General features: G+C 45.7%; 51 protein-coding genes (1 of these 51 running past the window's edge). 31 read left to right on the top strand and 20 right to left on the bottom strand.

What is annotated here, in order from left to right:
- The 6 genes from L5M40_RS18365 to L5M40_RS18390 form a co-directional block, all read left to right on the top strand.
- Positions 1 to 244, top strand: a 244-nt coding sequence (locus L5M40_RS18365) for an integrase core domain-containing protein (protein ID WP_263257035.1), incomplete at its 5' end; no start/stop codon positions are given.
- A gap of 371 nt (positions 245 to 615) precedes the next feature.
- Positions 616 to 1,083, top strand: a complete 468-nt coding sequence (locus L5M40_RS18370; RefSeq protein WP_028760209.1) for a GNAT family N-acetyltransferase — start codon at positions 616 to 618, stop codon at positions 1,081 to 1,083.
- A 997-nt stretch (positions 1,084 to 2,080) separates the two neighbouring features.
- Positions 2,081 to 3,397, top strand: coding sequence for a hypothetical protein (locus L5M40_RS18375; protein WP_263176331.1), 1,317 nt, complete (start codon positions 2,081 to 2,083; stop codon positions 3,395 to 3,397).
- Between the two features lie 19 nt (positions 3,398 to 3,416).
- The gene (locus tag L5M40_RS18380) at positions 3,417 to 3,947 is read left to right on the top strand and encodes a hypothetical protein (RefSeq protein WP_263176332.1); all 531 of its coding nucleotides are present in this window, start codon (positions 3,417 to 3,419) and stop codon (positions 3,945 to 3,947) included.
- Entirely contained in the window at positions 3,944 to 5,932 is a 1,989-nt protein-coding gene (locus tag L5M40_RS18385; RefSeq protein ID WP_263176333.1) for a GMC family oxidoreductase, read from the top strand. Before L5M40_RS18380 ends, L5M40_RS18385 begins: the two co-directional genes overlap by 4 nt.
- Positions 5,933 to 6,266: 334 nt before the next feature.
- Positions 6,267 to 6,644 (top strand): SH3 domain-containing protein, encoded by a 378-nt coding sequence (locus L5M40_RS18390; RefSeq protein WP_219250512.1) that lies wholly within the window; start codon positions 6,267 to 6,269, stop codon positions 6,642 to 6,644.
- A 301-nt stretch (positions 6,645 to 6,945) separates the two neighbouring features.
- Here the strand turns inward: L5M40_RS18390 and ylqF are convergent, their stop codons facing one another.
- Positions 6,946 to 7,887, bottom strand: a complete 942-nt coding sequence (gene ylqF / locus L5M40_RS18395; RefSeq protein ID WP_011919190.1) for a ribosome biogenesis GTPase YlqF — start codon at positions 7,885 to 7,887, stop codon at positions 6,946 to 6,948.
- 150 nt (positions 7,888 to 8,037) lie between these two features.
- Entirely contained in the window at positions 8,038 to 8,877 is an 840-nt protein-coding gene (locus L5M40_RS18400; protein WP_263176335.1) for an isopenicillin N synthase family dioxygenase, read from the bottom strand.
- Positions 8,878 to 9,249: 372 nt separating this feature from the next.
- Here L5M40_RS18400 and L5M40_RS18405 point away from each other — a divergent pair, with 372 nt between their 5' ends.
- Positions 9,250 to 10,155, top strand: a complete 906-nt coding sequence (locus tag L5M40_RS18405; protein ID WP_263176336.1) for a bifunctional methionine sulfoxide reductase B/A protein — start codon at positions 9,250 to 9,252, stop codon at positions 10,153 to 10,155.
- A 155-nt stretch (positions 10,156 to 10,310) separates the two neighbouring features.
- On the opposite strand, the gene hemB is transcribed toward L5M40_RS18405, so the two are convergent.
- The gene (gene hemB / locus L5M40_RS18410) at positions 10,311 to 11,294 is read right to left on the bottom strand and encodes a porphobilinogen synthase (RefSeq protein ID WP_028760201.1); all 984 of its coding nucleotides are present in this window, start codon (positions 11,292 to 11,294) and stop codon (positions 10,311 to 10,313) included.
- 351 nt (positions 11,295 to 11,645) lie between these two features.
- Here hemB and tsaB point away from each other — a divergent pair, with 351 nt between their 5' ends.
- The 7 genes from tsaB to rnd all read left to right on the top strand — a co-directional run bounded on the left by tsaB (position 11,646) and on the right by rnd (position 18,467).
- A complete protein-coding gene (gene tsaB / locus L5M40_RS18415) occupies positions 11,646 to 12,359 on the top strand; it encodes a tRNA (adenosine(37)-N6)-threonylcarbamoyltransferase complex dimerization subunit type 1 TsaB (RefSeq protein WP_131525918.1) in 714 nt (237 codons plus the stop codon).
- A 106-nt stretch (positions 12,360 to 12,465) separates the two neighbouring features.
- A complete protein-coding gene (locus L5M40_RS18420) occupies positions 12,466 to 12,780 on the top strand; it encodes a hypothetical protein (RefSeq protein ID WP_006081355.1) in 315 nt (104 codons plus the stop codon).
- The gene (locus tag L5M40_RS18425; RefSeq protein WP_263176337.1) at positions 12,773 to 13,501 is read left to right on the top strand and encodes a M50 family metallopeptidase; all 729 of its coding nucleotides are present in this window, start codon (positions 12,773 to 12,775) and stop codon (positions 13,499 to 13,501) included. Before L5M40_RS18420 ends, L5M40_RS18425 begins: the two co-directional genes overlap by 8 nt.
- 210 nt (positions 13,502 to 13,711) lie before the next feature.
- Entirely contained in the window at positions 13,712 to 14,524 is an 813-nt protein-coding gene (locus tag L5M40_RS18430) for a class I SAM-dependent methyltransferase (protein WP_263176338.1), read from the top strand.
- A gap of 21 nt (positions 14,525 to 14,545) precedes the next feature.
- Positions 14,546 to 15,409 carry an alpha/beta fold hydrolase gene (locus L5M40_RS18435; RefSeq protein WP_263138284.1) on the top strand — a complete coding sequence of 288 codons (864 nt, stop codon included), beginning with the start codon at positions 14,546 to 14,548 and terminating at the stop codon, positions 15,407 to 15,409.
- A 204-nt stretch (positions 15,410 to 15,613) separates the two neighbouring features.
- A complete protein-coding gene (fadD, locus tag L5M40_RS18440) occupies positions 15,614 to 17,287 on the top strand; it encodes a long-chain-fatty-acid--CoA ligase FadD (protein WP_105252274.1) in 1,674 nt (557 codons plus the stop codon).
- Positions 17,288 to 17,357: 70 nt separating this feature from the next.
- Positions 17,358 to 18,467: a ribonuclease D gene (rnd, locus tag L5M40_RS18445; RefSeq protein WP_028760194.1), complete on the top strand. Its 1,110-nt coding sequence runs from the start codon at positions 17,358 to 17,360 to the stop codon at positions 18,465 to 18,467.
- 92 nt (positions 18,468 to 18,559) lie between these two features.
- On the opposite strand, the gene minE is transcribed toward rnd, so the two are convergent.
- The 3 genes from minE to minC are packed head-to-tail and all read right to left on the bottom strand — an operon-like array spanning position 18,560 to position 20,322.
- Positions 18,560 to 18,817, bottom strand: coding sequence for a cell division topological specificity factor MinE (minE, locus tag L5M40_RS18450; protein WP_028760193.1), 258 nt, complete (start codon positions 18,815 to 18,817; stop codon positions 18,560 to 18,562).
- Positions 18,818 to 18,819: 2 nt separating this feature from the next.
- On the bottom strand, positions 18,820 to 19,629 hold the full coding sequence (gene minD, locus L5M40_RS18455) for a septum site-determining protein MinD (protein ID WP_006086391.1): 810 nt from the start codon (positions 19,627 to 19,629) through the stop codon (positions 18,820 to 18,822).
- Positions 19,630 to 19,656: 27 nt separating this feature from the next.
- Positions 19,657 to 20,322: a septum site-determining protein MinC gene (gene minC, locus L5M40_RS18460; protein ID WP_263176340.1), complete on the bottom strand. Its 666-nt coding sequence runs from the start codon at positions 20,320 to 20,322 to the stop codon at positions 19,657 to 19,659.
- Between the two features lie 122 nt (positions 20,323 to 20,444).
- Between minC and L5M40_RS18465 the strand changes: the two genes are divergently transcribed.
- Both L5M40_RS18465 and L5M40_RS18470 read left to right on the top strand, forming a co-directional pair.
- Entirely contained in the window at positions 20,445 to 20,723 is a 279-nt protein-coding gene (locus tag L5M40_RS18465) for a YcgL domain-containing protein (protein WP_028760191.1), read from the top strand.
- A gap of 143 nt (positions 20,724 to 20,866) precedes the next feature.
- Positions 20,867 to 21,307, top strand: coding sequence for a YcgN family cysteine cluster protein (locus tag L5M40_RS18470; protein WP_263176341.1), 441 nt, complete (start codon positions 20,867 to 20,869; stop codon positions 21,305 to 21,307).
- A 174-nt stretch (positions 21,308 to 21,481) separates the two neighbouring features.
- On the opposite strand, the gene L5M40_RS18475 is transcribed toward L5M40_RS18470, so the two are convergent.
- A complete protein-coding gene (locus tag L5M40_RS18475) occupies positions 21,482 to 23,002 on the bottom strand; it encodes a methyl-accepting chemotaxis protein (RefSeq protein WP_263197042.1) in 1,521 nt (506 codons plus the stop codon).
- Between the two features lie 469 nt (positions 23,003 to 23,471).
- Between L5M40_RS18475 and pheS the strand changes: the two genes are divergently transcribed.
- From pheS to lpxM, 4 genes are all read left to right on the top strand, one after another.
- Complete coding sequence (gene pheS, locus L5M40_RS18480; RefSeq protein WP_006081368.1) at positions 23,472 to 24,455, top strand: phenylalanine--tRNA ligase subunit alpha; 984 nt, start codon at positions 23,472 to 23,474, stop codon at positions 24,453 to 24,455.
- Between the two features lie 15 nt (positions 24,456 to 24,470).
- A complete protein-coding gene (gene pheT / locus L5M40_RS18485; protein WP_263176343.1) occupies positions 24,471 to 26,858 on the top strand; it encodes a phenylalanine--tRNA ligase subunit beta in 2,388 nt (795 codons plus the stop codon).
- 3 nt (positions 26,859 to 26,861) lie between these two features.
- Positions 26,862 to 27,158, top strand: a complete 297-nt coding sequence (gene ihfA, locus L5M40_RS18490; RefSeq protein WP_006081370.1) for an integration host factor subunit alpha — start codon at positions 26,862 to 26,864, stop codon at positions 27,156 to 27,158.
- Between the two features lie 104 nt (positions 27,159 to 27,262).
- On the top strand, positions 27,263 to 28,201 hold the full coding sequence (lpxM, locus tag L5M40_RS18495) for a lauroyl-Kdo(2)-lipid IV(A) myristoyltransferase (RefSeq protein ID WP_028760187.1): 939 nt from the start codon (positions 27,263 to 27,265) through the stop codon (positions 28,199 to 28,201).
- Between the two features lie 156 nt (positions 28,202 to 28,357).
- Here lpxM and hypA read toward each other — a convergent pair whose 3' ends face one another.
- From hypA to hyaA, 11 genes are all read right to left on the bottom strand, one after another.
- The gene (gene hypA / locus L5M40_RS18500) at positions 28,358 to 28,711 is read right to left on the bottom strand and encodes a hydrogenase maturation nickel metallochaperone HypA (protein ID WP_263176344.1); all 354 of its coding nucleotides are present in this window, start codon (positions 28,709 to 28,711) and stop codon (positions 28,358 to 28,360) included.
- Positions 28,711 to 29,727, bottom strand: a complete 1,017-nt coding sequence (gene hypE, locus L5M40_RS18505) for a hydrogenase expression/formation protein HypE (protein WP_028760185.1) — start codon at positions 29,725 to 29,727, stop codon at positions 28,711 to 28,713. The genes hypA and hypE overlap by 1 nt, the downstream gene beginning before the upstream one ends.
- The gene (hypD, locus tag L5M40_RS18510; RefSeq protein WP_173496592.1) at positions 29,720 to 30,859 is read right to left on the bottom strand and encodes a hydrogenase formation protein HypD; all 1,140 of its coding nucleotides are present in this window, start codon (positions 30,857 to 30,859) and stop codon (positions 29,720 to 29,722) included. Before hypD ends, hypE begins: the two co-directional genes overlap by 8 nt.
- A gap of 62 nt (positions 30,860 to 30,921) precedes the next feature.
- Positions 30,922 to 31,167 carry a HypC/HybG/HupF family hydrogenase formation chaperone gene (locus L5M40_RS18515; RefSeq protein WP_113939526.1) on the bottom strand — a complete coding sequence of 82 codons (246 nt, stop codon included), beginning with the start codon at positions 31,165 to 31,167 and terminating at the stop codon, positions 30,922 to 30,924.
- A complete protein-coding gene (gene hypB, locus L5M40_RS18520; protein WP_173496593.1) occupies positions 31,167 to 31,964 on the bottom strand; it encodes a hydrogenase nickel incorporation protein HypB in 798 nt (265 codons plus the stop codon). Before hypB ends, L5M40_RS18515 begins: the two co-directional genes overlap by 1 nt.
- A 187-nt stretch (positions 31,965 to 32,151) precedes the next feature.
- Complete coding sequence (hypF, locus tag L5M40_RS18525) at positions 32,152 to 34,569, bottom strand: carbamoyltransferase HypF (protein WP_173496594.1); 2,418 nt, start codon at positions 34,567 to 34,569, stop codon at positions 32,152 to 32,154.
- A gap of 94 nt (positions 34,570 to 34,663) precedes the next feature.
- The gene (locus tag L5M40_RS18530; RefSeq protein ID WP_173496595.1) at positions 34,664 to 36,580 is read right to left on the bottom strand and encodes a NiFe hydrogenase; all 1,917 of its coding nucleotides are present in this window, start codon (positions 36,578 to 36,580) and stop codon (positions 34,664 to 34,666) included.
- A gap of 3 nt (positions 36,581 to 36,583) precedes the next feature.
- Complete coding sequence (locus L5M40_RS18535) at positions 36,584 to 37,141, bottom strand: HyaD/HybD family hydrogenase maturation endopeptidase (RefSeq protein ID WP_105252281.1); 558 nt, start codon at positions 37,139 to 37,141, stop codon at positions 36,584 to 36,586.
- A 7-nt stretch (positions 37,142 to 37,148) separates the two neighbouring features.
- A complete protein-coding gene (gene cybH / locus L5M40_RS18540; RefSeq protein ID WP_263176347.1) occupies positions 37,149 to 37,823 on the bottom strand; it encodes a Ni/Fe-hydrogenase, b-type cytochrome subunit in 675 nt (224 codons plus the stop codon).
- A 19-nt stretch (positions 37,824 to 37,842) separates the two neighbouring features.
- A complete protein-coding gene (gene hyaB, locus L5M40_RS18545) occupies positions 37,843 to 39,546 on the bottom strand; it encodes a nickel-dependent hydrogenase large subunit (protein WP_028760177.1) in 1,704 nt (567 codons plus the stop codon).
- Between the two features lie 3 nt (positions 39,547 to 39,549).
- On the bottom strand, positions 39,550 to 40,686 hold the full coding sequence (gene hyaA, locus L5M40_RS18550; RefSeq protein ID WP_028760176.1) for a nickel-dependent hydrogenase small subunit: 1,137 nt from the start codon (positions 40,684 to 40,686) through the stop codon (positions 39,550 to 39,552).
- Positions 40,687 to 41,070: 384 nt separating this feature from the next.
- Here hyaA and L5M40_RS18555 point away from each other — a divergent pair, with 384 nt between their 5' ends.
- From L5M40_RS18555 to L5M40_RS18600, 10 genes are all read left to right on the top strand, one after another.
- Positions 41,071 to 41,538 carry a TlpA disulfide reductase family protein gene (locus L5M40_RS18555; protein WP_028760175.1) on the top strand — a complete coding sequence of 156 codons (468 nt, stop codon included), beginning with the start codon at positions 41,071 to 41,073 and terminating at the stop codon, positions 41,536 to 41,538.
- A gap of 3 nt (positions 41,539 to 41,541) precedes the next feature.
- Positions 41,542 to 41,760, top strand: coding sequence for a DUF4266 domain-containing protein (locus L5M40_RS18560; protein WP_028760174.1), 219 nt, complete (start codon positions 41,542 to 41,544; stop codon positions 41,758 to 41,760).
- Positions 41,761 to 41,924: 164 nt separating this feature from the next.
- A complete protein-coding gene (locus tag L5M40_RS18565) occupies positions 41,925 to 43,244 on the top strand; it encodes a DUF3570 domain-containing protein (protein ID WP_131525479.1) in 1,320 nt (439 codons plus the stop codon).
- Positions 43,245 to 43,374: 130 nt separating this feature from the next.
- A complete protein-coding gene (locus L5M40_RS18570) occupies positions 43,375 to 44,283 on the top strand; it encodes an FAD:protein FMN transferase (RefSeq protein ID WP_263171244.1) in 909 nt (302 codons plus the stop codon).
- Between the two features lie 20 nt (positions 44,284 to 44,303).
- Positions 44,304 to 44,963, top strand: a complete 660-nt coding sequence (locus L5M40_RS18575; protein ID WP_028760171.1) for a response regulator transcription factor — start codon at positions 44,304 to 44,306, stop codon at positions 44,961 to 44,963.
- An 84-nt stretch (positions 44,964 to 45,047) separates the two neighbouring features.
- On the top strand, positions 45,048 to 46,445 hold the full coding sequence (locus L5M40_RS18580) for an ATP-binding protein (protein ID WP_219250499.1): 1,398 nt from the start codon (positions 45,048 to 45,050) through the stop codon (positions 46,443 to 46,445).
- A gap of 490 nt (positions 46,446 to 46,935) precedes the next feature.
- Positions 46,936 to 48,564, top strand: coding sequence for a glucan biosynthesis protein G (locus L5M40_RS18585; RefSeq protein ID WP_049821716.1), 1,629 nt, complete (start codon positions 46,936 to 46,938; stop codon positions 48,562 to 48,564).
- Between the two features lie 23 nt (positions 48,565 to 48,587).
- Positions 48,588 to 50,771: a glucans biosynthesis glucosyltransferase MdoH gene (gene mdoH, locus L5M40_RS18590; RefSeq protein ID WP_263257038.1), complete on the top strand. Its 2,184-nt coding sequence runs from the start codon at positions 48,588 to 48,590 to the stop codon at positions 50,769 to 50,771.
- Between the two features lie 324 nt (positions 50,772 to 51,095).
- Positions 51,096 to 52,574, top strand: coding sequence for a L,D-transpeptidase family protein (locus L5M40_RS18595; RefSeq protein WP_411569008.1), 1,479 nt, complete (start codon positions 51,096 to 51,098; stop codon positions 52,572 to 52,574).
- A 154-nt stretch (positions 52,575 to 52,728) separates the two neighbouring features.
- Positions 52,729 to 53,277 carry a DUF882 domain-containing protein gene (locus L5M40_RS18600; RefSeq protein ID WP_263176351.1) on the top strand — a complete coding sequence of 183 codons (549 nt, stop codon included), beginning with the start codon at positions 52,729 to 52,731 and terminating at the stop codon, positions 53,275 to 53,277.
- On the opposite strand, the gene L5M40_RS18605 is transcribed toward L5M40_RS18600, so the two are convergent.
- Positions 53,228 to 53,659: a hypothetical protein gene (locus L5M40_RS18605; RefSeq protein ID WP_106650352.1), complete on the bottom strand. Its 432-nt coding sequence runs from the start codon at positions 53,657 to 53,659 to the stop codon at positions 53,228 to 53,230. The genes L5M40_RS18600 and L5M40_RS18605 overlap by 50 nt on opposite strands.
- A 303-nt stretch (positions 53,660 to 53,962) precedes the next feature.
- On the opposite strand from L5M40_RS18605, the gene rplY reads away from it, so the two are divergent.
- Positions 53,963 to 54,250 (top strand): 50S ribosomal protein L25, encoded by a 288-nt coding sequence (gene rplY, locus L5M40_RS18610; RefSeq protein ID WP_028760163.1) that lies wholly within the window; start codon positions 53,963 to 53,965, stop codon positions 54,248 to 54,250.
- A 191-nt stretch (positions 54,251 to 54,441) separates the two neighbouring features.
- On the opposite strand, the gene L5M40_RS18615 is transcribed toward rplY, so the two are convergent.
- Positions 54,442 to 57,671 carry the 3' portion of a translocation/assembly module TamB domain-containing protein gene (locus L5M40_RS18615; RefSeq protein WP_263176352.1) on the bottom strand. The gene runs 760 nt beyond the window's last position, so the window shows 3,230 of its 3,990 coding nt (coding positions 761-3,990); the start codon falls outside the window, past its right edge; the stop codon is at positions 54,442 to 54,444.

Below are 57,671 nucleotides of genomic sequence, written 5' to 3' on the forward strand. Positions count from 1 at the left end.
TCGTCGTCGTCGCGGGAATTGTTGGGATAACGCACCAATGGAGCGTTTCTTTAGAAGTTTGAAATCTGAGTGGATACCCGCAAGTGGTTATGGGAATTTTACAGAAGCAGATAAAGAGATCACAAATTACATCACTGGATATTACAGCGAGACTAGGCCCCATCAATATAATGGTGGGTTAACGCCAAATGAGTCAGAACGTTTATATTGGAATGACTCTAAAACCGTGGCCAATTTTACTTGACCACTACAGTCGTGAAGTTTCAAAACAGCTAGCTGGTTTAGCAACAGAAGCGATTAAAGCGTGGCGTGCTTAAAATCGGTTAACTCTAAAATGCCCCAAAGCTTGTTTCAAAGTTTAAAATGCAAGTAGGGCGAATAAAGTTGTGGCTATAAAAAAGCTAATGTGATGAGGTTACTTTCAACCTAGAAGTCATGCCAGTCCGAACTTTCAATAAAGCCACAGCAAAGTAAACATCATCATAAAGTCATTAATAGATATCAGTATAGTTTGACTACAAACATCAATGGTTGTGGGCTGCTTGCCTTACAAGGTTAAGTTGGTAAGATGTTGTTCATAAAGAAAATCAAATCGTTGTACATCTAAGGACATATATGGAAATTTCATTACTTGCCGATAATCCCTCTGCGATAGACACGGTAGCTAGTTGGTATTTCAACGAATGGTGCCAAGACAATGGTAGCTATACCAAGGAGGAAGTCGTTGAAAAAGTCTCTGCATCAATAAATCGAGATACCGCGCCTATTCTGATCATTGGAAAAGTAAATGGTGTTCTTGCTGGTTCAGCAGAGCTAAAAATTCGAGAAATGGACATATACCCAGAATTTGAATTTTGGCTTGGTGGTGTTTACGTCACTCAGCAGGCTAGGGGACAGGGGGTCGCCTCAAAACTTGTGAAAGAGATAATATCGCTAGCACATAAAATAGGTGTGAAAAAATTATATCTTCAAACAGAAGATTTAACTGGAGGTTTGTACTTACATCATGGGTTTAAGCCTATAGAACAAGTGAATTATAAAGGTATAAATGTATTGGTTATGGGCACAAACATCGGTGAATAACAAGTTTGTGAAGGTACTCTGCGGCTCAATTGAGGGAAGCAAGTGGAACGACATGGTCATATTTCACAGGGCTACCTAAGTCGGTCAAAGCATCCCCAAATGGCATCATTTTTAATCTTAGAATTTTAGTCAGTACAAGAAAATAGATTTCCTGTTTCAACAGTAAGAACCAGTTGTGTTCTGTTTCAGTCAAAGTGTTTATAAAGTTATTAGCAGGGCCATATAATCAGATGCTGAGTGACTCTTTACAGAATCTAATGATGAAAATGAGTCGAAATCTTCCAAACTTTGACAGTTATTGTTGAATCAATGGCTACCAAATAAGAATAGGCCGTGCGTAGTTGCGACCGATTTTACGATCGCTTAGTCAGTGTTGGAGCACTGCCCACGCTTGGCCCTCGCAGACTTCAGATCAATGTTGAACTCTTGATATCACATTATGCTGTTATCGCTGTTATCGTCGTCTCGTGCGGCGGGCTTTTTTGCAAATAAAATAAACCTCCAGCCTCACGCTTGACAATAAGTGAAACGTAAACAATCTTTTAACATGGAACATTTTCAGAAGGTTACTTTTCTTTCTGCAGCATAGAATTGTTTTCACTACGGGAACACAGGAGTGTTTAACCCTTCCATTGAGATAATTAGGTTTCATTTGAGGTGATCCTCAATGGATTATCTAGACTCAAGGTATCGTGATAAAACGCAATCATGAAAAGGAATTTCAATGAAAGACGTTAATATTTATCTGTATCAATCAATCTGTTCAGACCGGCTCAGTAAGCCAGAGACTGCGATCAAAACAGCAAACTTCAATTTTAATATCGAAACCCATTTATTTGGATTTGGTTGAGGTCAAGTCTTGTACGCTATTTGTATTGTGACATCACGCCTGCAGTGGCGGGTGTTGTGAAAGCCCTGATTTTAAGTCGTTAAAGAAAGTGGAGTCGTAAACGTTTTAAGCATTGAATAAGTCCCAATAACAAGGAGAGTTAATTTCATGTCTATCAAAATTTTTAGCTATAGAGCGCTTTTTTTGTGTATGAGTGCTGCTGTATATGCAGAAGCACCAGTAGAGACAAAAGCAGCTATAACGCTACCCACATTAAGCCCTGTTATGCCGCTGGAAATTACAGCAAAACCCCCGTTCTCACTCGAAAGCCTGCAACATGATTTTGATGATTTTTCTTGGCAATCGTTTATTGCACTTAACTGGCCAGCAAATGCCGATGGCACACCCAATACTATGTCCACCATTGGGCAAAAAACTAACCAGCCAGTCGTGTGGCTGCATTGGAAGGAAAGCCGGGAGATTTTTTTACCCGATGGCGTAAAACCACCTGGGTGGGATCAGTCCAATAATGTGCCGGATGTTTGCAAAAGTATTGATCCAAAGTCCATTCCTGAAGGGACTATTTATTTAACGCAAGTAGGGAAGACCCCGAATGTGTTGGATGAAAGTGGTGAGCCTTTTACAACGGGTCCATTGATTGATCAAAACGGGCTTTATACCCGTTATGAAATATTAACCAATGAAACCATGTTCAATTTTATTTTGGACAATAACCTCTACAGTAAAAAAGGTCAGAAACAGTTTAATGCCGATGTCGACTTTACCGCGAGCGACAGTAAAACCGGGCAGGTAGGTTCTATCATGCTTAAAGCCTCATGGATAAAAATGGGCGGCAAGTTTGATTCGACGAATTACTATACAACTTACGCGCTTGTTTATAACAATCCCGAAGAGCAACACGGGGTCAAGCCCGCGTGTGCGCTTGAACAAGTCGGTCTAGTGGGGTTTCACATTGCTCACAAAACCACGGGTGAACCACAATGGATTTGGTCTACCTTTGAGCATGTCGCTAACGCGCCAACCCAAGGTGAGTCAGCATCATTATCGGCATATAATTTTTACGATGCTAAATGTACTGACTGCAAAGTGAATGAACCACCAGCACGCCCGTGGGATCCGGCAAACCCGCACACTAAACCAACTCAAGTGGAACGCGTCATTCCTATCACTGCCGACGCTAAAGCCTTAAATGCCAGTTATCACGCTGCACTCGACGCTGTCGTGCCGGGATCGGTATGGATGAATTACGAATTGGTCAGTACGCAATGGCCTACCGATGCTAAAAATCCCACCGATCCAACGGGCGTGCCTGCTCCCTCATTTTTAGCGAACACCACGCTCGAAACTTATATCCAAGGTTCGGTAAAGCAAACATCAAGTAGCTGTATGGCTTGTCACAATAATGCGGCAACCACTAACGGTAATTTTGCTGATTTCACATACTTGCTGCAACGCGCGCAATAATTTACGAAAGGAACTCATCATGACTGATATTACAGGCGCGACTGCCGATACTATGAATAATTTTATTGGTTTGAGCGCGGTATTAACCGGCTTTGCTACCAGTATTATTGCCCCGACATTGGATCCCGTGGATATTAAATCCGAATACTTAGCCGTGTTTACGCAAAAAATAACCGAAGAATCGAAGGACCTAACTTTAGTTACAACTATTCTGCAAAAATTTGCGGCGTTAAAAGCGCAGCAATTATCAGAACAACAAATTGGCACGCAAATGCTGGCGTCAGACAACGGGGCTAATTTTGTGTTGGCCTGTCGTAAATTGATTTTTATGTGGTACTCAGGTGCATGGCCAACCATTATTCCTGCGACGGATACAGAGCCGGAAACCACGGTTAGCGATATGATTTCGGCAAAAAGTTATACCACAGGTTTAGTTTGGCAAGTTATGCAGGCTCATCCGATGGGGGATTCAAATTATCGCTATGGCTATTGGGCGAAACAGCCCACTGCACTGTCGGCATATACGGGTCATCAAGGAGGTGCTGTATGAGCACTCAAACCAATTACGATGTCATTATTGTGGGATCAGGTATTGCCGGCTCTATCATGGCTTATCAACTGGGGATGGCGGGGAAAAAAGTATTAATCCTCGAAGCAGGGCAGGAAGTGCCGGTTGACCGCAGTGGTTACATGGAAACCTTTTTTAAAGCCAATGCTAAAACACCAGAGTCACCTTATCCTCCAACCACGCAAAATCCAGCGGCATCGACGGCGGATAATCCACTCGGGCTGCCTGATCCTGCGAAGGAAAATGTGCCACGTTATACCGTGTTGCAAATTGGCGCATGGCGTAATCCAAAGCAATGTTATTTCGACTACACGCCGCAGCCTGAACATTTGAAACCTGACAGCCCTGAAGCAAAGTTTGCTTTTGCTAGTTCCTATGAGCGTATTGGCGGCGGCACAACTTGGCACTGGCTAGGAACCAGTTTGCATTTATTGCCCAATGATTTTGAGTTGCAAACCCAGTATAAGCAGGGCGTGGATTGGCCCGGTGGAAAACAATTTTACCAAGCGTTGGTTCCTTATTATGAACAGGCGACCAATGAAATTGGCGTCGCCGGTGACAAAGAGGCGATGGATCAGCTCTATCGCGGATTTAATGTTTCACCGGATGGCGTTTATGGCGCGAATTACGATTATCCCATGCCTGGCATTGTTTCATCTTTAGTCGATCTACAATATGAACAAGCGGTGAGCGATATGGTGTACGACAATATTCAATTGTCAGTCACGCCAACCCCTCAGGGGCGCAATTCATTACCGGGTGAACGCCGTCAATGTGCGGGGAATACAAATTGTATTCCTATTTGCCCTATCCAAGCCAAATACGATGCCACTGTGACGCTCGGGCGAGCATTGCAAACCGGCAATGTAGATGTGTTTTATCATCACGTTGCGACAAATGTTCAAGTGGATGAAAATACAAAGGATGTTGTTGGTATTGATTATGTGACCTATCAAACTCACGGGGGGATAGCGACGGGCGGCGGTACCGTTACGGGTAAAAAATATGTGATTGCAGCTCACGCGATTGAGACGCCTAAATTATTGCTCATGTCTAAACGTAATAAAGCCTGTCCGAACGGCGTCGCCAACCATAGCGATCAAGTGGGGCGTAATTTGATGGATCACATTATGTATTTGGCCTGGGGTCTGGCGAAAGATCCTGTCTATGGTTTTCGGGGGCCTTTATCTACTGCGGGTATAGAAAGTTTACGTGATGGCGCCTTTCGTAAAGACCGTGCCGCCTATCGTATTGAAATCGGCAATGAAGGTTGGCAGTGGGCAGCAAATGATCCATTCACGACCTTAGCTGATTTTGTATTTGGGCAAAATAATTCGCAATTAAATGGGGATTCTGTCAATCAGCAGGGGATTCCATTACGGTTTGATCCCGCCATGTCTGCGAATAGCGCCTTATTTGGTGCCTCACTGGTGAATACCTTGAATGGTATTTACACACGGCAAATTCGTATGGGCTATTTAATTGAACAATTACCTGATCCGGAAAACCGTGTCGAGTTGTCGGAGACGCTGAAAGATAACTTAGGTTTGCCGCGCCCCAAATTAACCTATCGTGTACGCGAGGATTATGTGCGCAATGCGTTCGTGTCGGCTAAAGATATTTCGACCAAACTCTTTGACGCCCTTGATGCGCGGGAATATACCAAGGCTCCGCCTGCGCCGGTATTTTATGGTGATAAGAGTCAAGTAACGTCGAATAATTTTGAATATCAGGGCCATAATTTTACGTTTTACGGTGCTGGACACATTGTGGGGACGTATCGAATGGGGGACTGCAGAGATACGTCGGTGGTGAATCCTCGTCAGCAATCTTGGGACCATAGCAATCTGTTTTTAGTCGGTAGCGGAGTGTTTCCAACAGTTGCAACGGGTAATCCAACCCTCACTTTGGCAGCGTTGGCATTCCAGGCTGCAGATCATGTTTTGGAAGACCTTAAAATAAGTTAAAAAAGTTGTAATTATTCATTAGCTTGCTGTTAATTCCCATTGAAAACCGCGTGCAAATTGGCGCGGTTTTTGGCTAACTGAATATACCTTCATATTACGCTAACTGGTATTTTCCTACTCATAATGCAGTTTATTGTCATCGTATTTAAAATCAAAATATTACAGTTTTTTTATGCTGATAATTAGTTTGAAAACTGTGCATGCGTGTGTTGTCGGATAGTATGTCTGATAGAAAACTGATAAGTTTCACTCAAACCGAGCGTTAATTGGGCGTGCTTTAATAAGCGAACAAAGTTAATTTTTACGAATATTTATCAAAAGGTTAGCTGAATACATGACTACTAAGAAATATATCGTTGTCAATCCACATGAAAGTGAGTTTCCTAACCCCATTACGTTCAAAAAAGGTGATCCTCTTATCGTTGGAGAAAAATATGCAGGTCCTGAAGGCTGGGATCTCTGGTTCCTTTGCACTACGCCAGGGCAAGATGCTGGTTGGGTTCCTGGTCAAGTGATTCAGCGCCTAAAAAATGCCAACGGGCTGGCGCTTGAGGACTATACGGCAAGAGAACTTAATGTGCATGAAGGGGAACAACTCATTGGCACACGAATGTTGAATGGCTGGGTATGGTGTATAAAAGCTGTCAGTGAAGAATCAGGGTGGGTACCATTAGAAAACTTGAAAGAAGTGGTAGATCTATCCCGCGACTAAAGCACCTTTGCCGTGCAGTCAAACCCAAGATGGCTCCTTGGTGTATTGTGCCAAGAGGAGGATGACTGGCGGATATTGAGAGTTTATACCAGGCACGCAGAAGTCATTGGCGTAAAGTGTTTTTTAGCGCAAGCTTTCCGTTTCTGATAATAAAAAGCCAGTATATTCAATATACTGGCTTTAACTTTAAACTTGATGAATGAGCGCCATTAAGCTGGAATATAAAAGTCATCAGCGTCTTGTCTTTAACGTCTTTAACAAACTCTGCGCCTTATATTCCAAATGCAGAGTGGCGGGCTGACTAGTCGTTATGGCGTTTGCCTGAACGTTTAAGTCTCTCTGCTGCCAATTTGGCTTCTTTCTCGGCTTCTTTTTCGGCCATGATACGGGCGACTTCAATCTTTTCAAGCTCTGCCATCGCAGGCGTTTCTAGCGAGAGTAAGCCTATTTTCCCCGAGCGATATTCATGCAGTAATAACTCTGATGCCTTGTGCATATCGATGCGACCACCGGGACGCAGCGCACCACGTTTACGGCCGATTTCCTCGAGAAGTGCGACATCATCCTTGGGTAATTCACTTAAGTTATAGCGCTCACAAATCTCTTTTGGATAAGCGGTTAAGAAATACTTGGCGGCGAACAGGGCCACATCTTCATATTCCATCGCCGTATCTTTAATCGCTCCAGTGACGGCAAGGCGATAGCTGCTCGCTTCGTTATCCACTTTGGGCCATAAAATACCCGGAGTGTCCGACAGCACGATACCGTTACGTAAATTGATCCGTTGCTGGGTTTTGGTTACCGCAGGTTCGTTACCGGTTTTGGCAATAACACGGCCAGCTAAGGTATTGATGATGGTAGATTTCCCAACATTGGGTATCCCCATGATCATAGTGCGAATGTCTTTTTCGGTTTTATCGCGACTTGGCACTAGCTTACGGCAGAGATCAGGGATTTTTTTCACCATTGCCGCTTGCAGCGTTGTGATCGCCGTGGCTTTGACACCTTGCTCACGCTCTAAGTATTCAATCCATTGTGCGGTGATCTCTGGATCGGCCAGATCAGATTTATTGAGCAGTTTGATACAAGGTTTGTCGCCTCGAAGCTGAGCCACCATGGGGTTTTCGCTACTGTAGGGAATACGCGCGTCCAGCACTTCGATAACAAGATCGACTTGAGGCATTGCCTCTTCAATCTCCTTGCGTGCCTTGTGCATATGCCCCGGATACCACTGAATTGCCATGATAACGCCTTGTCCTAAATAACTTAAAGAACGGCTATTCTACCTTGAAGGTGGCGAATGTCATAAAAAAAGCGCCCTAAGGCGCTTTAATCGCTTAATCCTTGACTGTCTCTTGCGATTGTTGCTTGGATTAATAGGCTGAATTAAGGCTTAGATCACCCCGAGTTCGCGCAATCTTTCCATCAGATAGCTGTCAGCGGTATAGCGATCCGATAGCACGACTGCAGGGTTTGGATGTAAAAATAACGGCAAAGAGATCCGTGACTTGGTTTTATCCGTACCTTCAGGATTGATGACGCGGTGAGAGGTCGATGGGAAATAGCCGCCAGAGGCTTCCTGTAACATGTCACCGATATTGATAATAATGTTGCCAAAATCGCTGGGGACATCTAACCAAGTGCCATCTTTTGCTTTCACTTGTAATCCAGGCTCATTGGCCGCAGGTAACACTGTGATAAGGTTGATATCTTCGTGGGCGGCGGCACGAATGGCGCCCATTTCTTCACTGCCCGTCATCGGCGGGTAATGCAGAATACGCAGTAAGGTTTTTTGGCTATTGGCGATCATTTCTGGCAATGGCATCGAAAACTTGGCTTTTATGTCTTCTGGTGAGTAGGTTTCGATCCACTCTAATAGTTCTGCAGCCAGTGCGTTGGCTTTATCGTAATAGGCGAGAATATTGGCACGCAGTGAATCGGGGATACGGCCCCAAGGGTACACGTGGTAGTACTCTTTAATGTCTTTGACTGTGTTGCCTTTGGCGGTTTCAGAAATCGACGCAGGGAAGAAACCGTCGTGGGTTTCTTTTTTAAACATATAGTCGTTTTTGGCTTCTGAATTAAAAAAGGCTTGCCACTCGGTGTAGATGTCTTCAACTAAGCGCTTATCAATCGGATGATTAGATAAAACACCAAAGCCAGTTTCCCGAAGTGATTCAACGAATTGCTGGGCACTGTTTTCAGCGCGGTAATCAATGGTTTCTAATTTCATTTTGGTTTCTACTTGTTATATTTAGTTGTAATTTGACCCGCTGCAAGTGTAGCCGTGCGCTGATGTGGGTGCAAATACTCAGCGACTGTGATCTGGATCAACTGCCGTATTTTCCGTCATTTATGCAGTTGCTTATATGAGTACTTAATATGAGCACTTATATTAGTACTTACTTGAGTGGTAAGATTTTAGTCACTAAATCCGTTAGTATGGGCATTAGATTTGTTGTGATTGGATTGATGTCAGCCGCATTTTGAAGCCGAGTGCAAGAAATCTTGCTTGGAGTGGGTCTTATGTTGGCTTCCTTATAAATCAGCTTCTTAATCAAAGAATATCGAAATACACAACGACGTGAGTCGAAAGGGCATTAATATGAATAAACTGACCGATTTTGAACGCTATGTTATCGAAGAGAAAGGCACTGAACGCCCCTTTAGTGGTGAGTATTATGAACACGATGCTAAGGGTTTGTATTTATGCAAAAAATGCCATGCCCCCTTGTATCGCTCTGAGCATAAATTTAATGCCCATTGTGGCTGGCCTGCCTTCGATGATGAAATTGCTGGCGCTGTAACCCGCCATATAGACGCTGACGGCCGCAGAACTGAAATTGTTTGTAGCCAGTGCGGCGGTCACTTGGGGCATGTCTTTGAAGGTGAAATGTTAACACCTAACAATATCCGTCACTGTGTTAACTCAGTTTCTATGGTTTTCAAAGGGATGGATGATGCTGTTGAACAAGCACCGAATCACTTTGCGACTTTTGGTGGTGGGTGTTTTTGGTGCGTCGAAGCGATTTTTAAAAGCCTAAAGGGCGTGGTGAATGTCACTTCTGGCTATGCTGGCGGTGATGCCCATGATGCCGATTATAAATCTGTTTGCTCAGGCCAAACTAGCCACGCAGAGGTTGTGCATATCGAGTTCAACCCTGAGGAAATTGATTTTACGACGCTGTTGCAGGTCTTTTTTGAGAGTCATGATCCGACTACGCTTAATCGCCAAGGTAATGATAAGGGGCCACAATATCGTTCCGTGGTGTTTACCCATAATGCTGAGCAGATAGAGCAAACTACCGCTATGCTGACTCAGTTAGCAGCAGCCAAGGTTTTTGATGCGCCGATAGTGACCCAAGTTTCAGCGTTTGATACTTTTTATCCCGCTGAAAATTATCACAACGACTACTTCGCTTTACACGGTGAGCAGCCCTATTGTCAGATGGTCGTGCGTCCTAAAGTGGAAAAAGTGAAAGCCTTGTTTGCAAGATTGCAGAAGGCTTAAGCGATTTAGCACAGGGTGTTAAATACAAAAACGCCACCGATAAAGGTGGCGTTTTTTATGGGTTTTCTAAAGTGCAAAACCTAGTTGTTCTCTTAACAAGCTGCATAGCTATCGGTTTAACGATTAGCGTAACTTTTGATTAGCTACCGACGCAACTATCGGCTTTCAGTTAACCATTGGGCGTATTGTTTGGTGTAATAGCTGACAATCAAATCTGCACCCGCCCGCTTTAAGCCGATAAACGTTTCAGTCACCACAGCACGCTCATCCAACGCGCCCGCAAGGGCGGCAAATTTAATGCCCGCATATTCACCGCCGACTTGATAGGCGGCGAGTGGCAAGTGGGTTTCTTGTCTTAAACGGCTGAGCACATCTAAGTAGGGTGTGCCGGGTTTAACCATCAGGATATCGGCGCCTTCGGCTTCATCTAATGAGGCTTCTAACAGGGCTTGACGACCATTAGCATAATCCAGTTGATATCCCTTGCGATTTCCGCTGAGTTCACAATCTACCGCCGCTCTAAAAGGACCGTAGAAGGAAGAGGCGAATTTTGCCGAGTGGGCCAGAATCGCCACATGTTCAAAACCTGCGGCATCGAGCCCTTGGCGAATGGCTTTCACTTGACCGTCCATCATGGCCGATGGTGCTAACATATCAGCGCCCGCTTTGGCGGCTGTTATCGATTGCTTAACTAAATTTTCGACGGTGAGATCGTTGCAGACTTCATTATTGTGCACCACGCCGCAATGGCCGTGATCTGTGTATTCACAAAAACAAATGTCGGGGATCACCATCATCTCAGGCACGGTAGCTTTAATGGTGCGAACCATACGGGCGAGTAAACCATTGTCGTCCCATGTATCGCTGCCCTTATCATCCTTAGTGTGGGAAATCCCAAAGGGCATCACATAACGGATCCCAAGGGCGTAAAGCTCGCGAACTTCATCCGCCAGTGCGCTCTCAGGTAAACGGCTGATGCCAGGTAGCGTGGAGATGGGCACAGCATGGGTGATGTGCTCTTCAATGAACAGGGGATGGATAAGATCGCTCAGCGAAATATGGGTTTCGCGCAGCAGATCGCGCATTGCTTCTGAATTACGTAAGCGTCTTAAGCGACGCAATGGAGGCGTGTTTAACATGAAATGTCCTTATCGAAGGCGGGTTAAAGCAATCGTACAATACTAAGGGAATGGCAAGGGATAAATTCGCCCCTTGCTTTTTTGCTCTGACAATCAAAGTTGAAAAAGTTTCCCCAAGCGAGCTATATTCATTAATGAGTTTATTGATCATTGACTTAGATCACATAAATTCATCTCGTCCAGATTTGCGACTGAATATCATGCGAGCGCTATTTTAGCTGAGTTGCTTGCTTAGCCCTTTGTTTTCGGGCATTTGATGTTATTATTTGCGCCAGTTTTCTCATGGCATATTCGCGCAATACAGATTATGTAAATTTGATGCGAAATCTTGCCCGCTAATCCGGTTTTGAAATGACAATAACACATGAACACTCTGCTTGTATTCTTGCCTTAGACACTTGTACCGAATCCTGCTCAGCTGCGCTGCAATACCAAGGTCAGATTTATGCTGAACTTGCCGATGCGCCGCGTGAACACAGTCAACGTCTGCTGCCTATGGTCGATTCAGTGCTCAAGCAAGCGGGCATTCGCTTAGATAAAGTGACTGCGATTGCTTACGGACGAGGCCCTGGCAGTTTTACGGGGATCCGCATCTGCACTAGCATGACGCAAGGTCTGGCACTGGGGTTAGATTTGCCTGTGATTGGTATTTCAACCTTAGCGGCAATGGCACAAATGGCGATTAGTGAGCATCAAGCCGAGCAAGTTTTGTGCACCATTGATGCGCGCATGGGCGAAGTGTATTGGGGCCAGTTTGTGGCCGTTGACGGTATTGCAACGCTTGTCGGTAAAGAAGTGGTCAGTTCACCTGCGGACGTACAACTTCAGCTCGATACTCAAGCGCCAATTGTGGGCTGCGGCACAGGTTTTGATGCTTATCCCGATTTGCTGGCACTCGGCAAGGGGATTTTAGCTCTCGAGGCCGTGAAATATCCCGATGCAAAGGCTATGCTGATATTGGCTGAAGCAGGCATAAAAGCTGGACTGACAACCTCGGTCGATGAGCTTGAACCTGTGTACTTACGTGATACAGTCACATGGAAAAAGTTACCCGGTCGTGAATAAGCTGTTCTTTGCCTGAGTATCTGCGATAGAATCTCAGGCAATTAATGCTAAGCATTCTTTACGATGAATGGCTTAACGATGAATAGTGCAAACTTAAGGCTTCTTGATGCAAGTTAATGTGAATCAAATGAGTTTGACGAATGCTGTAGCGAGTAATAGACCCGCTATCGCTCAGGGGCTGACTGCGCCTGAATCGTCACGCCCAGTGATTGAGCAAGATGCCGTCGAAGCCCTTAGTTTAGAAACTCAGCCTAAAAGTAAAAGCGCAGCAGGAAATTTACAGTCAAGGCTTGGTGCGCACCTCGAGTATGAGCAAGATACTCGCGGCCATCAGGGAGCGATTGCCCAATATTTACAAACCCAACATGCCGCCAAACGCGATGAAATTCAGCAAATGGTGGGTGTGGACTTGTATGCTTGAGCATCAAAAAACGTCTTCCCGTTCAACCTCGCGATTTTCCTCTTCTAAATTAACAGGTTTAGCCGCCAGCGGTGTACCAAGCCGTGGCTTGTTTATCATCGAGCTGGTGGTGGCGTTACTCATCACTCGCATTCCCTATTTAAGCGTGCCGTTTAAATGGCTTGAAAGCTATTTTCATGAACTGTCCCATGCCATTGCAACGATTTTAAGCTCGGGCGTGGTCAGTCATATTCAGTTGTTTCCGAACGGCGCAGGATTTTGTTTTAGCCAAGGCGGCTCGCCGATGTTTATTGGCTTTGCTGGGTATTTTGGTGCAGCCTGTTGGGGATATTTAATCTATTTATTAGCGACTTGGCCAAATGGGATCCGCGTGAGTTTTGCCTTGCTAGGTGCCTTAGTCGTGCTAAGCGGCTTGCTTTGGGGCAGGGATATTCTCACGTTAGCGATTTTAGCTGTGCTGACTATTATTTTGTTGTTACCGCTTAAACTCAGTCAAAACAAAATGTTGACTCAGTTTTTGCGTATTATTGGCTTGATGATCATGCTTAATGCACTTGCGAGTCCGACTGTGTTGCTCGGGCTTGATGGTCAAGGTGATGCTGTGATGTTGGCCGAGCGTTCTTGGATCCCCGCGTGGATTTGGGTGGGATTATGGTTATTAACCAGTGCCTGCGCTTTGTATTTTGCGTGGCGCCGCGTAGATCATGCCGCAAGTCGTTAGTTCTCAAGCTTGTTTAATGCCTCAGTCGTCTAGTGTTTTCCCCATCGTTTTTCTGCTTTGAACTTTGTTGATTTAGGTAAAGGTGATTTTGCTCATCACTTTGAGCTATAACCACTTATGTCGCTTAAAGCTTAGTTTTCCGACTTCTATTCCTTGGATTTTTGGCCATTGGCTGCTAGGTTAAGCCTTCGGTATCCATGGAGAATTACAATGAAAAAAGTCACCTTAGTTGCCAGTCTGCTGCTTGCTGGTTTATGTTCGAGTGTTACCTATGCCGATGAAAGCTTAGATAAAGTCTTAAAAAGCGATTTTCGTCAGGCTAAAAATGCCAGTCGTGACGTTTATCGTCATCCCGCTGAAACCTTAACTTTTTTTGGCATTACCCCAAAACAGACTGTGATTGAACTCTGGCCGGGCAATGGCTGGTACAGTGAAATATTAGGGCCTTATCTTGCTAAAGAGGGCCAATATATCGCAGCCAGTTTCGAAACGGCTCCTGCGACAGATACTCCCGGAAATCGTTATCGCGCTAACGCGGGTACTAAGTATGCTGCGTGGATGACGGCCAATAAAGACGTCATGGGCAATGCTAAGATTGTTACCTTCGATCCTCCACATAAGATGGATTTAGGCGCTGATGGTAGTGCTGATCTGGTATTAACCTTCCGAAATCTACATAACTGGGCATCAACAGATCAGTTGGAAAACGTGTTTGCTGCGTCTTATAAAGTGTTGAAGGACGGCGGTATCTTTGGCGTGGTAGAGCATAGAGCTAACGAAGGAATGAACTTCAGCACTGGCTATATGGCTCAAGCAGCTATGGTTGCTTTAGCCAAAAAAGCAGGTTTTACCTTAGTTGAAAGTGCAGAAATCAATGCGAACCCCAAAGATACGAAAGATTACGCCAAAGGTGTTTGGACGCTACCGCCCTCTTTTGCCTTGGGTGATACCGATAAAGAAAAATACCAAGCGATCGGTGAAAGTGACCGTATGACACTTAAATTTGTCAAAAAATCATCTTAATTACCTGACATCAGAGGCATTATGTGGCAATCTTTCGCCCCCAAAAATCAAATCGAATTTGTATTACCTCATATTACGGTCGCGGGCCGATTATGGGGGGCGAAGGATAAACCTTTATTGCTTGCCTTACATGGTTGGTTAGATAACGCCAACAGTTTTGAACCCTTAGCAGCGCATTTACTCGATTATCAAGTGCTCGCCATTGATTGGCCAGGACACGGCTTTTCTGCACATAGGCCGGGACACTATCCGCTGCATTGGATTGATTATTTGTATGATTTAGACGCGTTGTTAACGGCATTACCGCAAAAGCCAGCGGCAATGATTGGGCATTCGCTCGGCGGTATTATTGCCTCAGCTTATACGGCGACGTTTCCCGAAAAGGTTAACAAGCTGGTATTGATTGAAGCGTTAAGCCCCTTGTCTGAGTTGCCAACGCAAGCTAAGGCGCGATTGAAAAAAAGCTTCTATCAGCATGAGAAGTATTTAACTCAGAAACATGGGCAGGCAAAGATTTACGACAGTATAGATACTGCGGTGCGGGCGAGGGCACATTTAACAGGACTTGCCGAACCTTGGTGTCGTTTGTTGCTCGATCGTAATATGCAGCCCGAAGGTGATGGCATAGGTTGGCGTAGTGATCCTCGATTAAGATTAGATTCACCCCAACGATTAACCTTCGCCCAAGTTGATGCCTTGATGCAGGACATCAATGTCGAAACCTTATTAATTTGTGGCAAACAGGGATTTAGTCAGTTGCAGAGCGCGATACCTAAGGCCAGAACGTGGTTTAAGCATTTGTCTGAGCACATAATTGAGGGCGATCATCATGTGCATATGGACAATGCCGAAGGCGTTGCACGTTTGATCCGCAAATTCGTTTAATAGGTTGCTTATATGGGTATAAAAAAGACGCTAGGTTTTTTGTTTTTTTTATGTGATGATGATCAAAATTAAAACGCTCGTATGATTTATGACGAGTAAATCAATAACTATAAAATGTAAGCCGGTATTTTAACTCGGTATTTATCGAGTCTTGACGCTTGTATGGATATTGTTTCCGCAGTTGTGGGGATTTAGGAGAGAGTAGTGGATCAGCCTTGGATTAATCATTTGCCAGAAGATGTGCCTGCTGAAATTAATGTGGAACAATACTCATCGCTTGTCGACATGTTCGAGACAGCGGTGGCTAAGTATGAAGATCAACCTGCATTTATCAACATGGGTGCCACGCTAACCTATCGTAAATTGGAAGAACGCAGCCGAGCATTCGCTGCGTATTTACAAAATGAATTAAAGCTTGAAAAGGGCGACCGTGTCGCCTTGATGATGCCAAACCTGTTGCAGTATCCCATTGCACTGTTTGGTGTTTTGCGTGCAGGTATGGTGGTTGTTAACGTTAACCCACTTTATACACCGCGCGAACTTAAACATCAGTTGATTGACTCTGGCGCCAAAGCCATTGTGGTGGTGTCAAACTTCGCCCGCACTTTAGAAGAAGTTGTCGAACAAACTCCCGTTGAAAGCGTGATTATCACCAGTTTAGGTGATCAATTAAGTGCACCAAAACGTACCTTAGTGAACTTTGTGGTGAAGTACATCAAGAAGTTAGTGCCAAAATACGATTTACCCCATGCCTTATCAATGCGCGATACCTTATCAACGGGTCGTCGCATGCAATACATCAAACCTGAAGTCACTAATGATGATTTAGCGTTTTTACAATACACAGGTGGCACCACTGGGGTCTCTAAAGGCGCTATGTTGACCCATGGCAATATTGTCGCAAACGTATTGCAGGCCGATGGTGCATACTCTCCCGCTTTAAACGATGGCAGTGAGTTTGTCGTAACGGCCTTGCCTCTGTATCACATCTTCGCCTTGACCGTGAATTGCCTGCTGTTTTTGCACAAAGGTAGTCAGAATTTACTCATCACCAATCCTCGCGATATCCCAGGATTTGTGGCTGAGTTGAAAAAGTATCCTTTCACCGCATTAACTGGGGTAAATACCTTATTTAACGCTTTAGTGAACAGTGATGATTTTTCCCAGTTGGATTTCTCACGCTTAAAACTCTCTATCGGTGGCGGCATGGCGGTACAAAAAGCCGTGGCGGATAAATGGCAAACCATTACTAAAACCCGTTTACTTGAAGGTTATGGTCTGACGGAAGCCTCACCCTTATTAACCTGTTGTCCATATAACTTAGACGGTTATAACGGTTCAATTGGTTTTCCTGCACCTTCGACACTGATCCAAATCCGTAATGATGACGGCAAGGTATTAGCTCAAGGCGAAACCGGCGAGCTGTTTGGTAAAGGTCCTCAGGTGATGAAAGGCTATTGGCAACGTCCTGAAGAAACCGCCAAAGTAATCGACACTGACGGCTGGTTAGCCACGGGTGATATTGGTTACATGGATGAGAAAGGTTTCTTCTATATTGTCGACCGTAAGAAAGACATGATCTTAGTCTCAGGATTTAATGTATTCCCTAACGAAGTCGAAGAAGTGGTCGCACTTCATCCCAAAGTGATTGAAGTGGCTGCCGTTGGTGTGCCAAACGACGCCAGTGGCGAGTTAGTGAAGGTATTTGTGGTGGCAAAAGATAAATCTTTAACCGCTGAAGACATCATTAAGCACTGCCGTATTCATTTAACGGGATATAAAGTGCCGAAGCTGGTAGAATTTAGGGACGAGTTACCTAAAACCAACGTGGGTAAAATCTTGCGACGAGAGCTTAGAGACGAAGCTAAGCGCGCGTAAGATTGAAGCCGGCATTTGCCGGCTTTTGTTTTTATGGACTGTGATTGACCCACAGGATCTGGAGAAGAATTTGTCAGCGTTTCAATATGTGAGTGATGAAGCAAGCCTTAATGCCCTCGTTGCCCAATATAAACAGAGTAAGATACTCGTGTTAGATACTGAGTTTGTTCGTACTCGTACTTATTATGCCAAGTTAGGTTTGATCCAAGCCTATGATGGTAAAACCTTAGCTTTGATTGATCCGGTCGCTTTACCTGATTTAGCCCAATTTTGGGCGCTGTTATCGGACCCGAATATCGTTAAGCTAGTGCATTCCTGCAGTGAAGACTTAGAAGTTTTTGCCCACTATGGCAAATGTCAGCCTACGCCTTTGTTTGATAGCCAAATTGCCGCCTCTTTGTGTGGTATGGGTCATGGGGTGGGTTATGCCAAGTTAGTTGAAACTTGCCTTGGTGAAGTGATCGATAAAGGTGAGTCGCGTACAGATTGGATCCGTCGTCCTTTAACGGAAGCCCAGTTAAGCTACGCCGCCAATGACGTCCTGTATTTGTATCAGCTCTATCCTCAACTGGAAGCGAAACTCAGCGCCCAAGGGCGTTTAGCTTGGTTATACGAGGAAGGGGAAAGGATGACTCAGGGCAGGCTTGCCGATCCTGATCTTGATACAGCCTATTTGAAAGTGAAAAATGCTTTTCAACTCACTGAAATTCAATTGGCTTACCTTAAAGTGCTCGCCAAATGGCGCCTTGAAAAAGCCTTAGTCCGTGATTTAGCCTTAGGTTTTGTGATCAAAGATCATGGTCTTATTGCATTAGCGAAGAAGCAACCTAAAACTTCGGCTGATTTGTTTAAGCTCAATGACTTGACCGAACAGGAAAAACGCATTCACGGCAAAGATTTATTACGTGTGCTACAAACTGCGGATTTGGTTAATTTACCCGAGTTAGTGGATGTATTGGCGTTAAAATCAGGCTACAAATCGGCCTTTAAAGCGATTAAAAGCTGTTTGGTCGAATTATGCGAAAAGCATGATGTGCCGCAGGAAATGCTCGGTTCTAAACGTCATATCCATGAGTTTTTGCAATGGCGTTGGGATAAGCAACAAGGGGATTTACCGGCAGTGTTATGCGGTTGGCGAGGGGAATTGGCAACTGAGGCTTTAGCAAAGCTTGAGGTCTAGTGCTTAATATTTCGTACTTGAAGCTATCGCTGAAAAACATCCACATCAAAATGTCATCTTCAATTGAAGATGACATTTTTTGTGTCATCGACTTATCTGTCAGGCAAAGTGACGTTAAGCTCGAGTACCGACAGGTTGGCGTCGTTTTGATCTAACTGCACAGAAACTTGATCATCAGAAATCGGCACATATTTGCGAATAACGGCAATGATCTCTTGTTTCATCTGTGGGAAATAATCGGGAGTGTCCCTTTGTCCACGTTGATGAGCCACGATGATCTGTAGGCGCTCTTTTGCCATTACCGCAGTGCTAGGCTTTTTCTTGCTTTTGAAATAGTCGAGTAAAGACATAATTAGCTACCAAATATCCGTTGTAAGAAACCTTTCTTTTCTTCCGTAATAAAGCGTACTGGTACATCTTCACCCAGTAAGCGTGCGACTGTATCACTGTAGGCTAAACCTGCATCACTTTCTTGGTCGATAATCACTGGTACGCCTGAGTTAGAGGCTTTCAGTACAGATTGTGACTCAGGAATAACGCCGAGTAACTCAATGGCCAGAATTTCTTGAACATCGTCGACACTTAACATTTCGCCCGATTTTACACGGCTCGGTGAATAACGAGTCAGCAGTAAGTATTCTTTGATTGGCTCAAGGTTTAGCTCGGCGCGGCGTGATTTGCTTTGCAACATGCCTAAAATACGGTCTGAGTCGCGCACTGAGCTGACTTCTGGGTTAGTGGTCACAATGGCGATATCGGCAAAATACAGTGCCATCATAGCGCCTTGCTCAATCCCTGCGGGAGAGTCACACAGAATAAACTCAAAGTCTTTGGCCAAATCGTCTAAAACACGGCCAACACCTTCTTTGGTCAGTGCATCTTTATCACGGGTTTGTGAAGCGGGTAAAACGAATAACTTATCGCAGCGTTTATCTTTGATCAGCGCTTGATTTAAATTGGCTTCACCATTGATCACATTAACGAAGTCATAAACAACACGACGCTCGCAACCCATGATCAAGTCTAAGTTTCGTAAACCTATATCGAAATCAATAACGACTGTCTTGTGTCCTTGCATGGCAAGACCGGTCGCAATTGCAGCACTCGATGTGGTTTTACCTACGCCGCCTTTACCTGAAGTGACAACAATAATTTGTGCCATGTTTCTCTCTATCCTTTGTTCTGCCATTTAGAGGGGCAATGATTCAACCATAAGCGACTCACCGTTTAGGCGAATGCAGCCGCTTTTATCTGAGCTATGTTGTTGTAGATTTTCAGCGAGCCAATATTGCCCTGCTATTGAAACGAGTTCGGCCTCCAGAGAGTGGGCAATGATAACGGCGCTGGTATCGCCCGCGGCGCCTGCCATGGCTTTCCCTCGTAATGCGCCATAGATATGAATGCTACCATCTGCGATGACTTCTGCGCCATTGCCTACCGCACCAAATATGATTAAATCACCATTTTTTGCGTAGACTTGTTGGCCTGAACGAATATTTTGCTTCACTATCTTAGTTTGGCGTGGGGCTGGCGGCGGGGTACAACTCTGTTTTCCCGCTTTGACTATGGCAAGGCCTAAGTCTTTTGCTTGTTTACTGAGTACGGTTGTCGCGCCCGTTATGCCAACAATCACTAATTGACGTGAGATCAGCAGATCCTTTAACGCACTTAAATTCAAGCTGTCGTGCTGAATGGCACTCAGATTGACGACTAAAGGAGCACCCAGAAAAAACTGAGGAGCCTGTGCCAACTTATGGTCTAATTCAGTCATGACAGCTTGTAAATCGCTGCTATTAATATGAAGCACTGAAAGAGTAAAAGAAGCGCCTTTTAACTCTAAGCTAGGTTTTGACATCCCGGCACTATTCTCCAGAAATCATCAGTCGGTTCGCTGATTTTACAATTAAATTACTAGGCGACCATGTTATAGTGTGCCCCATTGACTGGCAAGTTTGAACTATTGGATATTTGATTCTTATGCTATGTGCCGTTTATAAAAGTAGCCGAAAGGCTGATACTTATTTATTTGTGAAGAAAAGAGATTGTTTTGACGATGTTCCAGTGCCTTTGATGGAAATGTTTGGCGTGCCAAAGTTGGTGATGGTGTTTCCTATCGCTAAACGCGACGCGTTAGGTATGGCAGATATACATAAAGTCAGAGCAGCAATGGCAGAAAATGGCTTTTATTTACAAATTCCGCCACCTCAGGTGAATTTATTGGCTGAGCATAAGCTGAGCCTTGGGATCAAAGATTAACTGGGTAGCATCAAGACGCTGCTAATGAGCTCAGGCGCGTCAAACCACACTCGTTAATCTCAGTAGCATTGCGTATCTGACGACAAATTAGTGTAAAATAGCCCGCATTGAGCGGGTTTTTTATTAAGAAGATACAGTTAATCATGGCATTTTGGCAGAGTAAAACATTAGCGAAGATGAGCACAACCGAGTGGGAATCCCTGTGTGACGGTTGTGGTAAATGTTGTTTAAACAAGTTGATAGATGATGAAACCGAAGACTTGTATTACACCAATGCAGCTTGCCTTTTGCTCGATCATCAAACGGCAGGCTGTCAGCATTACAGTGACCGTTTCACCTATGTCTCCCAATGTACTGTGATCAAGATTGATAATATCCATGAGCTAACTTGGTTGCCCGACAGTTGTGCCTATCGCCGTCTAGCGGCAGGGCGTGAGCTACCGAGCTGGCATCCGCTGCTCACAGGCTCCAAAGAAGCGATGCATTTAGCGGGTATGTCGATCCAAGGCAAGGTGGTGGATGAAAGACGCGTGAAGGATATTGAAGATCATATCGTGCTATGGCCACTTAAAGACGTGGATTAACAGACGTGAATTCATTTTGCCGTAGCGTTATCGATTGAAAATTAACTTATTAATTGAAACGACACTTGTTGATTGGAAAGTGACCGTCAGAATGAAAACAACAAGGGAGCGATTATCGCTCCCTTGTGCATTTAGGGTGTTAAGTGAATTTAAATTCCATCAAATAATGCTCGACTAGATTTTTAATCCCACCATCAACTGATCAAGTTGACCAGCTGTTGCTTGCAGCTCATCGCAACCTGAAACCGACTGGTTGGCCGATTGCTCCACATCATGCGATTGGTTGCGAATTTCCATTAAGTTAGTCGCAATCTCGTTGGCCACTGCCGATTGCTCTTCGGCCGAGGTCGCAATTAGCACACTCATTTCAAACACTTTGTTGCTGTGGTGGGCGATAAACTCTAAGTCTTTACCCGTTTGCAGTACGTGTTGTTTACCTTCATTGGCTTGATTCACAGTACGCGACATCACTTGTGTCAGATTGCGAGTACCCGATTGAAGTGATTCGATCATGGTTTTGATTTCAACCGTTGCGGCCTGAGTTCTCCCCGCTAAAGTACGTACCTCATCGGCCACCACGGCAAAGCCACGACCTTGTTCACCTGCGCGTGCCGCTTCAATTGCCGCGTTGAGGGCCAGTAGGTTAGTTTGCTGGGAAATCGCATTAATGGTTGATACCACTTCATCAATTTTACTGGCGTTGTCATTGAGTACACCCACCGCATTTGAGGCCGCGGAGATCTCATCTGATAACACGTCAATAGCTTTGACTGTGGTTTCAATATCTTTCCCGCCCGCGCTAACCTGTTGATTGGCTTCTTGGGTTTCGGCTGAGGATTGTTCGGCATTGCGGGCAACTTCTTTCACTGCGGCGGTCATTTCTTCCATTGCCGTCGCTAAGGAGTCCAGATGTTGTCTCTGGTTTACCGCCAAGGATTGACCTTGCTGCGCAGTGCTACGAAACGATGATACAACTTCGCGTATTTTAGCGGTCGATTCTGCGATTTGCTTTACTAAGGTATGTTGACGTTCTACTAAGGTATCTATGCTGATGGCTAAGATACTGAACTCGTCTTTTACTTCGAAGAAGTTTAAACGCCCCGTTAAATCACCCGATGCGGCCCGTTTTAATGCCATCACTGTCGTATAAAGTGCGCCGCCTACGAAGGTTGAAATGTAATAGCTGAACAAAAATAGCACAAACAAGAGTGCCGCCATTAGGCCATAAACCAACAGGTTATCGTTGGCGAGCAAGGCATCAATTTCTTTGCTGTCTAGGGGAATAATCGTGATCAGGTTTTGATCGTTAACGCGACTCACAGCTCTTGGTTGCTTACCGCTATCATCGATACCACCGCCGCTGCGAGCGATGGATTGGGCTTTGCTATCGGCTTCATTTACCGAAACAATACTGACATTACCTTCAATTTCGCGACTTAGTTGGCTAAGGATAGTTTGGCGTTCTTGCTCTGGTAGTTTGTTATATAAGCTGCCAGTGACTTGGTTGATTTGTTGTGAAGCATTTTGCAGACTGTTGAGCTGTCCTTGAATTAAGGTTTGCTGGGATTGGTTATCTAGGAAAAGCGCCAGTCCGACAATCATTAACATGGGAACGATAGAGAGAATAGCGAATTTAGTTTTTAAGGTCATATGGATAAGATATTGATCTATCCAGCGAAATTTTACTTCTTTCATGAGTGCCTCGATAAAATGGGCTATAAACCGAATTTATATCGGTCAGTTTGCCATAGACTTTATAGTTTTCTGTTTTGTAATGATTTATATGGTTAATGTAGTCTAATTGCAGTCGTTATTGTGTTGTTTGCTGCAATTTTGGCAAGGTACAGATGTGAGTTTACAGTTTAGTTACAAATGCTGCTAGTGGCTGAAAGCGGAAGTTGTTTACGTCAGAATTGAGGTTTGGGTTTCCCCTTGAGCAAAACTCAGGCTCTGAACTGGGGTAACACATGAATTTGCATGATAAAAACCCCCAATAAGCCCTAGTAATATGCCGCTCGCTCGCGTAAAATTTCTATCCTTTTATTTCGTTATAGCTAGCAAAGCGTCTGGCATTAACGCCCGATAACCTGAGCACCCAAATAGCCTGAAAGTTTGGCGCCCATAGCACTTGTTTATCAAGCGCGACTATGCAGTGGAAGAGAAAATGCAGCAGTTAACTGAGATCGTAGAACAAGCCTTAGTCATTATTGACCAGGCCAGTGATCTAAAAGCACTGGATGATATCCGTGTCGATTACCTTGGTAAGAAAGGTAAGATCACCGACATGATGAAAATGATGGGTAGCTTAAGCCCAGAAGAAAAGCCAGCCTTTGGCCAAGCGGTCAATGATGCTAAACAGGCGATTCAACAAAAATTAACTGAGCGCATCGATGGTCTAAAGAGTTCGGAATTGGAAGCCAAATTAATCGCCGAAAAGATTGATGTGACTTTGCCAGGCCGCACCCAAGAGATCGGTGGCTTACATCCTGTGACTCGAACCATTGAGCGTATCGAAACCTTTTTCGGGGAATTAGGGTTCTCGGTAAAGCAGGGGCCTGAAATTGAAGATGATTTCCACAATTTCGATGCACTGAATATCTCTGAGCACCACCCAGCGCGTGCTGATCATGATACCTTTTATTTCAATCCTAAACTGATGCTGCGTACCCAAACTTCGGGCGTGCAAATCCGTACTATGGAAACTGAAAAGCCACCATTACGCATTATTTCTCCTGGTCGTGTTTATCGTAACGATTACGACCAAACTCACACGCCTATGTTCCACCAAGTGGAAGGGTTGTTGGTTGATGAGCATGTTAACTTTGCTGAATTGAAAGGCATTTTGCATGACTTCCTGCGTAATTTCTTCGAAGAAGATCTGCAAGTGCGTTTCCGTCCATCTTACTTCCCATTCACTGAGCCTTCAGCCGAAGTGGACGTGATGGGCAAAAATGGTAAATGGCTAGAAGTGCTTGGCTGCGGTATGGTACATCCGAATGTGCTGCGCAGCGTTGGCATAGATCCAGAAAAATACTCTGGTTTTGCTTTTGGTATGGGTGTCGAGCGCTTAACTATGTTGCGTTACGGCGTAAACGATTTACGTGCGTTTTTCGAAAACGACCTACGTTTCCTGAAGCAATTTAAATAACGGAGCTGTAATAGCATGAAATTTAGCGAATCTTGGCTTCGTGAATGGGTCAACCCTTCAGTCAGCCGTGAAGCATTATCCCACCAGATCACTATGGCCGGTCTCGAAGTCGATGACGTTGAAGCCGTGGCTGCCGATTTTAGCGGTGTAGTGATTGGTGAAGTGGTTGAGTGTGGTCAGCATCCCGATGCCGATAAACTGCGCGTGACCAAAATCAACGTTGGTGGTAGCGAACTTATCGATATCGTCTGCGGTGCACCAAACTGCCGTCAGGGTCTTAAAGTGGCCGTGGCTATGGTTGGCGCCGTATTACCTGGCGATTTCAAAATCAAGAAAGCCAAGCTGCGTGGCATGCCATCAGAAGGTATGTTGTGTTCATACAGCGAGCTTGGCATCAACGTAGAAAGCGATGGCATTATCGAATTGCCACTGGACGCGCCATTAGGCACTGACATCCGCGACTATCTGCAACTTAATGATGCCGTTATCGATGTAGACTTAACTGCTAACCGTGCCGATTGCTTAGGTATGGCAGGTCTTGCCCGTGAAGTGGGCGTGTTAAACCGCCAAACAGTGGTTGAGCCACAGTGGCAAGCCGTCACGCCAACGACAGATGCAAAGGTCACGATTAACGTTAACGCGCCTGCTGCGTGTCCACGTTACTTAGGCCGTGTGGTTAAAAACGTCAATGTGAAAGCGCCTACGCCATTATGGATGCAGGAAAAATTGCGCCGTAGCGGTATTCGCTCTATCGATCCTATCGTAGACATCACTAACTTTGTGTTGATTGAATTCGGTCAACCTATGCACGCTTTCGATCTGGCCAAATTAACGGGCGATATCCAAGTGCGTTTAGGCACTGGCGAAGAGAAAATCACCCTGCTTGATGGCAGCGAAGTGACCATCCCAAGCGATACCTTAGTGATCGCCGATGATGCGCGTCCATTAGCCCTTGCTGGTGTGTTTGGCGGCGAATATTCAGGCGTGAGCGACACGACCCAAGACATACTGCTTGAATGTGCGTTCTTCGCGCCGCTTGCCATTATGGGTAAGTCACGTCGTTTAGGTTTGCATACAGATTCATCACACCGCTTTGAGCGTGGTGTTGACCCTGAGATGCAACACAAGGTTATCGACCGTGCTACGCGTTTAGTTCTGGATATCTGTGGCGGTGAAGCTGGCCCTGTAGTTGAGGCTAAATCAGAGGCTGATTTACCCAAACCTGCACAAATCGTTTTACGTCGCGGCAAGTTAGATCGAATTTTAGGTCACCATGTACCTGATAGCGATGTCGTTGAAATCCTACAACGTTTAGGTTTTAGTGTGGTTGTTGGCCAAGATAGTTGGCAGGTCACTACCGCGACTTATCGTTTTGATATGGTGATTGAAGAAGATTTGATCGAAGAAGTTGCCCGTATTTACGGTTATAACAATATCCCGAATACGGCGCCTGTTGCCGCACTGCGTATGTCAGATCATAAAGAATCTGACTTAAGCCTAAAACGCGTGCGTGCCTTATTGGTCGCTCGTGGTTTCCAAGAAGCGGTAACCTACAGCTTTGTCGATCCAAAACTGCAAAATCTGGTTCACCCTGGTTTAGACGCTATGGTGTTACCAAACCCAATTTCCAGTGAAATGTCGGCCATGCGCCTGTCAATGTTCACCGGTTTATTGGCCGCCGTTGGCTACAACCAAAGTCGTCAACAGAGTCGCGTGAGACTTTTTGAAACTGGCCTGCGCTTTGTTCCTGATATCAATGCAGAATCCGGTGTAAGACAGCAAGCAATGCTCGCTTGTGTCATTACTGGGCTCCAAAATGATGAACATTGGGCTATGGAATCGAAAACTGTTGATTTTTTCGACCTTAAAGGTGATTTAGAAGCAATTATCGGCTTGACAGTTTCCGCATCAGAATTTAGCTTTAGAGGAGCGACGCATTCTGCTCTCCATCCGGGGCAATGTGCTGAAATATTGAGAAATGATCGAGTGATCGGTCATATAGGTGCAATCCATCCTAGTTTGGAGAAGCCTTTTGGACTCAATGGTAAAACCATCGTTTTTGAGTTGGAATTGGATGCTTTATTGCATACCAGTTTGCCGCTAGCCCAAGCTGTATCTAAGTTTCCAGCTAATCGTCGTGACATCGCAGTCGTAGTAGATGAGAGTGTATCTGCAGGTGATGTAATGAAATTGATAAGAAAAGTTGGCGAAAATCAGTTGGTTGGCATAAACTTGTTCGATGTATACTTAGGTAAAGGTGTTGAACCTGGCAAGAAGAGCCTGGCGATAGCACTTACATTACAAGACACTACTCGTACGCTTGAGGAAAAAGAGATTGCTGAGACCGTTGGTTCAGTCGTTTCTGCCCTTAAGTCCGAGTTCAACGCATCGTTGAGGGATTAAAGTATGGCACTTACCAAAGCCGAAATGGCAGAACATCTTTTTGAAACACTCGGAATGAACAAACGTGTCGCCAAAGAGATGGTTGAGTCGTTCTTTGAAGAGATTCGGGGCGCACTTGAAAGTGGTGAGCAGGTCAAGTTATCTGGCTTTGGCAACTTTGACCTTAGGGACAAGAATCAAAGACCGGGAAGGAACCCAAAAACAGGCGAAGATATCCCAATTTCTGCTCGTCGTGTCGTGACTTTCCGTCCCGGCCAAAAGCTGAAAACTCGTGTAGAAGCAGCAAACACGGGTAAGTAATTTCGTTTGTTTGATGGGAAAGCCACTCCTTAGAGAGTGGCTTTCCTGTTTATTTTTTTGTGTAATATCTCCATTATTTCTATCCACTGTCTGAGGTGAATTCTTTGTCAAGACAGCCCAAACATTTCGACCGTCGCTTTAAACTCGCCTTATTACACCCTAGATACTGGGCCACTTGGTTAGTGATTGGTCTATTAGTGATTTTCGGACTCATGGCCGCATGGCTGCGTGATCCTATTGCAAGATTATTGGCAAAAATAGTGATGCCAATTGCCAAAAAGCCCATTAGCGTTGCGAGAGCCAACTTAAGGGCGTGCTTTCCTGAACAATCTTCCGCCGAGATTGAAGTGTTAATCCGTGAGAACGTGCAAAACTTCGTTTTGGTGTTGTTAGCACAGGGCGAATTGCTGGTGCGCTCAAAAGCGCATTTACGTCGTAGAGTCAATTTAATCGGCTTTGAGCATGTGACTAAAGCGCAGGCTGCGGGGCAGCCGATCATTTTTATCATGCCCCATGTGTGGCCAATTGATTATGCTGGTTTACGCCTTAACCTTGAGTTGCCTATGGTGACTATGGCCAAAGCCCATAAAAACGGGTTATTCAATTGGTTTAGTAATCGTGTACGCAGCAGTTGTGGTGGCCATGTGTATATGCGCGAGGCGGGCATTCGGGCGTTATTGGCTGAGCTTAAGCGCGGTAACAGTTTCTTTTATCTTCCCGATGAAGACTTAGGTCCTGAACAAAGCGTGTTTGCGCCTTTTTTAGGCACAGTGAAGGCAACGCTACCTGTTGTTGGGCGTTTAGCGCAGGCGGGTAATGCTCAAGTGCTGCCAGTAAAGATTGGCTACAACCAAGCGACACGCCAATTTGATCTCACCGTGATGGCGGCCGTTGCGCCTGAAGACATGGTGGGCAAAGAAAACGAAGCGTTGGCACTGAACAAAGTGGTCGAGCAAGTTATCTTAGCTTATCCAGAGCAGTATATGTGGTTCCTGCGGTTGCTCAAGACGCGCCCAGAGGGTGAAGCTTCTATTTACGGCTGATTGTAGCGTGACTGAAATAGTGTGGTTTAAAATGGCTTTGAGCTCTGATTGCTCGAAGCCATTTTTGTGTTGAAGGGCGTTATTTATTGATAGCACTCTTTATTTATAGAGCGTTTTATCAATAGCGCTGTCGTTAACCATGCGTATCGTGGATGATTAATCCTCGTTCTGTTCCATCTCAAGTTGCATCAGTAACATATCTTCGCCATCGAGTACGCGAGTTCGAAAGCTTTGACATGCAGGGCAGACGACCTTGCGCTCACTCAGTACGGATTCAGTCTGGCAGTCTTGGCAAAGTATCACTAGCGGCTGAATTTGCATATTGAGTAGGGCTTCTTTGCAAATCCCATCGAGCTTAAAGGTATCGAAGGCCGTTTGTAGCAGGCTAGGTTCAACCCCGCTCATGACTCCCAGTTTGATATCTACTCGGGTGATTTTATCGGCATGATTGGCCAGCGCGTGCTGTTCGCATTGCTCAATCAGGGCACTCACAATCGAATATTCGTGCATCAGCAAATCCTTGGCAGCAGTTCACCTTGGGGAAGATCGAGATAACGCTTAGTATTCCAAGGCGTTCTTAGTACGACTTTCCCCACTAAATCTTCACTCACAGTGCCGATTATCGCTGCATGCTCACAGCGCCCAAAGCGTTGCATGATCTCGAGCGCACCTAAGGCGATGTCGTTGGGAACGGCGAGGATGAAAGTGCCTTCGTTGGCAAGATCCATGGCTTCGAAACCATAGAGTTCGCACAGACCTTTGACTTCATCGCTGACGGGAATACTGGCTTCATTCACTGTGATGCCAACATTGGAGGCGACAGCCCATTCGTTCAGCACTGCCGATAAGCCGCCGCGAGTCGCATCGCGCATCGCATGAATGGGAATATTGGCGGCAATCAATTGCTCGACTATGGGCCAGAGCGTCGCGCAGTCACTTTGCAATGCCGATTCGAGGGTGAGTCCTTCACGCGCCATTAAAATCGCTGCACCGTGGCAGCCAATATCACGGGAGACAATAATGGCATCGCCCACGGTGACATTCGCCGCGGAAATATTGGGACGCAAGATGCGACCAATGCCTGAGGTATTAATAAATAAACCATCGGCGCACCCCTTGGGTACGACTTTAGTGTCGCCGCAGACTATCCGTGCACCACTGTGTTTTAATTCTTTCGCCATACTGCGGACAATCGTCGTTAAATCCTTGATAGAAAAGCCTTCTTCTATGATCACACTGCAACTCAAATACTGAGGTTCTGCGCCCATCATAGCGAGATCGTTGACTGTGCCTGCGATGGCGAGTTTGCCGATATCGCCGCCGGCAAAAAATAAAGGGGATACGGTGAAAGAGTCTGTGGTAAAGGCGTTGGCACCGTGCAAATCGAGTTTAGCAGCGTCTTCTTCGCTGCGAAGGATTGGGTTATCAAACTCGGCAAAAAACAGATCACGGATCAGTTTATTCATTTCTTTGCCGCCACCGCCGTGGCTGAGTTGAATGGATTTATCTTTAAGCGTATCAGCCATGATGTGGTTCCTTGATATCGATACCTTGATAGCGGTAATAGGCATTGCAGGCACCTTCGGAGCTGACCATGCAACTACCTAAGGGCGTTTCGGGATTGCAGCCGCGGCCAAAAACTTTACAGTCCTTTGGTTTAGCAAGCCCACGAAGAATATCGCCACACTGACAGGCCTTGTGATCGTCAATTTCCTTCACGGGTAGGCGGTCTTTAAAGCGCAGTTCGGCGTCCCTGTGGGCATATTCGGGTTTGAGCTGCAGCGCTGAATTGGGGATTGGGCCTAGGCCACGCCAGCGAAATTGCGGTCTGACATTGAAGAATTGATTCACTTTGGCCTGCGCCGTGAGGTTGCCGTTTTCCGATACCGCGCGGCTGTATTGGATATCGAGCTCCGCTTTGCCCGCGGCTTTTTGGCGCACTATCCGTAAAATTGACTCCATCACATCAACGGGTTCAAATCCTGCGACAACCACGGGCGTGCCATAGTTTTCGACTGTGCTGCGATAGATTTTTGCACCGCTGATCACGCTTACATGGGCGGGGCCGATAAAGGCATTCACTCTGGCTTTTGGGTCGTGCATCACGGCACCAATTGCGGGGGGCACTAATACATGATTGATATGAAACAGTAGATTTTCGAGTTTTTCTTGTTCGGCCAGTTGCAACAAAATCGCTGTCATTGGGGTTGAGGTTTCAAAGCCAATGGCGAAGAAGACTACGGTTTTATCGGAATTGTCGCGGGCAATTTTGAGCGTATCTAAGGGATCGTAAATTGGGCGAATATCGCAGCCCTTGGCCCTAAAACTGGCTAAAGAGCCTTGAGAACCGGGCACGCGGATCATATCGCCCAGGGTCACAAGAATAACATTTTCTTGGGAGGCAAGCGCCGCGGCTTGGTCGATGCGCTCTTTAGGCATAATGCACACTGGGCAGCCAGGACCATGGATAAATTCAATATTATCCGGCAGTAAATCTAGCAAGCCGTATTTCATAATCGTATGAGTATGGCCACCACAGACTTCCATGATATTGATTTGTTGCTTAACCAATTTAGCGGTTAACTGAATATCCCGTGCTAAATTGGCAATCGTTTGGGGATCGCGAAAGCCTTGATAGAGGTGTTTTAGTTCAAGCATGCTTTTTCCTCGGTGCACTCGATAGGGGTGCGCCTTGCGACTTAATCCTGCACTACTGATGGTCAGTGTATGGCTTCATTTTCAAGCTTAGTGACGATTTCTTTGTATAGTTCAATGCTTTGCTGCGCATCTTCCTTATCAATTTTGTTCATCACAAAACCAATATGGATCAACACATAGTCGCCAATTTCCAGTGGCTCATTCATTAAATGACTGCTGACATCGCGGCGCACGCCTAAGGTATCGACTGTGACGCTCTGGCGCTCAATATCGACCGCCACCACTTGGGAAGGTATGGACAAGCACATTATTGTGCACCTCGAATATTGTCTTTAAGCCAAGCGGCTACTGCCTGCATGGAGTCGCCATCTTTAATTGAGATTTCAATAATTTGAGTTGCTGGATTGAGTTTTTTAAGCTGCGCTCTGGCTTCGTCCATCTTGAAATCAAAATAGGGCAGTAGATCGCACTTAGTGATAAAAACTACATCGGCGCGGCGGAACATCACAGGATATTTCTCAATCTTATCATCGCCTTCTGGCACTGATAGCAGCACGATATTTTTGTGAGTGCCCACATCATAACTGGCTGGGCAGACGAGATTACCGACGTTTTCGACAAAGCAAATATCGAGTCCTTCAAGCGGCAGATGATGTAGGGCACCGTGCACCATAAAGGCGTCGAGGTGACAGGCGCTGCCCGTTTGAATTTGATAGGCCTTAATGCCTTTAGCGATTAAGCGGTCGGCATCGCGTGAGGTTTCTAAGTCGCCCTCGATCACCGCATAGTTGAGCTGCGTGTATTCTTTGAGATTTTCTAATAGGGTGGTTTTACCACTGCCCGGGCTACTCATGATGTTGAAGGCAGTAATGTTATGTGCCTCAAAGTGGGCGCGGTTATGACCTGCTTCGACATCATTTTTATCTAAAATTTTGTGGATGACTGACAAGGTTTTTTTATCGTTTAACTGAGGATTTGTGTGTAACTCTTGATGGCTATGCTCATGAGTATGTGAATGGTCATGATTATGCTCATGGCTATGGGCATGCGCGCCTAGATGATCATGGTCGTGGCGGGTAAGGGAGCAGCCGCAGTCTTTACACATTTTACCTCTCCTTGTATCGGCAGAGTACGAGGACTTTGCCTGACAAATAATGATTGATGTACGAATCGTTAATTTGGTTACGCTAATGTTGAGTGTGATACAAATTGCGCTACGGATCTTTGATGTTCGTCAGGTTTATGGGGATAAAAATGGCGAGCGAACATCAGGGCTTATCAAATAAGTAAGGTTATTGACTCTGATGAATGCCATACCAAAGTTGGCCTAGGGCGATACCGCCATCATTGATGGGTATCTGTTTACTGGATAACACTTTATTTCCTTGGACGCTGAGCTTGCTCAGGCAGTATTCCAATAGATATTTATTTTGAAATACGCCACCGCAGAGCACGGTTGGGAGGTGTTGATACTGGGCAGTATAATCACAAATAGCATCACCTAAGGTGTGTAAAAAGGCGCGGGCGATGGCATAGCATCTATTGTCTGTTAGCGGTTGTGCTGTAATCAATTCAACAATTTGCTTGAACATCTCACTGCTTCGCCACTGGTCGATGTCAAGAGGTAAGTTAAGCGAAATGACTTCAAGGGCTAATGCATCGGCGCGATTGGCCGCGGCTTCTATCGCCATGCCCGCTTGACCTTCAAACAGTGTGGTTTCGATTAAGCCTAAGGCGCAGGCGAGGGCATCGAACAGTCGTCCGACAGAGGAGGTTTTTATCGCACTGCCGTTCTGCCAGATCTTATGTAAGTTAGTCAGAGTGTTTGGGTGCATGTTGTTTAATATAGGTAATTGCAATGCGAGTACAGCATTGAGGCTCATTTGCTCGAATAATAATGCCAGTAACAACCTCACGGGTTGCTTAATGGCTTGCTCGCCACCTAGCAGAGCTATGGGCTCAAAATGGGCCAGTCGCTGCGCTTTATCGAGCGTAGTTAATAGCACTTCACCGCCCCATAAACTGCCATCGTCGCCAAGCCCAGTACCGTCAAAACTAAAGCCCAATACGGGATCTCGATATTGATTAACCGCCATTACGCTGAGCACATGGGCATGGTGGTGTTGCACCGATAAACATTTATTTTGACGGGTATCGCTGAGTTTTACACTCGAGTTTGAGTGCATTTCAGCCCAGCGCGAAGGGGCATAATCTGGGTGTTTATCGCAAATAATAAGATTTGGCGTAAAGTGATACAACCGAGCAAAAGTGGCTAAGGTGCGCTCAAAATACTGCTCGGCGCTGACACTGAATAAATCGCCAATATGGGGACTTAAAAACACATTGTTGCCAAAGCCTAAGGCGATGGCATTTTTTTGCTGTGCACCTACGGCTAAAATTGATTGGGTTAGCGGTGTATCAAGTGGAAAACTTAAGGGCGCATAGCCGCGGGCGAGACGCAGCACTTGTACCTCTGCGGAGTAGTCCAGTTGCGGCTGAATCACTTGCACCACACTGTCATCGCAGCCATTAATAATCGGCCGATTATGATCGACTATCGCATCCACCACATGGCTTAAGTGACTAATAAGCTCATCACCATCAGTGATGATAGGCTCACCTGAAACATTGGCGCTGGTTGCAACTAATGGCCCTTTGAAGAGACCTAATAGCAAATGATGTAGCGGTGTGTAAGGTAAAAATATCCCGAGTTTATTCAGATTGGGGGCGACAGCTAAGCTGAGATCATGTTCGGCTCGGCTGCTCATAAGCACTATGGGCCTTTCCTGCGAACTCAGCACTCGCCACTCGGCATCCGTCCCTGTGACATAGTGCTGCGCCATGGTGATATCCGCCATCATCACCGCTAGCGGCTTGGCCTGGCGCTGTTTTCGCAGCCTGAGTGCGTTGACGGCATTGTCACTTCGGGCATCACAGATTAAGTGAAATCCACCCAATCCTTTAATTGCCAGAATCTGCCCTTGGCGTAATCTGTCAGCCGCTGCTGTCAGTACCGCAAGGTCCGTACTCAATTCAGGTGCGCTGACATTTGAGGCACTGGGAAGGATGTATTCCCCTTGCGGTGTTTTTAAACTGAGTCTGGGGCCACAGGCGGGGCAACTTATGGGCTGGGCATGGTAGCGGCGGTCGAGTGGGTTTTGATATTCTTTGGCGCACTCGGGACACATGTCAAAATCGGCCATAGCGGTGTTGTGTCTATCATAGGGTAAAGCATTGATAATCGTGTATCGAGGGCCACAGTTAGTGCAGTTGGTAAAGGCATAGCCAAAGTGGCGGTCATCAGGATTATGTATATCGTTCATGCAGTCTTGGCAGGTACTTTTATCTGCCGATACCGCCACTTGCGCACCTATCGGTGAACTGGGGTCATCGTCCTCATGGCTGTCGCTTTTTATTATCTCAAACGTGGTTTCGCTTAATAAAATCGGCAGTAGTATTTGGCTGATATTGTCGATACGGGCGAGTGGCGGCGGGGTGGTATTGAGTACTGCGATAAAGCGAGTGAGGTTTTCATCATTACCTTGCAGCTCAATGGTCACGCCCTTGGCATTGTTGAGCACAGTGCCCGTCAGTTGAAACTCAAGGGCATAACGATAGACAAAGGGGCGAAATCCCACCCCTTGTACTATGCCAGTGACGTGCAACTGACAACGCTTTAACGTGGCTCCCTTGTGGACAAGGTATTCCAACGCGAGCCTTCGTTTTATCTGCAGGTCACTGTGCTTTTTGTGGCGACTATTGTGTCTATGTGGCTTCATACGTTGTGACTTAACTTTTGGCCTCCTAATCATGGGCATTTAGTTGTCGCTGCTTAACGTAAAGTGCACCAACGGCTAAGTTATCGCCGTCTAAATCTAGGCTGCGATTGATCACCAATGGAAAGTTTTTGCCTAAGCGTAAGCTGATGCGTTTGCACAGGGTTTCATTGATTAATTCATTGCCCGCTAAGGCTATATTGTGCACGCCGATATTTAAATCGATATGCTCGATCCAATTAGATAAATAGTCCGCCAGCGAGTCTTGCATCGCAAAGGCGAGCTGACTCGGATCGTCATTACCCGCAATACGAAAACTTAAGACAGTGCCTAAGGTTTTACACCAATTTAGGCTGCGGTGGGCTTCACCTTTGGTTAGCGGATAATCGATACGCGGTGCATTGGCACCGTGGTAGCGCATGGCGGCGGCCATGAGTGCATCGCTGAGCCTTGCTTGGCTTTGAGTCTCTTCTTGTGTATTAAGGCCAATTAATATGGCAGCAATCGCCCACAGGCTTTGTAAGTTGTCCCGTCTGCCGTGAAGCTTTAGGCTTAAAAGTTTTAGGTAATCTTCGGGGAACAGGCTCTTAAATTTTTGCGCTACGGCTTTTTGCGGACTGCTGTCCAGTTGATGGAAGATTTCGTAACCGTTATCGGGCAGCTCGGGCAGGGCAAAGAAGAGTTCAGTGTCGCCCTTATTATCGCAGGTGACAATTTGACTGGCGTGGGTATGGCTTAAGTAAATGACCGCGGCATTTTTTGCCTGTTTATGACTGGTAAACTTACCGTTGAGCAGCGCACTGAATAGCGCTGCGTCTGCAAGGGTGTGATTTTCTGTGTTGACTGTATTTTGATTATTATCGCTTAGCATACTAGTGCAATGAATATCACTGTCTTCACTTGACGGTACTTGAGTCAATACTGCCACACTCAGTTCGCCTTGGTGCGATCGTGAACGTTTCGCCGCCTGCCATTGGGCTTGATAACCGTGAAGACTGACTTTTTCCCTTAAGGGTTCTGGAGCGATAAAGTGCTTGGTTTGAACCTGTGTTGAGCTTAAATCGTGACTGGCGATTTGTGCCCAAGCACCATCGACCCAAGCTAGCTTCGGCCTATTATGCGGCCCTTTAATGTAAACCCAATCGACCCCTTTTTGTCGTAATACTTCCCCGAGCACTAAGATCACTCGGCTGTAGGCAAAGCAAATGTCGTACAGCGGCGCACTGAGTTTGTCGTGTTCTTGCGTGGGTCTCGCGCAGATAAGTGGCTTTTCAATACTCGAAAGCGCGAGCACCTGCGCATCGTTCAGACAAAAATGGGCGTTCAGCGTATTGGGATTACAAATTAACAGTTGTGGCCGCTCGCTTAAGGGCTGCTCAAACGGTGTCAGGCTGATTTGCAGATTATCGGCGGCCGCTAATGTCAGTGGACCTTGTGTCAGCAGTCCCTGTGCCATGGCTTTAATATCTGACAAGGTTAACGCTTTTTGTGCGGACGTTAATTGTGTTTCGCCCTTGCAGCAAGGGCAAATTAAATCGAGTGTGCCAAACTTAGCCGACTGATTATCGCCAATCAACGGATAACAATGCTGGCAAAAAGGCACTATGGCAGGGCTTGATCCAGACTGTGGAAAGGGCAGTAAGGTTTTACTGCCCTGGGGCTCGTCGATGACTTTAATACTAGAGTCAATCAACCAAGCGGAAATCAAAAAGTCCGCGGCAATGGCATCGGCCAATTGTTCTAGTTGGTTTTGCTCGCCCTGAGCTTCAATAAAATAGCTTTGAGGGCCAAAGTCATGTTGGCCAGCACTATATTGACCTGAGCTATGTTGACCATTACAGCCTATGCTGATATTTAGCTCATCGTAATTTAGATATTGATTACATAAATACGCATACAAAGGCACCTGACGTGAGCAGGTAAAATCAAATCTGATGTTTTTCATCTTCTATATACTTTCACCAGTAGTAACGCCACGTTTATAAGAGTCAGGGATCAGCGAGTCAATACTATGCTCGGCAACACGCGTCGCAGTGAACCCAAGGGAGGCTAAGTGGGATAACAAGCTTGATTCCATTAAAGGTACCGCGGCGGCGACTTTAGGGGTCAAGCCTAGCACCATAGGTTCGAGCACGGTTGGGGTGACGCCAAGCACGAAGGTTTTAGGCCTGTCGCCAACCATTTCCATCATATTGAGGGTTTGCAGCATTTCGACTTCATGGGCGCTGCCTTGCCAGTCGATTTCCTTCGGCGCTTTATCAAAATCGAAGAAATAGACTTCGCCCGCTTCTACGCCATTGGCATTAACTGTATCGACCACGATTAAATAATCGTATTGGCAAATAATAGGGATAAGTCCCTGAGCCAAGGTGCCGCCATCGAGCAGCGTTAGCTGGTGGGACTCATGGGTAAACTGATAATTATCAGCTATATAATTGACAAAATGTACGCCGATGCCTTCATCGGCGTACAGGACATTGCCAATACCGAGTAGCAATATCTTCATTGGACTCCTAGTGGTGTGAGTCTGGCTTTGGGTAGTCATAGCCAGAGACAATCGAGTCAACTGAGTTATGTTTGAAGCGTATCCCTGACCAAACCGCCATATAGACGTGGATAACCACAAAGATAACAAATGCCCAAGTGAGGTAGTGATGCCAAATCCTAACTTGTGCTAGCCCACCCATTTGTGCCGTGATCCAAGCGGCGCTGCCCCAAAGCATGCCACCTAAACCTTGGTGATACACATTGGCATACAACACCATACCCGTTATACATATCACAAGAGCGACCAGTGAGATTGCTACATAAGTCACAAATTGCAGCGGTCCATAGACACCGGCTTTATGTAAGTGCCCCATCCATAAGTAAGATTTCAGCTGAGTGATCCAGCTTTTTACGCTCATGACATCGCGAAATGAGCGCCGCTCAATGTCGCTTCGGCTGAAAAAATACAGGTAGAAGCGCACTAAAGTGATTGCGGTTAGTACAAAACCGCAAATCAGATGAGCGAAGCGGATCCAGCCTTGTACGAGTACGTCCGTACTTTCAGGCGCCACAAGAAACGGCCAAGCAATATAGAATCCGGTGATCACTAGCACCAGAATTGATAGTGCCCTGAGCCAGTGAAAAATCCGTATTGCCGGACTAAAAATCAGTGTCCGAATGCGGGTTGCAGAATGGTTCATTTTGCGTTCCCTCCCTCGATTATTGACCATTGGGACTGACACGGAACTCGCTCAATGCTTGGCCTTTGAAATCCATTACGTGTACAGAACACGCCATGCAAGGGTCAAATGAGTGAATAATACGTATCACCTCAAGGGGCTTAGTAGGATCTTCCAGTTTCAAGCCAATTAAAGAGGCTTCATAGGGACCCATTTTACCGTTGGCATCCACAGGACCTGCGTTCCAGGTCGTCGGTACCACGGCTTGATAGTTCTCAATCACTCCATTTTTAATGCGGATCCAGTGGCTTAACATGCCGCGTGGCGCCTCGATCATGGCGTGACCTACATACTCTTTATTTGGATCAATATTGGGTTTTACATAGGTAGATTCATCGGACTGGATATTCGTCAGCAGCGCATCAAAGGTTTTTAACCCTTCTTGGGCGACGATGACTGTCTGCAACATACGGGCTGCAGTGCGACCTAAAGTGGTAAATAGAGCCGCTACGGGTAGACCTGTGCGAGCGAGCAGGCCATTAACCGAATCCACGACCACCTTGTTACCGCGGGCATAACTCACCAATAGGCAGGCGAGTGGACCCACTTCGACGGGCTCACCTTGATAACGGGGAGATTTCACCCATGAGTATTTGCCATCACCATCCAGTGTTGGCAATTTGCCGTAGACAGTGTCGCGTTCAACAAAACCAGTGTAATTAGGAATCGTTGTACCGTCATAGGGATGCTGCGGCGCATCGGCGCTATACCAAGCGTGGCTGACGTCTTCGGCAATCAGATCTGGATTCACATCACTGACACCAGCAAGGTCGCCATTCATGATCACGCCTTGATTAAACATGTATTCGCCATTGGCTAACACAAAGTCATCGGTCGCCATGAAGTTTTTCACGTTTACGCCGCCCAACACGCTAGGTTCAGTACCAAAGGCTTCGGCCGCCATCACGATATCTGCTTGATAGGCACGCAGAATAAAGTCAGTTACTGTCGCATGTTTTTGCTTCCATTCCTGCAGGCGAGCAGGGCTGAGCATGTCGCGCACCGAAGTCACACCACCGACAACAACGGATTGTGGATGTGGTGATTTGCCACCAAAAATGGCTAGCATTTCTGCCGCAACACGTTGTACTTCAAGCGCTTTAAGGTAATGAGATAGCGCGATAAGGTTTTGCTCTGGGGTAAATTTATAGGTGCCGTTGCCCCAATAAGCGTTGGCAAATGGACCTAATTTTCCCGTTTCGACAAAGCCTTTAACTCTTTCTTGTACCGCTTTTAAATCACCTTCACCCGCCGCTATGGGATGGTCTGTGTATTTCAGGGCAACTTGTGCCGCTTTAGCAGGATCGGCGCTCAGTGCAGAAACCACATCAACCCAATCTAAGCCGTGTAGATGGTAGAAATGCACAATATGGTCATGCATGTATAAAGAGGTTTGCATTAATGAACGTAAGTATCTCGCGTTCAATGGAATTTGAATTCCTAGCGCATTTTCAACCGCTTCAGTACCGCAGCGGTAGTGGGAATAGGTACATACGCCACAGATACGTTGCACAATAAGGCCAACATCCATAGGCGTGCGGCCTTTGAGAATGACTTCAATACCGCGCCAAAGTGTGGAGGATGACCAAGCCTTGTTGATGACGTTATTTTCATCAACTTCGACTTCGATACGTAAGTGACCCTCGATACGTGTGATAGGGTCGATAACAACGCGCTTGCTCATGGGTTATTCCTCCAGCGGTTTGGCAAAAATACTGGCAACGGCATGGGCTCCAATGCCCACCACAGTCGCGCCTAAAATCACCGCACCAATAGTATCTGCGGTCGCATCCAATCCATGGAGGAGTTGACGGCCAAGGGGTTTTTCAAAGTCAGCCATATCGTCCCAGAAGTTAGGTTCTGAGCAACCCATACAACCGTGTCCAGCGAGTACTGGCCAGCTAGTGTGATGGTTAAAGCGCTCGGTTGGGCAGTTGTTGTAGGTGTAAGGACCTTTACAACCGACTTTATAAAGGCAGTAGCCTTCTTTCGCACCGTGATCGCCAAATTCTTCAACGAATTCACCAGCATCGAAGCGGCCGCGGCGTTCACAGTTATCGTGTACCCGTGCGCCGTAAGCCCATTTAGGTCTATTAAACATATCCAGCGCAGGTAATTTTCCGAACATGATGAAGTACATCAAAGTGCCGACTATGTTCTTTTCACTCGGTGGGCAACCGCCTAAGTTAATCACGGGTTTACTGACCACTTCATGCACGCCTTTCGCCCCCGTTGGGTTTGGATAAGCGGCTTGCACCCCACCAAACGCCGCACAAGTGCCGACAGAGATAATCGCGGCGGCGCCTTCAGCAGCATGCTTGATGATTTCTAAACCCGTGTGGCCTTTACAACCCACAGTTAAGAAACTGCCGTTATTTGCAGTCGGAATCGCCCCTTCAACGGCCAGTAAATAGCGGCCCTTGTAAGTTTCGAGTGCATGTTCGAGGTTCTCTTCAGCTTGCCAACCCGCTGCAGCCATTAAGGTTTCGTGATATTCCAAGGAAATATGATCGAAAATCAGTGAGTCTAGATTGGGGGTATCGGTACGAATTAAAGATTCGGAGCAGCCAGTACATTCGGCCATATGTAACCAGATTAAGGGTACACGATCGGCTAATTCGGCAGCTTCGGCCACTAAGTTACTAAAGGGGAGGGGTAATGCGAGCATGCTCGTCACCATGGCACTCCACTTCATAAAATCACGGCGACTAATGCCGTGCTGTTGCATTTTCTCAATCAGCGATTGTTGTTGACGGGGAGCGAATTGGCGTAACGCATCTAAGCGCGCCTTTCCCTGTTCATATAGGGCTGCATGTGTGTCCATGGGTCAACCTTTTTTGTTATTTAAATGTAAATTGGTAAGGGTTTACATAATTGACAGTGTCAGTTTAGGCCGTTGGAGTGTAAAGATTATTGATGTATATCAAGAATTTTTAAGAGATGTGACCGAACTGATTTTGACATTTAATTAACATGACACAGATCTAATTTCACTTTTTCTAATGGGACAAAATGTCTCACATTTGCCATTTTGGATGAAATCGGTCACTTAATCAGCACTCATGTGATTAAGGCCATGCAGATGACTATGGTTCATTCGCGTGGTGAGTCTGGGCGAGCAGGTTAATTAAACTTATATAAGCTTGTTTAAGAAAACCTTAAGATTCAGTTAATAGATTCGAACGTAATCGTTAACGCGGAATATGCTATGAAGAAAATATTATTGTTACTCAGTTTATTGGCCGCAGGCGTACAAGCCGCGCCATCGCTGGACTATCAAGTGTTTAATGCGCAAAACCAAGCTGTTTCCCTGAGTGAGTTTAAAGGCAAAGTCGTCTATGTCGATTTTTGGGCATCCTGGTGTGGCCCTTGCCGTAAATCGTTTCCTTGGATGAATGAGATCCAAAAAAAGTATCAAGATCAAGGTTTGGCCGTCGTGGCAATCAATCTAGATACAGATAACGAGTTAGCTCAAGAATTCTTAAAACAAGTCCCTGCCAATTTTTCAGTGCGTTTCAATCCAGAAGGTGATGTCGCGCGCAGTTTCGATTTGCTGGGCATGCCGAGCAGTTTTATGTTCAATCGTCAAGGTCAGTTAGTACAGCATCATGTTGGCTTTTATGCCGATAAAACCGCTGAATACGAGCAAGAACTCGTCAATTTACTGAAGGAGTAATTTATGCTTAAACCCGCATTAGTCGCAGTAACGCTCATCATAGGTTTGAGTGGATGTTCAAGTTTAGGAGTGCAGCCGTGGGAGAAAGGCCAGTTGGCCCGCAGCGATATGGCGCTCGACAGTGAAAAGCTCGATCTAGCACTCGATGATCATATTTATTTTAGTAAAGAAGGCAGTAGCGGCGGACGTGCATTTGCCGGTGGCGGATGTGGCTGTAACTAAACTCTCCGTTGGTGTTATTTGCCCTTAGATGTAACGAATAAATGTAACGCACAGACGTAATGAACAGACCTACTAAAACAAATGTGACGAGCAGATGTTCTAAAATCTGGGGCGAAATCCCGCGGTATTGAATAGATGGAAGTGACCTACAGGTGTTGTCAGCTATGACTCAAAAAAAGAACCAAATAAATACAAAACAATCGAAGCAGATAGCGGGTGCTCTCGCATTAGCCAGTTGTGGACTGTTTGCAACAAGTGGCCATGCGACTGAATTATCTAAAAAAGCTGACGACTGGAAGATCGATGCTGCGTTAATGTATTACGGTGAGCAAGATAGAGTACAAGCCATCGAAGCCATAGGCACAGCGCAAAAAGCCTTTGGCGATGACAGTGTGCTGGATCTCAAACTCGTGGTTGACAGTCTAACGGGGCCTTCAGCATCGGGCGCCGTGGCCCAAAGTACCAGCCAAACGTTTACTCGACCATCTGGTAATGGTCAATATCATGTTTCAGCGGGAGAAACGCCGTTAGATGACACCTTTCACGATACTCGCGTACAAGCCAATGTCGGTTGGAGTGAAGTGCTAACACCAGATTGGAAACTCAATGTTGGCGCATATGGCTCGAAAGAGTTTGATTATATGTCAATGGGCATCAATGCCGGAATTGAGCGAGGGTTTAATAAAGACAACACCACTTTATTTTTAGGTACGGCTTATAGTTTCGATGTGGTTGACCCCGTTGGCGGTCGTCCGGTGGATTTATCTTCGATGGTCATTCGCGATAACTTCACCAGTGAGGAAGCTTATCGCAGCGCATTCGATGCGACCCGTCAAGGTGGCAGTGATAATAAGCAGACCGCGGATGTGATGTTAGGTATCACTCAAGTGCTTAGTCAGCGCTGGTTGTTGCAAGCCAATTACGGCTTGTCGAGTGTCAATGGCTATTTAACGGATCCCTACAAGGTGCTCAGTGTGGTGGATAACAACGGCATTACTCAGGATTTATTGTATGAGAGCCGCCCCGATTCGCGCTTGAAGCACAGTTTTTACGTGATGACCAAAGGCGCATTAGATGCGGGCGTGGTGGATTTTTCCTACCGTTATAATACTGATGATTGGGATCTCACATCGCATACCTTAGAAACCCATTATCGGTATTACTTTACGGGCAATTTTTACGGTCAATTGCATCTACGTTATTACCAACAAACGGCGGCTAACTTCTATCAACCTTTCTTGATGGCTGATACGCCACTGCCAGAGTTTGCCAGTGCCGATTATCGTATCGGTGATATGTCGGCTTATACGATTGGGGTTAAATTTGGCCATAGATTATCGGGCGGTCATGAAATGTCGTATCGCTTAGAGTATTACCAACAGGATCCGAAAAATAACGGCGCTACGATTCCTGGAGAGCTGCAAAACTTCGATCTGTTTCCGACTCAGAAGGCAATTACAGCACAGTTTAGTTATTCTTTTTAATACGAAATAATGCTACTGGCTCAGATAGCAAGGCGTTAAACTGTATGGGTAGCTTAGCTACCCATACTCAATTTGTGCCTGAACTTATTCAATCGCAATCCCAGTGGGATGCCATGTGAAGAGGTGATTTATGATGTCGACATCGTCCCTAAAGACCGCACCTTATTCGTTGCAGCGCCGTGATTGGGGTTATGTGGGTGAATTTAGGGCCATGGCGAGTCCCTGTGAAATACTCATTGGGTGCGATCAATTTGATATTGCAGACGATATGTTGGATATGGCTGTCACTGAGGCGCTGCGTATCGAACATAAGTACAGTCGCTTTATCGCGCAGAATTGTCTGTGGCAATTAAACCATGCCAATGGTCATAAGCAGCTTATCGATGAAGAAACCTGGCAGTTATTGGCTTTTGCTAAACAATGTTTTCAGCTCAGTGATGGACTCTTTGATATTTCTGCTGGGCCGTTAATGGAACTGTGGCGCTTTGATCCCAAAGCCCAATTGCCCGAACATGGCCGCATACTTGCCGCGAAAGCTTTAGTGGGATTTGAACGCATCGAGTTTGATTCGCGCCATATTGAGATGCCAACAGGAATGAAATTGGATTTTGGTGGTATCGCAAAAGAATATGCGGTCGACAGAGTCGCCTATGAGTTAGCCGAATGTTATCCAGACATTCCAGTGTTAGTGAATTTTGGCGGTGATATCGCTTGTCCCGTGTCCAAAGTGACGCCATGGCAAGTGGGAATTGAAGACCCACGACACCTTGACCACGCTGCGAGTGTACTGTCGATTAGTCAGGGTGCATTAGCGACCAGTGGCGATACGCGGCGCTTTTTTGAAGTCGATGGAAAGCGTTACGGCCATATTGTTGACCCACGCACTGGCTATCCCGTTATCCATGCGCCGCGCTCTGTGACTGTGTTAGGGCCAAACTGCGTGACTGCAGGTATGCTCGCCACTATGGCTATGCTGCAGGGGCGAGACGCGGAAGATTTTTTACAGCAACAAGATGTTAAGTTCAGTATTTTCCGTTAGGGCTCAGTTAAGGACATTGAATGCGTATTATGTTGGTTGAAGACAATGAGTTATTAGCCCAAGGGATTTGCTTGAGTTTGGCAAAGCTGGGTATGCAAGTTGATCACCTTAATAGTTATCAGCAAGCTTTGCTGGGGGTTAAAAATGAAAGCTTCAGTGCCATAGTACTCGATCTGGGATTGCCTGACGGTAATGGTAAAGAGTTGCTTAAAGCTTGGCGCCAGCAGGGAGTGTCAATTCCCACAATAGTCCTGACCGCTAATACGGATTTTGACACTAAGCTCGAATGTTTAGACATGGGCGCCGATGATTATCTCGGTAAACCTTTTGATGTGCGTGAACTAGCCGCGCGCATTCGTGCCATCGTCAGACGTCAGTATGGGCTCGATCACAACAGTTTGATTATTGGTGCGCTTTGCATTGATTTAAATACCCGTGAAGTGACCTTTCGCGATCAAAATGTGCTGCTTTCACGGCGTGAATTTCAATTACTGCTCGAACTCGCTCAGTCGGCAGGGCGTGTATTGACCCGCAGCCAGTTAGAACAGTTAACCTATGGCTGGGATGAAGTCGGCAGTAATTCAATAGAAGTGCATATCCACCATCTGCGCAAAAAACTTGCCAATGAATTAATCAAAACCGTGCGTGGAATAGGCTATACCTTGATTGAAATAAATTAATTTGAAGAGTTAAGTGACAAGCTCCACGTTTGTGGGTACTGATAACGCAGTGATGACTTGAAGCATAGTCGTTAGGAAAAAGAAGTGATTCGATTAAAGGGGCTAGATGTGTATTCACTGCGTTTGGTACTGACATTATTAATTTTGTCAGGTATTTCAGTATCCGTCGCTGTGTCTAGCTGGTTGAGTACTCGGGATTCTAAGCATCAAATCGAAGAACTCTTCGATGCGCAAATGCTCCAAACCGCTAAAATGTTGGAGTTGTTCTATCATACTGAGCCCGATGCAACAGCTCAGGATCTCGTCATACCCCAAGTGCTCCACGTTCCCGATAGCCAGATCAGTTCCTTTGCCGAAAAGGCCGATGCGCTGAAACTGGCCTATGAGCATAAATTGGCGTTTCAAATCTGGAGTGAGGCGGGTGAAGCCTTAGTTTTATCGGATAATATTGGTCATCAACCTATCAGTCGATTCGTACAGGGTTATCATAAGAAAGTGTTCGAAGGAGAACTCTGGCATGTGTTCAGTTTTTTTTCGGTTAAAAATCATGTTTGGATTGTCACTGCTCAACAGGATGAAGTACGCCAAGAGCTCGTATCGCAAATCATGCATAACGCCGTTATCGTGCCTTTAATGGTAGTGCCTTTAACATTAATTATTGTTAGCTTCTTGTTTTATCTCTTGTTTCGGCCATTAAAAACCTTTGAAAGAGAATTAATTGGACGTGCGCCCAACGATTTGACCCCGTTGACTATGTCATTGCCTAAAGAATTAGTCCCTGTTCGGCGCGCATTGAACTTATATATCAATAGTATCGCGCGATTTATCGCCCGTGAGCGTCGTTTTAGCGCCGATGCGGCCCATGAGCTTAAAACGCCATTATCTGTGATTAAATTACATCAACATGGCTTAGAGAGTCTGATTGATGATGATCCGCAGCAGAAATTCCATTTAGCTGCGATAGATGCTGGCGTAGTGCACATGAGTCATACCGTTGAACAATTACTCGTATTAGCAAGGGTGGACTCGATTAATGAGCTTAATGTGTCATCCCACGCCATTTTGCCTATGGTCGAAGATGCGCTTAATCAATTAATGCCACAAATCACAGATTATGAATGGAATATCGATATCGCATCCAATCTAACGGTGACCTGTGATCGTTTTTATTTGCTACTTGTACTGAAGAATATTATCGAAAATGCCTGTAAATACAGTCCACAGGAATCGGAGATTTCAGTGTCGGCCCATGCTTTGGATGATGAAATCTGTATTTGTGTCGCGGATCGAGGCCAAGGCATGACAGAGCCGCAGATTGCCAATGCGACAGAACGTTTTTATCGTGTGAATGAAAATGAAGGCATAGGCGCGGGATTAGGTTTGTCTATCTGCTATCACATCATAGAATTGCACCAAGGTCGTTTAGTGATTGCGCCTAGGGATCAAGGTGGATTATCTGTGACACTTTTTCTGCCAAAATAGTTCAGGCAATGAAATGTTAAAATAGATCCGCAGTTTCAGTGACATCAGCTCAGTTGTTTTGATACATTTAAGCGGGTAAAATTTTGAAATTTCCTGCTGTCTTAGTGTTAATCCTTAGGCTTACCAACAGATTGATTCGCTTATTGTGATATTTCATCTATGATCATCAACACTTAGTTGAGGTGTAAAAAGGCTCATTTTACTTTCAATAATGTAGCATTTGGATCACTTAATTTGTTTTTGTAACTTTGAAAACAGAAATAAGCATGATAATGTTATTTTAATATTCATTTTTGGTATAAGCTTATTCTCAAATAGTATTGTGTAGAAGGGGTTAACTGCATCTTTATTTATGAGTTTTTTTCTCCTTCTGATATCTTTCGCGATATGTAAGCAACTGTTTTTTTTCATCCCTAAATCAGAGTGAAAAAAATTCACTGTATACATAAAAAACATTGATTTCTTAGTTTATTTTTTAGGTTACCTATCTATGGTTAGCTTGTTGCGTTGCCCATCGTCCAAACCTTATTCGTCACTCATATGTTCACTGACGCTAGGCGCTGTAGTCGCCCTGTCTGGTGTCGCGTACGCTGAAGAGACAAAACCCGCCGAGGCAGTTCCTGTGGTTACTCCACCGAAAGTGATTTCTCAGCCCAGTACAAAAAATCAAATCAGATTCACTAAGACAGGCGCTTTTGATAGCGAAACTGTCGTGAAGATTGCAAAACGTTTGGCAGCGAAACCTTATGTGACCCTCAAAGATCCTTTGCCAGCTGGTCTTGCTAAACTGTCATACGATGAGTACAGAGATATTCGTTTTAACCCGACTGCGTCTATTTGGCGTGATCAGGGCGTGCCATTTCAAATGCAAATGTTCCACCGTGGTTTCTATTTTCAGGATCTGATCGAGATTGCGATTGTAGAAGGTCAGAATGCAACGCACTTAGCCTATGAGCCTAAATATTTCACCGCGGGTGAAGTGATTACTCAAGCGCTACCAAATGATGACATTGGCTACTCAGGATTCCGTATTCATAACCAATTGAATACGAACGGTGTATTTGACGAGCTTATGGTATTCCAAGGTGCGAGTTATTTCCGTGCTTTAGGTAAAGGTAACGCCTATGGCTTATCTTCCCGTGGTTTGGCGTTAAAAACTGCTGACGCTGAAGGGGAAGAATTCCCGATATTTCGCGCCTTCTGGGTTGAGCGTCCACACAATGACAGCAACTTGATTGTTGTGCATGCCTTGTTAGATAGCCCAAGCGTAGCAGGTGCCTATACTTTCTCTGTCCGTCCCGGTGATAACACCTTGATTGATGTAGAAGCGACACTGTTTCCTCGTGTTGAGCTGAGCAAAGTCGGTTTAGCTCCCAGCACTAGCATGTTCTTACATTCACTCAATGGTCGTCACGACACCGATGATTTTAGACCTGAAGTGCATGATTCTGATGGTTTATTGATGTTAAATGGTCGTGGTGAGCATTTATGGCGCCCATTGGCTAATCCACGTCAGTTACAAGTCAGTGCGTTTTCTGACAACTCGCCTCAGGGATTTGGTCTGATCCAACGTGAGCGTGACTATGCGTCATATCAAGATTTAGAAGCCCATTACGAACGTCGCCCAAGCCTATGGATTGAGCCTGTGGGTAATTGGGGGCAAGGTTCAGTGGTGTTGACTGAAATTCCGACAGAGTCTGAAATTCATGACAACATTGTTAGTTATTGGAAACCACGTCAGCCTATTCCTGCTGGCGGTGAATTTCATTTTGCCTATCGCATGAGTTGGGGTGAAGAACCTGCTGCGAAAGTCGGTGCCGTACATATTTCTCGCTCTGCCAGTGGTCGTGCCGATATTGCTAAGGCGACTCCAAGACGTTTATTTGTGGTCGACTATCAAGTTGAAGGGCCGATGACAGATGAAATGCCAGTCGCTAAAGTTGAAGCTTCTGGTGGTGTGGTCACGAACGTGGTGATTGCCCGTAATGCCGCTAAAAATGGCTATCGCTTAGCTTTTGAATTAGAGCCAGAAGATAAAGATCTTATCGAACTGCGCGCTGAACTTAAGTTCCCAACTCCTCGTCAGGTTGAAACCTGGCTCTATCGCTGGACGCTTTAAGGTTCATGACGGAGCAACATGATATGACTGTATCCGATAACTCGGTACTCGAGACGGAAGTCCTCGTGGGTGGTAGTGCTATGCCAAATGAACGGCCTGGCGCTATGGAACCCCAAAATTTAAGTAAGATGCCAGAGGGATTCCCTCGCCGTAGCACTGTGGCTGATGGGGTACGCTCGCGTACCTACCGTCGTGTGTTTGTGGTGGGTGGGGCTTTATTATTATCTTTGTTTGCTATCTATGAAATGGGGGCGGTATTTAGCATTGGCGGAATTACTCCTCTGGAATATATAGTGCTAGTGCTGTTTGCGGTTAACTTCTGCTGGATTGCTTTGGCGTTTTGTAGCGGTATTGCAGGTTTTTTAATTTTACTGCGAAAACCGCGGGCAAAAGATTTGCAAGTGTCTGAACTGCATACGCGAACCGCGATTTTGATGCCGACCTATAACGAATCTCCTGATAGGGTATTCTCGGCGGTTTCAGTAATGGCTGAAACCTTGTCGCAAACGGGTCACGGTCATGCTTTTGATTGGTTTATCTTAAGTGATACTACCGATCCCGATATTGCTTTACTCGAAGAGCAGGCGTTTCTGGTGTTACGTCAAGAAACCCATAAGCATTCGCGGGTGTATTACCGTCGCCGTCGTAAAAACGTCGCCCGTAAAGCGGGTAACGTAGCCGATTTTTGCCGTCGTTGGGGGTCGCGTTATGATCACTTGTTAGTGCTTGATGCCGACAGTTTGATGGAGTCTTCAACCATCACTGGCTTAGCTCAGCGCATGCAGGCCGATCCTGATGCGGGTTTGATCCAAACGATTCCGTCGTTGATCAATGGCACCACTTTAATGGCCCGTTTACAGCAATTTGCGGCGCGTATTTATGGTCCGGTAATTGGTACCGGGTTAGGCTGGTGGGTACAAAAAGAAGGTAACTTCTGGGGCCACAACGCCATTATCCGCACCGAAGCCTTTATGACCGCGGCCGGATTACCCAACCTTAAGGGTAAGCCACCTTTTGGTGGCCATATCATGAGCCATGACTTTGTTGAAGCTGCGCTGATCCGCCGTGCGGGCTGGAGTGTAGTCATTGCTTATGACTTACCGGGTTCATACGAAGAATGTCCACCGTCGATTATCGACTTAGCCGTGCGTGATCGCCGCTGGTGCCAAGGTAACTTGCAGCATTCGCGTATTTTGCCGACTAAAGGTTTGCACTGGGTAAGCCGTTTACATTTACTGACGGGTATCATGGCTTATTTGTCATCTCCTTTCTGGTTGATGTTGATTTTGACCGGTTTGATGTTGGCTTTGCAGGCACACTTTATTCGACCTGAATATTTCACCGATCAATTTTCACTGTTCCCGACTTGGCCCATCATGGACTCGGATAGGGCATTAAGATTGTTCTACATTACTATGGGGGTTTTGTTTGGCCCTAAAGTATTTGGGGTCTTGTTGCTGCTTAAAGACGGTGAGTTTGCTCGCAGTGTTGGTGGTCGAATTAAAGCGATATTTAGTGTGATCTTTGAGGTCATACTTTCAGCGCTGATTGCACCTATCATGATGTTTATCCATTGTGGTGCTGTGATGTCAATTCTGATGGGGCGGGACAGTGGTTGGTCGCCGCAACGTCGTGATGACGGCAGTATGCCTTGGATGACGTTAATCTATCGTCACCGCTGGCATATGCTGGCAGGTGTGATGTTAGGTTATGCGGCTATTTTGGATTCTTTGACTTTGTTAGCTTGGATGAGTCCGGCGTTGATCGGTCTGTGGATTGCTGTGCCTATTTCGGCATGGACAGGTTCAGTTAAAATTGGCGAAGTGTTCAAGCGTGCTGGTATTCTTGCAACACCAGAAGAACGTAACCCTGCGCAAATTTGTCTGCAAGCGCAAGAAGCGCGCGCCGCTTACCAAAGACACATTGCTGAGCCTTGGACGTTAGCACAGGTACTTAAAGACCCTGCGTTGATGGAATTGCATTTAGCCATGGTGGATAAACAGCCTTTGCGTGCTGCGGGTACACCAATTGAAGCGATGGAAGCCATAGTGCATGTGAAGGTGCATGAAGCTCGTTGTCAACAGAGCGCATTAGCTTTACTCAATCGTCAAGAAATGGCGATGGTGTTGGCAAATCCTTTGATGTTACGTAGCCTACAGAAATTACCAGAGCAATTTGTCGAAGAAGATCTCGTGTCTTTTTGCTAACGAGCACTTGCTCAGCATATTTATGCGAGTTTGTTTGATATCAATGCCACTGACGACCTCAGTGGCATTTTTCTTTTCATTATCTGGAGTTAACCCCTAGTAATTAATTGATCTCCATGGAATAGTCATATAACAGTGTTGTTAACTGATATAACCGCTGGCTCTCAGGTGACCTTAAAAATAGCTAAGGGAGTATTTATGATATTGAAAAAGATCATTCGCTATTTGCCCCCATCCATGCGTGTAACGCTAAACGTGAGAGAACTCGAATTGATAGAGCAGGAGTTCCACATCGCGAACTTGAAAGCATTGCAGATTAACCCGATGCCGACGAGGCGTTATCTAGCGCAACTATTACTCAGTCTTTTTTTCTGTATTCCAATAATTTTAGTGCCAAAGGTAGGTGCAGCTGATGGCGCTCAATCCCTGACATCAAATTCGAGTATTGCTGCGCAGCCAAATCTTGAGGGTAAAGCTGAAGATCTTACTGCTGTGCTGCCGCTTGCGGCCTTAGTGCCAGAGGTGTTGCTATTGGATCTCGCCGGCGTTAATCCAGTATTTGGCCAGCATTATCGTGACTTAACACTTTCTCCTAATACCTTATCTACTGCTGATTTAGTACGAATCCAAGCTGATGTTACCGGTTACTGGCATTATGTGATGACATCCGCTGAATGTAACAACGCTGGAGCCCCAGGGACGGTTTCATCCGTTATTCCAGTGGATCCCCAATATCAAAGGGTGCTTAAGCAAATCGCCCATTTAGTGCAATTGGACACAATTGAACCATGGGAAACTTTAGTGCTAGATGAAAAGTTAACCTTAGGAATGAGTCATCAGATCGTTGATACCATAGCAAAGCGTATGTGGATATTGGGAGACTTAGCCACTGAGCCTAGAGTGAATCAAGTTTATATCGAAGAACTTATGATTGGCATTAAGCGCTTTCAGCAAAAGCATGGGCTAAAACAGGACGGGGTGATAGGTAAGCAGACCTTATTTTGGGTGAACCAATCGCCAAGGGCGAGGGCGGTACTATTAGCTAAAAACACTATTCGACAAAGAGTGTTTGAACGTAAATTAGAGCCGAGTTATTTGCTGATTAATGTGCCCGCTTTTGAGATGACGTTGGTCGATAATGGTACGCCAGTGTTAAGTTCCAAGGTCATTGTGGGTAAATCTTCTCGGCAAACACCGATTTTGGACAGTCAGATTTCTAGCGTGGTGCTTAACCCTAGTTGGCGAGTGCCTAGCAGCATTTTACGGCGGGACATTCTGCCGCAAATTCAGCGAAATGGTCATTATCTTAATGAACGTCAATTTGATGTGTACGATTATAACGGTCAACGGGTGCAACGCATGCCAGAGGAATGGCAGGCCTTAGCCAGCGCTTCGTTTCCCTATCAGCTTGTACAACGCCCTGGGGCGAAGAATGCATTAGGTAAATATAAGTTTCACTTTGATAACAGTTTCAGTGTCTATTTACATGGAACTTCTGAGCCAAGTCTCTTTAAAAAGGACGATAGGGCACTATCATCTGGGTGTATTCGTATTGAAAAAGCCACTGAATTAGCCCAGTGGTTTAAAGAGCATTTAGTAAAAGACAAACGTTTATGGGACAAGTTAGCCCTTGGTATTACTGAACCTCAGTGGTTTTCACTTTCCGAAAAGTTGCCCGTGCATCTGGTTTACTGGACTGCATGGTTAGACGATAGTGGGCAGGAGCAATACCGTCGCGACATTTATGATTTGGAACCTGAGCTGACGAATGCTGTGCCTGCCACGGTTTTGGAACAACATTAACGTTTTTGTGCTGTAAAGTTGAGCAAGATAAGCATCTGAACTCGCTTGGCATTTTGAAATCCTAGTCAGAATGGGGTTGGCAAAACTTGATCTTAGGGCTTATTCAGTATAATTTGCCTTACTAGTGACCAAAAAGCATACAAAAGGTGATCATGTGACTTTAATATGTCCTGCCCGTAGGCAGTTATTGTTAGGCCTTAGTGGTGTGGCATTATGTTCCTTTATTCCCTCAAAAGCGGTTGCCAGCCGTTCAACCAAAGGGATCCGCGAGTTAAGTTTGTTTAATCGTCATACTGGCGAGCGCGATGACGGTAGTTACTGGGTAGATGGTCATTATCAGAGCAAGGTGTTAGACAATTTTAATCATTTGCTGCGGGATCATCGTCAGAATGTGGCAGCGCCTATGGATAAGCGCTTATTTGATTTACTCCACTCGCTCAAAACAACCTTGAATACCAACGATGAAATCCATGTGATTTCCGGTTACCGTTCACCAAAAACCAATGCCATGCTCGTGAGCCACAGTGGCGGAGTTGCTAAGAAGAGTTATCACATGCGCGGCATGGCGATGGACATAGCGATCCCTAGCATTAAACTAAAAACCCTCAGAGAAGCGGCTTTATCCCTGAAACTCGGTGGCGTGGGTTATTATCCTAATTCTGGCTTTGTGCACGTCGATTGTGGTCCGGTAAGGCACTGGTAGCAATGATCTGTTGTTGGATCTGCTGATAAAAATCTTGTTCCAAGGCTTGCGATTCGATCAAGTAATGTCTGAGCAGCGGGATAAATTGTTGATTGAGTTTGTTCATTTCTCTATGTTGTTGCCAATCACAGATCAATAGGCTGAGACGTTGTGAAAATTGATATTGTCTTTGCCTCTGCGACTCAATATCGACGGACTCAATAATTTGCATAAGTAAGATCAAGCTGCGGTTTTTTTGTTGGGTACAGGCAAGCAATTCTAAGAATTTTAATTCGAGGGTATTTTGCTGATAAGGAACGGTTTCGATAAGAGAAACGAGTTCACGGGCCAGTTGGCATGAAAGTCTATTTTCTTGTTGTAACTGGTATAGCGCATGACGCATTTTTTGACACAGCAGTTATCGAAATTTGCCCGAGCTTAACAGGCTTCTCAATTTCCCAGTGTGATCTAGATCTCGTGTTTTTTGTTTGAGATCAAAGCCTTTTCTCTGCCGTAACAGCCAAGATACAAGTTCCTCAATTTGATAAATAGCGGTCTGTTTTGCTAACGCTGACGCCGATAAATAGAGGGCTTGCGGTATTCTTGTGCGCCTTGGGTATCTATGTTAGTATTCGCGCGCTTTATATGAGCCGTCATTGGTCGAAAATGCCGGCAACTTTTTACTCTAAATTTAAGTGAGAAACACATGTCTTACACTATCCAAGCACAAACCCGCACTGAAATAGGGAAAGGTTCGAGCCGCCGCCTACGCCATGCTGGTAAAGTACCTGCTGTTATTTATGGCCAAGGCAAAGAGCCAGTTTCTATTGTTTTTGATCACAAAGATATCATTAACATTCAAGCTAATGCTGACTTCTACACTTCTACTCTGACTATCGTTGTTGATGGTAAAGAAGTGGGTGTTCGTGCACAAGCTATGCAACGCCACGTGTTCAAGCCAATCATTGAACATGTTGACTTCGTTTACGCTTAATTGTCGTAACTGAAGCAAAAAGCGCCTAAGGGCGCTTTTTTTGTGGCTGATTTTTAGTTGTTTGTATTTATGGGTAGACACTTAGGCTTTACCCAAACAACCTCAACATACTGTAACCCGTATTTTGAGATTGTTTGGCTAGAGTGATTGGATGCTCATTTTTCAGTGTCAATATCTTAGTATTCATATGGTTACTTGATATTGAAGTTGTAATAGATATCAAGTGATTGGCCTAAAGTGCCTGACACGGTTTCTAGATAGAGTTGTGAGAGCAAGTAATACCTGACGGTCATTTCGTAACCAGGGTTAAATACACCTACTCCGTATTTCACCATTAAGTTATCGCCGATAAAGCCACTGATCGCCACACGCCCTTCATCATTAGTGTCGAGTTGCACGTTAGAGAAACCAAACTCTTCAATGAGTCCTGTCGCAGTATTCCCTAAGTTGTTAATTGCGCCGCCGCCTACCTGTGATCCTAAACCGAGTGCCGCCCCCATCATCAGCGAGTTATTTTGCTCATTGTTGGCGCTGTTAAAGCCACTGCCTTTGATAATGTAAGACAAGATTTCGGCCTGCTCTTTGGCTGGATTGGAGAATAAGGTCACCACTGGGCGTGATGGCGTGCCTGTGACGCGTACACCTGCCACTAAGTCTTCAGTCTTAATTTCCCGTATTGCTTCAATATTCAGGTTTGGTAATGACGTTGGCCCCACAAATTGCACTTCACCAGTGCGGATTTTTAGGGTTTGGCCCATAAACTTGTAGCTACCTTGATTGACTTTGATATTACCGAAGAGCAAAGGAGGACGGAAAGCTTGCTGCTGTAGCTTTAAGGTCCCTTGGAGTTTACCTTTGAGGCCCATACCATCAATTCTGAGTTCGTTCCCCACACTGATATTCAGATCTGCAACGATGGCGTAGGGGCTAGTTTTAGGCTGAGTGGCGGCAATGGAGTCGTCAAATACCACGTCTTCGGAGGCTGCGACACCGCCTTCCGCTAATGGCACAATTTTAATGTTGCCAGAAGGCACTGCTATTTTTCCTTTTACTGCCAGTTGCTTACTGTTGAAGGTTAAGTTGATCTCGGGGGAGACATCGAGAATAGCCAGTGGCGGTTGGATCACGGCGAGCTTATCGCCTTCGAGGGCTAACTCGCCACTAAATTGACCTTGGGGCCATTGCAGTTGACCATTCACTCTACCTAAACCATTGCCCATCATCCAGCGTCCCTTAAGCTGCGCTTGTTGACCCGCAAATGACATCGACATGTCAATTTTGTCGATTAATGTTGGGTTTGCAGTTAGGGCTAAGGCGCCCTCAGTTAAGGCCATGCTCCCCGATACTTCGGGCGCATCTAGACTACCCGCAAAGTTAAGTTGACTCGTCAGTAAACCTTGCACTGTATTTAATTGAGGGAAAAACTCCCCAAGTGGCTGCAAGTTGATTTGCTTGATATTGGCATAACCTGACAGGGTGCGATCGGGTGTGACATTGACGTTAATCTCACTCTGCCAACTGGCCACGCCTTCTGATTCAAAATCTAAAACCGTCGCCAGCCGTTTTGCATCTAAGGTCGCTTTTAATGATAGGTTTTGGTAATTAATGGTGACTTCACGATTTTTATCCCGTTTTAGCATAATGCTGCCGGGGGCAAAATCAAAGTTCACATCGGCAGTAGGCTTACGGCCAGCAGCCCATGCAACATTGGCTAATAGCGATGCAGGGCCATTCCAACGCATATTCGTTGGTAATATTGGGACAAGTAATTGCCCTGGATTACCTGAGTAGCTCACCTGTGCACTGCCTTTTTTACCTATTGGTGTATTACTGTTTAGGCAGATACGGCTATTGGGATTCATGAGGCAAAAGGGCGTAATGCTGCCTTGATTCTTGATTTGGTCCCAAGCCAGATTAATGGTGTTATCGAGCTGCCATAGGCCTACGGGCGTGTTGAGATTTAAACGATCAACATCGAGCTGTAGTCGTGACTTCTTCACATCGTATTGGCTGCTCATCGTTGCATCGAGCCCAAGATCGCCCGTGGCGTTGAGAGTGAGTTTTTGAGCGTTAATGGTACCTTTCGCCCCGAGTGTCACTGTATCTAAATTTTGTTCTGCAATCTGTAAGGTTTTTGATTTTAGCGAGATAGCAAATTCATGTTGATCTAGCGGCTTGTAATAGGCCTTTAAATTAGATTCCTGCAGTTTAATGTTTTGATAGTAAAGTTCTGCCAGCTGCGCTGTAAGCTCGACCTGGGGGTGTTTCTCGTCACCAGTGACATTGATCTGCGCCTGTAGTTGGCCGCTGGCCTTAGGTAACCACAGGCCAAAGTCGGGCACTTGTAATTCACCTTGGAGATCCCAGTTGGCATTGGCTTCGCCTTTGAGTGCCAGAGTTGAACCTAGTACTTTGGCGTTCAGCCCCTTAGCACTGACATACAGGGAATCATTCACACTGATATCCCCTGTAATATCGAAGGGATAACCTTGCAAAGTGCCAGTGAGCTCAGTATCGCTCAGGGATACTTGCCAACGGGGGTCTGCAAACGAGCCTTTAGTGCGTAATTTTCCTGAAATCAAACTGTCCGGTAAACCCGTTGTACTTTGCGCTGTATCCGTTTGTGGCAGCTGTATTTCTTGTAATTTGACGTCATTGATCCAGAAATTAGCGTTCCAGCTAATGGTTTTTTGATAATCGAGTTCGCCCGTGAGTTTGACCTTACCAATCGCGCCCATTACATCAAGATTATTGATGGTTAACTTAGCATCTTGATGTTGGATGTCAGTGTCTATGTCGAGCACTTTGTGAAAGGGTGTGATCAGTTGGCCAGTAAGACTCGCCTCTTGCCGATTAAGGTCGCCTTGGCTATCGAGTGTGGCATCGCTTACCGAGTATTCGGGGTTCTTCAGTGGCCACTGAAGCCGTGTTTGTTCAAGTTTCACCTTGTAGGGCAGGTTAGGGTCTTGCAGTGTTATTTGGCCATCTAGCGTAAAGTCGGCATCGCCCTTGGCGACGGCATTTACCTGAAGTTGTCCTAAACTTTGGCTCAGCTTTAACGTTAATACTTGATGAGTGAGATCTGGCAATTCGACTAGTTGGTTAAGGGTGAGATTTGCCTCTAAATCGAGTGGATAATCTTTATCAAGTGTTAGGCTGCCTGTGATATCGGCGCTGCCATCGGTGTGGCTGATGGCGAGATGGTCTAAGGCCAATTGGTATTCACGGAAACTGCCTTGTAGTTCTGCATGGCTAAAAACATCTTTACGATCGCCGATTTGCAGTGTGGTGTTGTCTAGCGTTAGGGCATTGACCGTCACAGGGAAAGGCATAAATACCTGTGGCAATTGTGCTAAAGCCCATTCAGCCTCTTTTGGTAGCGACGGACTGGCCGATGGTGTCGGTGTTGTTACCGCGGCTG

It is taken from the genome of Shewanella sp. SM68, from assembly GCF_025653925.1.
Lineage (GTDB): Bacteria > Pseudomonadota > Gammaproteobacteria > Enterobacterales > Shewanellaceae > Shewanella > Shewanella oncorhynchi.

Coding starts and splice junctions, on each gene's coding strand:
- hypA (WP_263176344.1), bottom strand. CDS start 28,711: ATGCACGAATATTCGATTGTGAGTGCCCTGATTGAGCAATGCGAACAG.
- ylqF (WP_011919190.1), bottom strand. CDS start 7,887: ATGGCAATTCAGTGGTATCCGGGGCATATGCACAAGGCACGCAAGGAG.
- L5M40_RS18430 (WP_263176338.1), top strand. CDS start 13,712: ATGAAAAAAGTCACCTTAGTTGCCAGTCTGCTGCTTGCTGGTTTATGT.
- ihfA (WP_006081370.1), top strand. CDS start 26,862: ATGGCACTTACCAAAGCCGAAATGGCAGAACATCTTTTTGAAACACTC.
- L5M40_RS18420 (WP_006081355.1), top strand. CDS start 12,466: ATGCAAGTTAATGTGAATCAAATGAGTTTGACGAATGCTGTAGCGAGT.
- L5M40_RS18565 (WP_131525479.1), top strand. CDS start 41,925: ATGACTCAAAAAAAGAACCAAATAAATACAAAACAATCGAAGCAGATA.
- hypB (WP_173496593.1), bottom strand. CDS start 31,964: ATGTGTAAAGACTGCGGCTGCTCCCTTACCCGCCACGACCATGATCAT.
- minD (WP_006086391.1), bottom strand. CDS start 19,629: ATGGCACAAATTATTGTTGTCACTTCAGGTAAAGGCGGCGTAGGTAAA.
- rplY (WP_028760163.1), top strand. CDS start 53,963: ATGTCTTACACTATCCAAGCACAAACCCGCACTGAAATAGGGAAAGGT.
- L5M40_RS18585 (WP_049821716.1), top strand. CDS start 46,936: ATGGTTAGCTTGTTGCGTTGCCCATCGTCCAAACCTTATTCGTCACTC.
- pheS (WP_006081368.1), top strand. CDS start 23,472: ATGCAGCAGTTAACTGAGATCGTAGAACAAGCCTTAGTCATTATTGAC.
- L5M40_RS18555 (WP_028760175.1), top strand. CDS start 41,071: ATGAAGAAAATATTATTGTTACTCAGTTTATTGGCCGCAGGCGTACAA.
- L5M40_RS18370 (WP_028760209.1), top strand. CDS start 616: ATGGAAATTTCATTACTTGCCGATAATCCCTCTGCGATAGACACGGTA.
- L5M40_RS18475 (WP_263197042.1), bottom strand. CDS start 23,002: ATGAAAGAAGTAAAATTTCGCTGGATAGATCAATATCTTATCCATATG.
- L5M40_RS18385 (WP_263176333.1), top strand. CDS start 3,944: ATGAGCACTCAAACCAATTACGATGTCATTATTGTGGGATCAGGTATT.
- L5M40_RS18595 (WP_411569008.1), top strand. CDS start 51,096: ATGCCGACGAGGCGTTATCTAGCGCAACTATTACTCAGTCTTTTTTTC.
- hemB (WP_028760201.1), bottom strand. CDS start 11,294: ATGTTAAACACGCCTCCATTGCGTCGCTTAAGACGCTTACGTAATTCA.
- L5M40_RS18435 (WP_263138284.1), top strand. CDS start 14,546: ATGTGGCAATCTTTCGCCCCCAAAAATCAAATCGAATTTGTATTACCT.
- L5M40_RS18400 (WP_263176335.1), bottom strand. CDS start 8,877: ATGAAATTAGAAACCATTGATTACCGCGCTGAAAACAGTGCCCAGCAA.
- tsaB (WP_131525918.1), top strand. CDS start 11,646: ATGACAATAACACATGAACACTCTGCTTGTATTCTTGCCTTAGACACT.
- L5M40_RS18535 (WP_105252281.1), bottom strand. CDS start 37,141: ATGAAGATATTGCTACTCGGTATTGGCAATGTCCTGTACGCCGATGAA.
- L5M40_RS18470 (WP_263176341.1), top strand. CDS start 20,867: ATGGCATTTTGGCAGAGTAAAACATTAGCGAAGATGAGCACAACCGAG.
- hypD (WP_173496592.1), bottom strand. CDS start 30,859: ATGCTTGAACTAAAACACCTCTATCAAGGCTTTCGCGATCCCCAAACG.
- L5M40_RS18380 (WP_263176332.1), top strand. CDS start 3,417: ATGACTGATATTACAGGCGCGACTGCCGATACTATGAATAATTTTATT.
- L5M40_RS18605 (WP_106650352.1), bottom strand. CDS start 53,659: ATGCGTCATGCGCTATACCAGTTACAACAAGAAAATAGACTTTCATGC.
- L5M40_RS18405 (WP_263176336.1), top strand. CDS start 9,250: ATGAATAAACTGACCGATTTTGAACGCTATGTTATCGAAGAGAAAGGC.
- L5M40_RS18530 (WP_173496595.1), bottom strand. CDS start 36,580: ATGAAAAACATCAGATTTGATTTTACCTGCTCACGTCAGGTGCCTTTG.
- L5M40_RS18465 (WP_028760191.1), top strand. CDS start 20,445: ATGCTATGTGCCGTTTATAAAAGTAGCCGAAAGGCTGATACTTATTTA.
- minE (WP_028760193.1), bottom strand. CDS start 18,817: ATGTCTTTACTCGACTATTTCAAAAGCAAGAAAAAGCCTAGCACTGCG.
- pheT (WP_263176343.1), top strand. CDS start 24,471: ATGAAATTTAGCGAATCTTGGCTTCGTGAATGGGTCAACCCTTCAGTC.
- L5M40_RS18390 (WP_219250512.1), top strand. CDS start 6,267: ATGACTACTAAGAAATATATCGTTGTCAATCCACATGAAAGTGAGTTT.
- L5M40_RS18515 (WP_113939526.1), bottom strand. CDS start 31,167: ATGTGCTTGTCCATACCTTCCCAAGTGGTGGCGGTCGATATTGAGCGC.
- hyaA (WP_028760176.1), bottom strand. CDS start 40,686: ATGGACACACATGCAGCCCTATATGAACAGGGAAAGGCGCGCTTAGAT.
- L5M40_RS18425 (WP_263176337.1), top strand. CDS start 12,773: ATGCTTGAGCATCAAAAAACGTCTTCCCGTTCAACCTCGCGATTTTCC.
- L5M40_RS18575 (WP_028760171.1), top strand. CDS start 44,304: ATGCGTATTATGTTGGTTGAAGACAATGAGTTATTAGCCCAAGGGATT.
- cybH (WP_263176347.1), bottom strand. CDS start 37,823: ATGAACCATTCTGCAACCCGCATTCGGACACTGATTTTTAGTCCGGCA.
- L5M40_RS18560 (WP_028760174.1), top strand. CDS start 41,542: ATGCTTAAACCCGCATTAGTCGCAGTAACGCTCATCATAGGTTTGAGT.
- minC (WP_263176340.1), bottom strand. CDS start 20,322: ATGTCAAAACCTAGCTTAGAGTTAAAAGGCGCTTCTTTTACTCTTTCA.
- hyaB (WP_028760177.1), bottom strand. CDS start 39,546: ATGAGCAAGCGCGTTGTTATCGACCCTATCACACGTATCGAGGGTCAC.
- L5M40_RS18375 (WP_263176331.1), top strand. CDS start 2,081: ATGTCTATCAAAATTTTTAGCTATAGAGCGCTTTTTTTGTGTATGAGT.
- mdoH (WP_263257038.1), top strand. CDS start 48,588: ATGACTGTATCCGATAACTCGGTACTCGAGACGGAAGTCCTCGTGGGT.
- hypE (WP_028760185.1), bottom strand. CDS start 29,727: ATGGCTGATACGCTTAAAGATAAATCCATTCAACTCAGCCACGGCGGT.
- L5M40_RS18570 (WP_263171244.1), top strand. CDS start 43,375: ATGATGTCGACATCGTCCCTAAAGACCGCACCTTATTCGTTGCAGCGC.